This window comes from Roseateles sp. GW821-FHT09H11 (assembly GCF_059415845.1).
In genome coordinates this window covers 279,188-335,187 of record NZ_JBWKOA010000007.1, presented here as the reverse complement: position 1 = coordinate 335,187, position 56,000 = coordinate 279,188, and the positions used below count along the sequence as shown (strand labels likewise).

Here is a 56,000-nt window from a genome sequence, read left to right as displayed (position 1 = left end):
GGTCGCCGCGCGGCAGGGCGATGCGATCGGCCAGGCGCTCGAAGCGCAGCGCATAGCCGCGGCCCTCGTGCACGCAGCCCATGAAGAAGAGCGGGCACTTGAGCAGCCCGGCGATCAGGTACGGCCCGATGGGGAAGCGCGCCGGCTCGCCCAGGAAGGGCAGCGTCAGCGTGCGGCCGCTGTTGACCGGCACACGGTCGCCGGCGATGACGACGCACTCGCCGGCCGAGATGCGCTCGGCCAGCTGCATCGCCAGCGCGGGATCGATGCCGGTCACCTCGATCAGGCGCACGCTGGCGCCTTCCGCGATGGCGTCGGCGCCCTGCAGCCGGTCGAGGATGCGGTTGAAGCTCTGCGCGTGGCGCGTGTGCACCAGCACGTTGAGACGCAGGCCCGGCATCCGGCCGGCAAGCGCGCGGCACAGCTCCAGGCAGCCGATATGGGCCGTCGCGAGCACCAGGCCCTGCCCGGTACGCAGCTGCGCAAGGACCTCGTCCTTGCCGTCGACGCTGACGCGCTCCGCCGGATAGCGGCCGGCCATCGCCAGCAGCTTGTCGAGCATCGTGTCGGCGAACAGCGCGACATGCGCAAGGCTGTCCCGCCAGGTCGGCGCCGGGCGGCCGGCGACGGCATGCACGCGGCGCAGATAGTCGAGGCTGTCACGGCGCAGCGCGGGCCGGCTCAGCCAGTGCACGAACACCACGGGGAACATCGCCGCGCGGAACAGCCATCGTCCCGCCACGCGATGCACCGCGTAGAGCAGCCAGATGCCGGCGACGAAGGTCGTCTCGCCGAACTGGGCCCAATGGCGCGGTGCGTCGGCGGGACCCGACCCGGAGGCGGCGTGCGGATCGCTCACGGAGCCACCTTGCGCCACAGCAGCAGCGGCAGACGCGGCAGCATGCCGAAGAACAGCCGTGTGTGCATCCACGAGATCAGCAGGTTGTCCCGCAGCGCGCGGAAGTGCGAGACGCCATCCTCGGGATAACGCACGCGGGTCGGCACGTTGCGCACGCGCACGCCGTCCCAGACCAGGCGCACGGCGATCTCGACATCGAAGTCCATGCGTCGGCCGATGCGCGTGCGCGTCAGCCGCGCCACCGTCGGTGCCAGCGGATAGACGCGGAAGCCGCACATCGAGTCCTTCACCGCGAAGGACAGCGTGTTGATCCACACCCAGACGTGCGTCGCGTAGCGGCCGTAGAGCCGCCCCTTGGGCACCGACGCGTCGTAGACGGGGCAGCCGCAGATGAAGTGATCGGGGAAGGTTTCGGATTCGGCCAGGAAACGCGGCAGATCGCCGACGTCGTGTTGGCCGTCGGCGTCGATCTGCAGCGCGTGGGTGAAGCCCAGTCGTTGTGCTTGCGTCAGCCCGGCGATCATCGCGCCGCCCTTGCCCTGGTTCATCGCGAGGCGCAGCAGGCGGACCTCGGCATCGGCGGCGGACAAGGCATCGAGCACGGCGGCACAGCCGGGCTCGCTGCCGTCGTCGACCAGCAGCACCGGCAGCCCCTGGGCGCGCAGGGCCCGCACGACACCGCCCACCGGACCGCCGTGGTTGTAGACGGGCACGACGGCCGTGAGGCTCATGCGGTCGCTCCCTGCAGGCGGATCTTTCCGGCGGCGTGAGCGCCGGCGGCCGAGCGATAGCTGAAGCTCAGCAGCGGCGCGGTGAACGCGAGCGTGAGCTCCACCGTCATCCCGGGCGCGATGACCTGCTGGAACTTGAGGTTGTCGATGCCGGCGAAATCCGCCTGCCCCGCGGCCTGACCCGCCGGCGGCAAGGGCAGCCACTCGCGCGCCAAGAGCATCACCCAGTCGAGCTGCGCGACACCGGGAAGGATGGGATGGCCGGGGAAGTGACCGTCGAATTGCGGCAAGGTCGCATCGACGCTGAGGCGCAACGTGACTTCGTGGGCCGACCGCGCCAGCAACCGCACCCCCGGCCGTCGCGGGTCGAAGAGCCGCGTCAGCGCGGCCACCGTGATCTTGCCCTGCGCGTTCACCGGCAGCTGCGAGAGGAAGCGCCAACGCCGCGGCAGCGCGATGCGCTCCAGGTGCGGCGCGAGCCGGTCCCTGAGCTTCTGCGCGAATGCGGCCTTGCCGTGCGCGTCGTGCTCGGCCCAGCCGGCGTCGTTGAGCTGCACGGCGACGGCGAGCTGCTCGCGCGCGCCGGGCTCCAGCACGAAGACGCGCAGATCCTCGATCCAGCCGCTGTCGCGCAGCACCGTCTCGATCGTCTGCAGCGACACGCGCTTGCCTTCGATCTTCACGATGCGGTCGGCACGGCCCAGCAGCTCGAAACCGTCGGCGGTGAGGCGCACGCGATCGGCGCTCTCGAACCATTCGGCGGGATCGGGCAAGTGGTGCGATCGGATGCGCAGCGTGCCGGACTCGTCAGCCTGCCACTCGATGCCGGGCAGCGCGGTCCACGTCGTCGGTGCGCCGACGTCGCGCTGGCGCCAGGCCACGCCGCCGGTCTCGCTGCTGCCGTAGACCTCCAGCGGCGCCTGGCCGAAGAGGCGGCGGCAATCGGGCACGGCCTCGTCGGGCAGCGGACCGCCGGACGAGAAGATCAGCGCCAGATGGGCGGCCTCGACTGGAGGCGCGCTGTCGGCGGGCGGCAGACGCTTCAGGTGCGCCGGGCTGGCGACGACGGCGAAGCGCGGGCCCGCGCGCAGTGCGGCGAGCAGGGTCTCGATGTAGGGCAGGCGCTCGGCATGCAGCACGCGGCCCGCGGCCAGCGGCCACAGCACCCGGTACAGCAGGCCGTAGATGTGCTGGTGGGACACGAGGCCCAGGATCTCGGCGCCATCGAGGCGGGCGCCGAAGGCCTGCTCCAGCGCGTCGACCTCGGCGAAGAGCTCGCGCAGCCGCTTCGGGATCGCGCCTGGCTGGCCGGTGCTGCCGGAAGTGAAGATGACGAGCCGTTCGGCCTCGGCGTCGAGCGGCTTGAAGGTCCGGTCGTCGGGCGTCGCGGCGGCCTCGATGCGCGGCAGCGCGGCGTCTGCGACATTCATGGCGCCTGCGGCCGGCGCCGACATCGCCGTCGTCGGTGCATCGCTCGCCAGCGCGCTCACGCGCCCGCGCAGCGCCTGCAGCGTCGCGGGCTGGAGATCGCCCGGCAGCCACGCCGTGCCGCCCACGGCCCAGAGGCCGAACAGCGCGGCGGCGAATTCGACGGTGTCCTCGAAGTGCAGCGCCACGTGCGGCGCACCCGAGGTGCCACTCGACAAGCCCCCCACCGCTGCGTCTGCATGGCCTCGATCCAGCGCCGCGAAAGCGGCCGCCCAACGGCGCGTCCGCGCGTGGAAGCCGGCCTCGTCCACCAGCACGCCCGCACGGCGGGCCACCGGTCGACCGGGGCGCGGAGGCGCGCTCATCAGCGCGCACAGGGTCTTCAGCAAGCTCATGGAGGAGAAAGGATCAGGTCTGGACCGCGTCGCGCCGACGCACCCACAGGCGCACCAGGTACTCGCCGCCCATCAGCAGTCCGATCAGCATGTAGGACACCAGCCCGTTGTACAGCGCCCAGACCTTGTCGTCGGCCCAGAGCGCCGTCGCCAGGGCGATGCCGCCGTTCATCACGAAGAACCCGCACCAGACCTGGGTGACACGGCGCGTGTAGCGTTGGCCGCGTTCATCGAGATCGGGCTCCGTCAAGCGCGCCAGGCGTTCGACGATCGGCGGACCGTGCCACAGGCTCACGCCGAACAGCCCCAGCAGCCCGGCATTCACCAGCACCGGATAGAGCTTGAGCGGCAGGCTCTGGTTCATCAGCGCGGCTGCGCCGGCCAGCAGCGCGGCGCCGGCGGCGCTCCACCACCAGAGACGGGCCTCGGCGCTGCCGCGACGGGCGAGCGCGCGCAACGCGGCCAGCGCCGCCAGCAGCAGCGCGAGGTCGCGCGGCTGGGCATGCGCCAGACCGAGATACACGAGCAGGGGATAGGCCGCCGTCAGCAACCACAACACGGCGCGGGCCATGGAGACTCAGGCGCTGGCCGTCTCCGGCGTCTTGATCAGGCCTTGCAGCGCGTCGACGACGTCCTGCAAGGTGCGCACGGCCTTGAAGGCCTCGGGCTGCAGCTTCTTGCCGACCATCGGCTTGAGCTTCACGATCAGGTCGACCGCGTCGATCGAGTCGATGTCGAGGTCCTCGTAGAGGCGGGCCTCGGGGGTGATGCGATCGGCTTCGATGTCGAAGGTCTCGATCAGGATGTCGCGCAGGCGCGCGAAGATGTCTTCATTCGTCATGTCGTGGATCCTCCCTGCCGGCTTGAATCAGGCCGCGACCTTGCCGTGCTCCGCCACGAAGCGGGCCAGCGCGCGGATGCTGGCGAAATGCCGGCGCGTCTCTTCCGAGTCCGCAGCCATGCTCACGCCATATTTCTTCTGCAGGGCCAGCCCCAGCTCCAGCGCGTCGATCGAGTCCAGCCCCAGGCCGGTCACGAAGAGCGCGTCTTCCGCGTCGATCTGCTCGGGCGTCAGGTCCTCGAGATTCAAGGCCTCGATCAATAGCAGTTTGATGTCACGTTCCAGCGCCTGCATGGCTCCCTCGTTCATTCGAAAAATAATGGATCAGATGGTCCGTCAACCGCCTTGCCGCCAGGGCGGGTTCGCCGCCGCTGGCCGTCAGGAACGGCGCCACCGCAATGTCTTCACCCACGCAGATGTCGAAGTGCAGTCGCCGCGATGCCACCTGCCACCACGGCTGGCCCTTGGTCAGGCCCAGCGGGGTGCATCGGATGGTCACCGGTGTGATGTCCTGGACGGCGCGCGTCGCGATCTGGGCGGCGCCGCGCTGCATGCGCAGCGGCTCGCCGGGCCGCGTGCGCGTACCTTCCGGGAAGATGATCAGGTTGCCAGACGCTGCGAGGCTGTCCATACAGGATTGCAGCAAGTCGGCCCCAGAATTGTTGCAGATGTAGGCTGTTGACCGCACGGGGCCCCTGGTGAAGGGATTGCTCGCCAGCGTGGACTTCACCACGCAGTCTGCGTTTCGCACGAGGGCGATCAGGAACACGACGTCGATCAAGGTCGGGTGGTTCGCCAGGATCAGCAGACCGCCGCGATGCAGACGCTCGCGATGACGGATCTCGAAGCCGATCAGTCCCAGCACCCGCATCCAGCCGATGAACAGCCGGAATGTTCGATGCACAGCCCCGCGGGCCAGCGCGACGCGACGTTCGCGGTTGCGGACCAACAGGTCCAGCGCCGGGAACCAGACCAGCCAGAGGATCAGTCCGCCGACGCCGAAGCTCGCGAAGGCGATCGCGGTTGCGAGCACGCGCCAGGCGCGGCCGACGGTGCGGTCGAGGAGGTCGAGCAACGGGCCCATGGCATCGGCTCAGGGCGTGTCGGCCGGACGGCGCGTCCAGCGCCAGCCGCCGGGCTGCCCGGCGATGAGACGGTCCAGCGAGACGCCTTCCCGCGCCGCGCCGGCTTCGTCTGCCGCGGCGAGCAGCGCCAGCACCGGGAGGCTGCCGCTCAACCATGGTGAGGACGGCGCCGCCGGCGCGAGTGCGTCGGCCGCCACCGGCTCCAGCGCGAAGGATGGCGAACCGGCCTCCGGCCGCGCGAGCACGCAGGCCCACGCGACGAGCGCCGGATCCGCCGTCGAGGGGTCGATCTGTCCGAGCGCCGCGTAGGCATCGGGCAAAGGCGCATCGACATGCGCGACCAGCACCTGCGACGCGCCTTCTGCCAGCAGGCCAAGCGCCTCGCAGAAGGCGGCTTCCGCGCTATGTTCGCCGCCGGCGACGGCGAGGTAGTTCTGCCGGTCCTGTCGCGCCATCGAATACAGCGCGCCGGACGCGTTGTGCACCGAGAGGCTGAAGTGCGTCGGCGACAGCGGCTCACCGCCGGCCAGTTGCTGCAGCAGCGTCAGCGAGCGGGCGATCTCGCCCCAGCGTGACGCGAAGATCACCGGCATCGCGCCGGCACCCTCTTCCGGCGTGCCTTGCGCCCACCATGCGGCCTGCAGCGCGGCGCGGCCCAGCGGGTCGATGCGACGGCGCATCATCGCCGGCACTTCGGCCAGCGGCGGTTGGCCCTCCGCGGCGATCGGCGTGGGCGAAGCGAGCCAGGCACGCCAGGCTTCCCGGGAATCGAGACCCGGAGCCCAGGCGGCCCAACGAACGACGCGGAAGCGGTGATTCATGATGAAGAAAGCCCGCCTCGATGTCGCGAGGCGGGCTGCTCGGCGGGGGGCCGGAGGGGGTTCAGCGCTTGGCGCGGAACTTCCGCAGCGCCGCGATCTGCGCGGCCATCGCCGCGAATTCGCTTTGCGCCTTGGCGAAGTCGATGTCGCTCTTGGCGTTCTTCATCGCGTCTTCGGCGGCCTTCTTCGCGGCCTCGGCGCGGGCCTCATCGAGGTCCTTGCCGCGGATCGCGGTGTCGGCCAGCACGGTCACGACGTCGGGTTGCACTTCCAGCAGGCCGCCGGCGACGAAGACGAACTCTTCATCGCCGTTGGGACGCTGGATGCGCACGGCGCCCGGCTTGATGCGGGTGATCAGCGGGGTGTGCTTGGGCAGGATGCCCAGCTCGCCGCCTTCGCCCGGCAGCGCCACGAATTTCGCCTCGCCCGAGAAGATCTGCTCTTCCGCCGAGACCACGTTCACGTGGAGGGTTGCCATTGCGTTTCCTTGATCGAAAGGTGGGAAGTCCGTTCAGCTCATCGACGGCGGGTCCGTCAGGACCGCGCCGTCGAACGGGCTTTACTGGATCTTCTTGGCCTTCTCGAAAGCCTCGTCGATCGTGCCGACCATGTAGAACGCTTGTTCCGGCAGGTGGTCGCATTCGCCGTTCACGATCATCTTGAAACCACGGATGGTTTCCTTCAACGGGACGTACTTGCCGGGCGCGCCGGTGAACACTTCCGCGACGTGGAACGGCTGCGACAGGAAGCGCTGGATCTTGCGAGCGCGGGCCACGGCCTGCTTGTCTTCCGGCGACAGCTCGTCCATGCCCAGGATCGCGATGATGTCGCGCAGTTCCTTGTAGCGCTGCAGCACCGACTGCACCGAACGCGTCACGTTGTAGTGCTCTTCGCCGATGACGTTCGGGTCGATCTGACGCGAGGTCGAGTCCAGCGGGTCCACGGCCGGGTAGATGCCCAGCGACGCGATGTCACGCGACAGCACGACGGTGGCGTCCAAGTGGGCGAAGGTCGTGGCGGGCGACGGGTCGGTCAGGTCGTCCGCAGGGACGTACACGGCCTGGATCGAGGTGATCGAGCCGACCTTGGTCGACGTGATCCGCTCCTGCAGGCGGCCCATTTCCTCGGCCAGCGTCGGCTGGTAGCCCACCGCGGACGGCATGCGGCCCAGCAGCGCGGACACTTCGGTACCGGCCAGCGTGTAGCGGTAGATGTTGTCCACGAAGAACAGCACGTCACGGCCTTCGTCGCGGAACGACTCGGCCATGGTCAGGCCGGTCAGCGCCACGCGCAGACGGTTGCCCGGGGGCTCGTTCATCTGGCCGTAGACCATCGCGACCTTCGACTTGCTCAGGTCCTCCTGGTTCACGACGCCCGCGTCGGACATCTCGTGATAGAAGTCGTTGCCCTCACGGGTACGCTCGCCGACACCCGCGAACACCGACAGACCCGAGTGAGCCTTGGCGATGTTGTTGATCAGCTCCATCATGTTGACGGTCTTGCCGACGCCGGCGCCGCCGAACAGGCCCACCTTGCCGCCCTTGGCGAACGGGCAGATCAGGTCGATGACCTTGATGCCGGTTTCCAGCAGCTCCTGCGACGGGCTCAGCTCGTCGTAGGCCGGGGCCTTGCGGTGGATGGACGCGGTCTGCGCGCGCGAGACTTCGCCGCGCTCGTCGATCGGGTTGCCCAGCACGTCCATGATGCGGCCCAGCGTGGGCTGGCCGACCGGGACCTGGATCATGTCGCCGGTGTTGTAGACCTCGCTGCCGCGGCGCAGGCCGTCGGACGAGCCCAGCGCAATGGTGCGCACCACGCCGTCGCCCAGCTGCTGCTGAACTTCCAGCGTCAGGGTCGAGCCTTCCATCTTCAGGGCGTCGAACACCTTCGGCATCTGGTCACGCGGGAATTCCACGTCCACCACGGCGCCGATGCACTGAACGATCTTGCCCACCGATTGAGTGTTAGCCATTTCTTCGTTCCTTCAATTCAAATCTGTTGCCTGCGATCGATCGCGAGATCAACCGCTGATGGCGGCCGCGCCGCTGACGATTTCCGACAGTTCCTTCGTGATCGCGGCCTGGCGGGTCTTGTTGTAGACCAGCTTCAGCTCACCGATCAGCGTTCCGGCGTTGTCGGTCGCGGCCTTCATGGCCACCATCCGCGCGGATTGCTCAGACGCCATGTTCTCGGCCACGGCCTGATAGACCAGGGCTTCGGTGTAGCGCACCAGCAGCTCGTTGATCACGGTCGGGGCGTCGGGTTCGTACAGGTAGTCCCATGCGTGACCCGCGGCATCCGTCTCCAGCGACTCGGCCGTCAGCGGCAGCAGCTGCTGCACCACCGGCTCCTGCTTCATCGTGTTGACGAAGCGCGTGTAGCAGAGGTAGACCGCCGACAGCTTGCCGTCCGCATACGCGTCCAGCAGCGTCTTGACCGGGCCGACCAGCTTCTCGAGCTGGGGGCTGTCGCCGAGCTGCGTCGCATGCGCGACGACCTTGGCGCCGATCCGGTTCATGAAACCCAGACCCTTGTTGCCGATCGCCACCACTTCGGACTTCTGACCCGCGGACTCAACTTCCTTGAGCTTGCCGGTCGCCGCGCGAAGCAGGTTGGTGTTCAGACCGCCGCACAGACCCTTGTCCGTCGTGACCACCACGAAGCCCACCGACTTGGCGTCCGGGTTCGCCACCATGAACGGGTGACGGTACTCCGGATTGGCCTTCGACAGATTGGCGGCGATGTTGCCGACCTTCTCCGCGTACGGACGGGCCGCGCGCATCCGATCCTGCGCCTTGCGCATCTTCGAAGCGGCGACCATCTCCATGGCCTTGGTGATCTTCTTGGTGTTCTCGACCGACTTGATCTTGCCGCGAATTTCCTTGCCTGCTGCCATGATTTCTCCTGTGAGGGCCGGGTCTTGCCTGACTTCAACGAGACCCGGTCATGGGTTGCTTAGGCGAAGGACTTCTTGAACGACGTGATCGCGGCGTTCAGTTCGGCTTCGGCATCCTTGTCCATGGCCTTGTCGCTTTCCAGCTTCGTCAGCAGGGCGGCGTGCGAGGACTTCAGGAACTGGTGCAGACCGTGCTCGAACGGCAGGACCTTCTTGACGTCGATGTCGTCCATGAAGCCCTTGTTCGCGGCGTACAGCGACGCGCCCATCAGGCTGATGGACAGCGGGCTGTACTGGGCCTGCTTCAGCAGTTCCGTCACGCGGGCACCGCGGTCCAGCTGCTTGCGGGTCGCGGCGTCCAGGTCCGAGGCGAACTGCGCGAACGCGGCCAGCTCACGGTACTGGGCCAGGTCGGTACGAATACCGCCGGACAGCGACTTGATCAGCTTGGTCTGCGCAGCGCCACCGACGCGCGACACCGAGATACCGGCGTTGATCGCGGGACGGATGCCGGCGTTGAACAGGTTGGTTTCCAGGAAGATCTGGCCGTCGGTGATCGAGATGACGTTCGTCGGAACGAAGGCGGACACGTCGCCGGCCTGCGTCTCGATGATCGGCAGCGCGGTCAGCGAGCCGGTCTTGCCCTTGACTTCACCCTTGGTGAAGGCTTCGACGTACTCGGCGTTGACGCGGGCGGCGCGCTCCAGCAGACGGCTGTGGAGATAGAACACGTCGCCGGGGAAGGCTTCGCGGCCCGGGGGACGGCGCAGCAGCAGCGAGACCTGGCGGTAGGCGACGGCCTGCTTGGACAGGTCGTCGTACACGATCAGCGCGTCTTGACCGCGATCGCGGAAGTACTCGCCCATCGTGCAGCCCGAGTAGGCCGACACGTACTGCATCGCGGCGGATTCCGACGCGGACGCGGCGACGACGATGGTGTAGTCCATCGCGCCGGCGGCTTCCAGGGCGCGCACGACGTTCTTGATCGACGAGGCTTTCTGGCCGATCGCGACGTACACGCAGGTCATGTTCTGACCCTTCTGGTTGATGATCGCGTCGATCGCCACGGCGGTCTTGCCGGTCTGGCGGTCGCCGATGATCAGCTCGCGCTGGCCACGGCCGACGGGCACCATCGAGTCGATCGACTTCAGACCGGTCTGCACCGGCTGGTCGACGGACTTGCGGGCGATCACGCCCGGGGCGACCTTCTCGATGACGTCGGTCATCTTGGCGTTGATCGGGCCCTTGCCGTCGATCGGCTGACCCAGCGCGTTCACGACGCGGCCGATCAGCTCGGGGCCGACCGGCACTTCCAGGATGCGGCCCGTGCACTTGACGGTGTCGCCTTCGGAAATGTGCTCGTAAGCGCCCAGGATCACGGCGCCGACGGAGTCGCGCTCCAGGTTCAGCGCCAGACCGAAGGTCTGCGTGCCGTCCGGGGCGACCGGGAACTCCAGCATTTCGCCTTGCATCACGTCGGACAGGCCGTGCACGCGCACGATGCCGTCGGACACGGACACGACGGTGCCCTGGTTGCGCACGTCGGTGGACGCGCCAAGGCCTTCGATGCGGCTCTTGATCAGTTCGGAAATTTCAGCAGGATTCAGTTGCATTGCTTGCTCCCAGCGGCATCCCGCCGAAGCGGGACACCAGGGTGAATCGGGGGGATCTCAGGCAGTCGGGCCGAAGCCTGAAGCCGAGGCTTCAGGCAGTCAGCGCCACTTTCATGCGTTCCAGACGGGCCTTCACCGAGGTGTCCAGCACCTCGTCGCCGACCACCACACGGATACCGCCGATCAGGCCAGGCTCCAGCTCAACCTGCGCTTGCAGCTTGCGACCGAAGCGCTTCTCCAGCGACACGACCACGTCGGCCAACTGGGCCGGCTCGATCGGGAACGCGCTGTAGATGTGCGCATCGGACACGCCGGAAGCGGCGTTGGCCAGTTCGTGGAACTGCTGGACCATCGCCGGCAGCGCCGACAGGCGGCCGTTGGCGATCACCTCGCGCAGGAAGTTCTGAACGCCGGGCACCAGCGACTGGCCGCTCGCCGCGGACACCACCTGGAACACCTGTTCGGTGCTCACCTTGGGGTCTTCGGCGAACTGGCGCAGTTGGCTGTCGCCGGCGACGAGCGCCAGCGCGGCGAGCTGCTCGTTCCAGGTCTTGAGGTCCTGGGAGGACGCGACCTGGAACAGCGCTTCGGCGTAGGGACGGGCAATGGTTGCGAGTTCAGCCATGATTACAGCTCCGTCTTGAGACGGTTCAGCAATTCGGCGTGCACGCCGGCATTGACCTCGCGCTGCAGGATCTGCTCGGCGCCCTTGACGGCCAGCGCGGCGACCTGCTCGCGCAGGGCCTCGCGGGCGCGCACCGACTGCTGCTCGGCTTCGGCCTTGGCAGCGGCGATGATCTTGGCGCCTTCGTCTTCCGCACGCTTCTTCGCTTCGTCCACGATCGCGGCGCCGCGCTTTTCAGCGTCGGACAGCAGCTTGGTGGTTTCGTTGCGGGTCTGCGCCAGTTGCTCGTCGACCTTCTTGTTGGCATTGGCCAGTTCGGCCTTGGCCTGGTCAGCGGCGGTCAGGCCGGCACGGATCTTCTCCGCGCGCTCGTCCAGTGCCTTCACGATCGGCGGCCAGATGAACTTCATCGTGACGAACACGAGAAGCGCAAACGGGATCCACTGGATGAAGAGGCTAGCGTTGATATTCACGGCACGATCCTTTCAGTCGTGAAAGGGTTCGGGCTCAATCAGCGAGCGACGGTGGCCAGCAGCGTAGCGGCGAACGGGTTGGCGAACGCGAACAGCAGGGCGATGGCGACGCCGATCAGGAAGGCGGCGTCGATCAGACCGGCCAGGATGAACATCTTGGTTTGCAGTTCGTTCATCAGCTCGGGTTGACGGGCCGACGATTCCAGGAACTTGCCGCCCATCAGCGCGATGCCGATGGAAGCGCCGATCGCGCCCAGACCAACGATGATGCCGCAAGCCAGAGCGACCAGACCGAGGATGTTTTCCATGTTTTGCTCCTGAGAGAGTTAGATAAAAGGGAAAGGGAAAAGGAATCGAGAAATCGCGGGGATCGAGCTGTCCGGCCGGATCAGTGCGCGTCGTGCGCCTGGCCCAGGTAGATCAGCGTCAGCATCATGAAGATGAAGGCCTGCAGCGTGATCACAAGGATGTGGAACAGCGTCCAGACCGTGCCGGCCAGGACGTGGCCGATGGCCAGGCCGATGCCGGTTCCGGTCAGGGCCCAGCCGCCGCCCATCAAGGCGATCAGCATGAACACGAGTTCGCCGGCGAACATGTTGCCGAACAGTCGCATGCCATGAGACACCGTCTTGGCGACGAACTCGATGACCTGCATGGCGAAGTTGGCGGGGTAAAGGAACCACTTGTCGCCGAACGGCGCGGCGATCAATTCGTGACCCCAGCCGCCCAGGCCCTTGATCTTGACGCTGTAGAAGAACACCAGCGCCAGGACGAAGGTCGACAGGCTCAGCGTGGTCGACAGGTCGGCGGTCGGCACGACGCGCTGATAGGCGTGGTGCGCGTCATGGGCGACGTAGTTGGTGAACAGCGTGGGCAACCAGTCGACCGGCAGCATGTCCATCGCGTTCATGAAGAAGATCCACACGAACACGGTCAGGGCGACCGGACCGATGACCTTGCGGCTCTTCTCGTTGTGGATGACCGACTTGGCCTGGTTGTCCACCATCTCGACGAGGATCTCGATGGCGGCCTGGAAGCGGCCCGGCACGCCGGCATGCGCCTTGCGTGCGACACGCCAGAGGATGAACACGGCCAGCAGGCCGAGGACTGTCGAATAGATCAGCGAATCGAAATTGAAGACGCTGAAGTCGACCAGACCCGTCTGCTTGACGTCTTCGAAGGCGAAATTCTTCTGCCAATGCTGCAAATGGTGGGTGATGTATTCACCCGAAGTCGGCGCGTGCCCTTCTGCTGCCATGGTTGTATTTCCGTCTCTATTTTCTGATTCGACCCCGCCGAAGCAGGGCCAGCCAATTTGCCTTCAGGGTCACGACGAGGGTCGAGAGCAATGCTGCCCAACTCAACGACGGGAAACCCGCGGCGACCGCCACCAGGATGGCGACCGCCAGAATGATCTTCACCAGCTCCCAGACCACGAACGACAGCATCGGAGTGCCGGCATCCACGGTCTTGCGCCGCGTCACGCCCCACGCCATCAGGGCGTTCGGCACGACGACCGAGACGGCACCGAACAGCGCCGACCAGGTTTTGTCGGCTTGCAGGGACAGCAGCCCCCACAGCGCGACCATGGTGGCGCCCGCCGCCGCCTGCCAGGTCAACAACGACCAGACGGACATCACCGGGAGCCGGGCCCGCAAGTCCTGCGCTTCTTCTCGCGTCAGAGGCTTGAAAGCCGGTTCGCCACCCGCATCTCCTTCTGTTCCATCGTCCCAAGCATCCTGGCTGGCGGTGCCACGGTCGTTCATCTGAACGGGCCGGTGCGGCTCTGCGGGCGGCGCAACGGGTGCGCGCGCTGGATGGGGATTCACGGCGTCAGGGGGCGAGCTGCAAAACCACGGGATTATAGGGGTTCTGGCCTTACGAACCCTTAACAGGCCGTGGCGCTGGCCCATCCGCGCCGACTTGACAGGCTGCGCGAACCGCGCCTAGGGCTCTCCCGAGCCCTGTTCATCGGCTTTCGGAACACTCAACGCGCCGGAGCGGCGCGCTGTGCGCACGCAACACCTGTCCCCCTGACCAGGCGCAGTCGGCTCAGTCTTCCCAGTGCGCGAACTGCACCGGCAACCCCGCCACCGGCACCCGCATCTTCAGCACACAGCCGGCCCAGGGCTGAGCGGCGAGTTCGGCCTCGCTGCGCTTTTCCCGTGCGGTGGTGACGAAAAGGGTGCACATGTCTGCACCACCGAAGGTCGGCATGGTGGCGCAGCGCACCGGCAGCTCGACCCGCGTGAGCACCTCGCCCGACGGCGACAGCCGCAGCAACTGCTGCCCTTCCATCATGGCGATCCAGTAGGCGCCCTCGACGTCCACGGCCGCGCCATCCGGCCGGCCGCCGTAGGTCTCGAGCGGCTGCTCCGGCGCGCGCTTGTCGAAGCTGATGAAGGTCTCACGCGCGCCGACGGTGCCGGTGTCGGCATCGAAGCTCAACCGGTAGACCTCATGGGCCTTGGTGTCGGCCCAATACATCGTGCGACCGTCGGGGCTCCAGGCCAGGCCGTTGGACACGGTGATGCCGTCCAGGACCTGTTCGAACGCCCCGTCGCGCAGGCAGTAGAGCGCCGACTCCGGCTCGCGCGCGTCATCGATCGTGCCGACCCACAGACGCCCCTTCGCATCGGCCTTGCCGTCGTTGAAGCGGCGCTTGGACGCGTCGTAGGGCGGGTCGAGCAGCTTTTCATACGCGCCGGTCGCCGGATCGAAGCGCCACAGCCCGTTGCGCTGCGGGATCAGCAGCTTGCCGTCGGTCAGCGGGACCACGCAGCCCGGCTCGTCGTTGAGCGCCCAGCGGGTCGGCGTCTCCGCGCGGTTGTCGAGCCGGAACAACGCTTTGCCCGGGATGTCGACGTAATAGAGGCATTGCTCCAATGGATGCCAGAACGGCGACTCGCCGAGCAGCGCCGGCGTCAGCGATGCGGGCTCGAGGCGGAAGAAGTCGTCCGAGGACGTCGTCGAAGCGGCGTGGGGCTGTGAGCTCATGCCCCGATGCTATGCCCGTAACCCGACGAAACCGATCCCCCTGCCGGCGAACAGGCCGGTCGGGGCCACGGCATCGTCGGATCAGTCCAGATCGACCTTCAGGTAGTGCGCGCCGGCGATCGGATTGAAGTAGTACGGCGGGATTTCCTCGAAGCCGAGGCTCTCGTACAGATCGCGCGCCGCTTCCATGTCATCGAGCGTGTCGAGCAGCATGCTGGAGTAGCCGGCCGTGGTGGCGCGATCGATCAGCGCCTGCGCCATCGTGCGGCCCAGGCCGAAGCGGCGGAACGCGGGGCGGATGAACAGGCGCTTCATCTCGCAGGCATTGGCGTAATCGGAATCGGTCATCGGCCGGAAGCCGCCGCAGCCCGCGATCTGGCCGTCGACGAGTGCCAGCAGCAGCGCGCCTTGCGGCGCGTCGTACTCGCCGGGCAGCGAGGCCAGTTCCTCGTCGAAGTTCTGGAAATCCAGGTCGACGGCCAGGCTCTGCGCGTATTCGCGCATGATCACGCGCGCTTCTTCCCACAACGTGGGCGAATCGGGGCAGATCAGTCGTATCTCAGGGGTGTCCACAGCGGGCGAGTGTAGCGAGACCGTCCCGGCGATCAAGTGCGGCGTCTAGAGGCACCCATCAAGGACCGGCGGCCGGGCCGTGCGTGGCGAAGCCGGGACGCGTCAGCAGTCGCTGGTACCAGGTCTCGACAGCGGGGAGGTCCGCATGCGCGATCGGCGCGGCCCGCCAACGATGGGCGGACAGGCCGAGCACCACATCCGCGAGCGTGAACGTCCCGCCGAGCACGAAGGGCCCGCCGGAGCGCGCGAGTTGCCCGTCGAGCATCGCCATGTGCCGGTTCCAGTTCGCGATGCCGGCTTCGATCTGCGCGGCGTCCTGGTGCTGCGCGCTCTTGCGCACCGTCGCCATGAACGCGTAGCGCCAGCTGTTGTTCAGCTCACCGCCTTGCCAGTCCATCCACATCTCGACCAACGCGCGCTGGCGGGGCTCGTCGGGCAGCAGGTCGACGCGCCCAGCGCGATGAGCGAGGTAGCGACAGATGCTGTTGCTCTCCCACATCGAGAACGGCTGACCGTCCGCTGCTTCCGTCGCCGACGCCGACGCCGATACCGGCGCCGCGGCGTCATCGTCGATCAGCACCGGCATCATCGCGTTGGGGTTGAGCCGGCGGAACGCGTCCGCCTTCACGTCGACGTCCTCACGCGACAGGTCCAGGCCCAGTTCGACACCGGTCCACAACACCTTGCGGACGTTGATGGACGCAGCGCGTCCGAGCACGCGAAGTCCGCTCATGCCGGGGTGGCGGTCGCCACCGGGTCCGCGGGCGCAAAGCCCAGCACGACGCGGCGCGTCCTGGCCGACTTCTTCTCGATCTTCGTGACGACCACCGCGCCGATCTCCGACGTGTTGGCGACATGCGTCCCACCGCAGGGCTGGAGGTCGACGCCATCGATCGCCAGCAGGCGCACGCGACCGGTGCCGCGCGGCGGTTGCACGCTCATGCTGCGCACAAGGGTCGGATTCGCGTCGAGTTCCTCGTCGCTGATCCAGCGGTGGCCGACCGGATGCGCCTCGGCGACGAGCCGGGCGATGCCGGCCGTCAGCGCGTCCTTGTCGAGCGCCTCGGTCACGTGGAAGTCCAGCCGCGCATAGCCCGCCGTGATCGAGCAACCGTCGACCGGATGCGGCACCAGCGCGCACAGCAGATGCGTCGCCGTGTGGAAGCGCATGTGGGCATGCCGGCGCGCCCAGTCGATGCGCGCGGTGACCGCCGTGCCGGCGTCGAGTCCGCTCAGGTCCTGGTCCGGCGCGGGCAGGTGCAGGATCTCGCCGCCTTCGCCCTTGCGGGTGTCGACGATCCGCAGTTCCCGCCCGCCCGGCAAGGTCAGCACGCCGGCATCGCCCGCCTGACCGCCGCCTTGCGGATAGAACACCGTGCGGTTCAGCAGCAGACCGCGCTCGTCGACGCGCAGCAGCGTCGCCTCGCATTCGCGCAGTTGCGCGTCCTCACGGAAGAGATCCAGCGTGCTCATCGGATGCTTGTCAGCGCCCCGGCGGGACCTCGGCGACACGTCATTCGAGGTCTCCATGGCCCGTCGGCGCATCGGACAAGGTGCCCTCGATCGCCTCCAGTTCGACCGTGCCCTTGGGCGTCGAGAGCTGCGCACGCAGGCCGTCGCGGGCCTCGAAGCTCAGCAGCTGCACGCCGCTCTCGGGCAGCTTGTCGGTCGGATGGGCGTCGCCCTTCCATTCGATCGGCACGGGCAGGCCTTCCTTGCGCAGGCGGCGACCGTCTTCGCGCAAGGCGATGCGCCAGCTCAGGTCGCCCCGCGCGGCCTCGACCGCCTCGCCGGCGTCGATGCCCTCACCCGCCCAGGTCGCCAAGGTGGCGTCCAGGCTCTGCACGCGCGCGACCCAATGCAGCAACGACGGACCGTCCTGCTTCAGGCGTTCGCGCACGGCCGGCTGGTCCAGGTCGAACCAGCGCGGCCGGCCCGGATCCGGGGCCTCCGGGTCGATGGCGATGATTTCCAGGTAGCAGCGCGGATAGGTCGGCGGCCCGCTGATGTTGAGCAGCAGGTTGTGCGTGCCCATCAGCGCATGGCGCCCACCGGGCTGAGGGGACACACCGAGGACGCGTTCGCACCAGGCGCGGCCCTCCTCGAGGGTGTTCGCGGCGACAACGAGATGATCGACTTCCATGCTCATGGCTTTACAACCTCACCTGACCGTGGATCAACGGCGTGACATCGCCGCCAATCCAGCAATGTCCGCCCTCTTTCGCCACATGCACCCGGCCGGCACGCCCGAGGGCGGCGCCCTGGGCGGCCACATAGCGATCGGGCGCCAGACCGGCGCCTTGCAGCCATAGTGCCAGACCCGCGTTCAAGCTGCCCGTCACCGGGTCTTCGGCAGGACCGAGGCCGGGCACGAAGGCCCTCACCTCGAACTGCAGCGGCGAGCCCGCAGGATAAGCGCCAACAACGCCCAGCTTGAGTCGCCCCATGGACACGTAGTCCGGTTCGAGGGCGAGGACCGCCTCGGCCGAGGCCAGCCGTGCCGCCATCCAGTCGGGGCCGTTGTTCACCCAGACGACGTCCAGCAGGTCCGCGTCGGCGACGCGCAGCGCGCGCGCCACCTGTTCGCGCAGCGCCGGCTCGACCGGTCCTTCGCGCCGCAGCGGCGGCGCGGCGAACGCCAGCCGCGTGCCGTCGCGGCGGATGCGCACCAGACCGATGGCGCATTCCTGCACCACCTCGCCGGGCCGCTTGGGATCCCCGCCGCTGGACAGCCACGCGTGACAGGAGCCCAGCGTCGGATGCCCCGCGAAAGGCAGTTCGCCGCCCGGCGTGAAGATGCGGACGCGGTAGTCGGCCTCGGGATGCGTGGGCGGGAGCAGGAAGGTCGTTTCGGAGAGATTCGTCCACTCGGCGAACTTCGCCATCGTGGCCTCGTCCAGGCCCGCGCCGTCGATGACGACGGCCAGCGGGTTGCCCTTCAACGCCTCGGCGGTGAAGACATCGACTTGAACGAAGCGGCGGAGTTCGGACATGCGGAACCTCGGAAAAACAGGGCGAGTCGATCCGTCCCGCCTGACGAGGCAGTGACGGGGCGGTGACGGGTGACGGGAACAGGGGACAAGCCCCGACCCCCGGGCGGGGTCGGTGACGGCTCGTCGATCAGGGCGCCGTCTCGGCGGTCGTCAGCGCGAGCGCCTCGTGCAGCACCCGGCCGAGCTTGTCGACGCCTTCGGCGATCAGGTCCGGCGTCAGCGTCACGAACGACAGGCGCAGCGTGCGCGTGTCAGGCTGGTGCGCGTAGAACGCGGCGCCCGGCACGTAGGCGATGCCGGCGTCGACCGCGCGCGGCAGCAGCGCCATCGCGTCCAGGCCCTCGGGCAGGCGGATCCAGAAGAACATGCCGCCTTCCGGGGTCTGCCATTCGCAGCCGGGCGGCAGCGATTCCGCCAGCGCCTTGGCCATCGCGTCGCGGTTGGCCTTGTAGCGGGCGCGGATCTTGGGCACGTGCTCGTCCAGGAAGCCGCCCTTGATGACCTCGTGCACGACGCGCTGGTTGAAGCCCGGCGTGTGCAGGTCGGCGGCCTGCTTGGCCTGCAGCAGCTTCGGGTACAGCTCGGTCGGGGCGACGATGTAGCCCAGGCGGAAGCCCGGCGTCAGCACCTTGGAGAACGAGCCCAGGTAGATGCTGCCCTCGGGCCACAGCGAGCTCAGCGAGGCCGGCGGCGCCTGGTCGAACCACAGGTCGCCGTAGGGGTTGTCCTCGACGATGGGCACGCCGGCCTTGCGGGCGGCGGCAACCACGGCCTGGCGGCGCTCGGCGCTCATCACGCGGCCGGTCGGGTTCTGGTAGTTCGGCAGCAGATACGCGAAGCGCGTGCCCGGCGCGTCGTGCGGCAGGGCCTCGATGGCCGAGGGCAGCGGGCCTTCGTCATCGCTGGCAAGGCTGGCGAAGATCGGCTCGTACGGCGTGAAGGCCTGCAGCGCGCCGAGGTAGGTGGGCGTCTCGACCGCGACCGGCGCGCCCGCGTCGCACAGCAGCTTGCCGACCAGGTCCAGGCCCTGCTGGGAGCCGCTGGTGATCAGCACCTGGTCCGGCGAGGCCTGGATCCCCAGCGTCGCGACCTTGGCCGCCACCCATTCGCGCAGCGGCGCGAAGCCCTCGCTGGCGGCGTACTGCAGCGCCTCCTTGGCGTTGTGCGTCAGCACGCGGTCGCAGGCGGTCTTGATGGCTTCCACCGGGAACGTGTCCGCGCTGGGCAGGCCGCCGGCCATGGACAGGATGCCCGGCTTCTCGGTGACCTTCAGGATCTCTCGGATGATGGACGGGTTCATGCGCGCCGCGCGGCGGGCCTGCGTCCAGGGACTGCGGTTCATGGGGATTGTCTCCGGTTGAGCGGACCAGTCTAAGGGGTCGACCAGCACAGGACCAATACACTGCGCCATACCACCGCATGATCTGTATCGGCATGGACACCAGCACAGCCAACGCCGGCATGAGCGCACCCAACAGCGCGAATGTCGCTCCGGTCGCCCTCTCCCGCAACGCCAGCCAGCCGCTCGCGCAGCAGCTGGCGCAGCGCTTCGCGGCGCGGATCCAGCAGCGCCTGCTGCTGCCGGGGGCGCGGCTGCCGTCGGTGCGGGATTGCGCGCGGCACCACGGGGTCAGTCCGTACACGGTCGTGGCGGCCTACGACCAGCTGCTCGCGCAGGGCCTGCTGGAGGCGCGCAAGAAGCGTGGGTTTTTCGTTCGCGAAACCCGGACGCCGCCGCCCCGGGCGACGGTCGCCCACGACGTCGCCCCCGCGCCACTGCCGCCCCCGGTGGACGCCAGCGCACTGATCCGCGGCATGTTCCAGGCGGATGCGCGGCGCTCGCCGGGCCTGGGCACCTTGCCGGCGGAATGGCTGGACCTGGGGCTGCTGCAATCGACGCTGCGCCGGCTCGCGGCGAACGCGGACGACGCGCTGCTGTCCGGCTACGGCGAGCCGCTCGGCGACGAGCGTCTGCGGCGCGCGCTGTCGCGGCGGCTGCTGGACATCGCCGTCCAGGCGGCACCGGACCAGATCATGAGCACCGTCGGCGCGACGCACGGACTGGACCTGATCACACGCGCCTTCCTGGAGCCGGGCGACGCCGTGCTGGTGGACGACCCGGGCTGGGCGATCGAATACGCGCGTCTGTCCCAGGCCGGCATGCGGCTGCTGCCGGTGCCGCGCGGCGCGCACGGGCCGGACATGGCGGTGATGCGGCGGCTGATCGAGGAACACCGGCCGCGCATGTACGTGACGGTGTCGGTGCTGCACAACCCGACCGGCGCGACGCTGGACCTGGCGCATGCGCACCAGGTGCTGCAGCTGGCGCACGCGCACGACCTGCTGATCGTCGAGGACGACACCTACGCGCTGTTCGCGCCCAACCACGCGCCGCGGCTGGCCGCGCTCGACCAGCTGCGGCGCACGATCTACGTCTCGGGCTTCTCGAAGATGCTGTCGCCGGCGTGGCGCGTCGGTTTCGTGGCGGCGAGCCCGGAACGCATGGCGCGGCTGACCGACCTGAAGCTGCTGGCCTCGCTGACGACCAGCCCGCTGATGGACCGCGCGGTCGCGTTGTGCCTGGAGCAGGGCCTGCTGCGCAAGCACGCGGAACGGATCGCGGCGCGACTGGTGTCCGCGCGTCAACGCTGCGTGCGGCTGGCCGAGGACGCCGGCTGCCGCTTCGCCGCGACGCCGGCCGGTCTGTTCGGCTGGGTCGACGTGGGCGCCGACACCGAGCGCCTGGCGCCCGCGCTGATGGACCAGGGCTGGCTGATCGCACCCGGCATCCTGTTCAGCCCGACGCGCACGCCGGGCACGCTGATGCGCATCAACTTCGCGACCTCTCAGGATCCGAAGTTCTGGCAGGCGCTGGAGCGGGCGCGGGAGGCGCTCAGGCGCTGAGTCGCGGAATCACTGGCGATCGTCCTCGTCGCGCACCGGCGCCCAGGGACCGATCAGCCGGTAGCCCTGCCGCCGCGTGCAGATCACGGCGACCGGCTCGCCGCGCAGCGTGGCGGGTCGGACGCGCCAGTCCTTCATCGCCACGTGAACGTGGGTGATGAAGGTTCGGTTCGGCCCCTCGGCCAGGGTCAACGGCTCCACGCGGCCCTGCGCGTCGACCTTGAACATCACGACGACATTCGCGTCGTTGCCGTTCATCAGGTGGGTCGCCGGGTACATCGTGTCGCTGCCGAACTCGAGGTAGGGCGCGACATCGTGCGGCCCCTTGCAGCCACCGATCGCGCCGGGCTTCAGCACGTTGTCGGTGTCGTAGGGACGGCCGAACGGGTTGAGCGGCTGCGGGGCGCAGGCACCGAGCAGCGCGGCCCATGCGAGCACCGCGGCGCCACCCGCGTGCAAGGAGCGGATCATCATCGGGGAACCTCCCTGGGCGCGTCCCGCATCGCGCGGACGGCGTGTGTACGTTGTTGTCGCGCCCATCCTAGCGACGGCGCCTAAGATCCGCGCTCATGACGATCCCTAGCTCCTCCTCCCCCGCCGACCTCGGTGCCGCGCTCGCCGAGGCCTGGACCGCCGACACCCTGCTCGACGACACCGCGTGGTCGCTGCCCGACGAGGCCGCGGCCTACGCGGCGCAGGCCGAGCTCGCCAGGCGGCTCGACTGGCTGCCGCCGGGCCGGGTGCAGTTCTGGAAGTGCGGCGGCTCGTCGCGCGAAGGGGCGCTGGGCAGTTCGCCGCTGCCGCCGCTGCGCGCGCGCGAAGTACGCGGCCTGCGCAACGGCGGTGACTTCGGCGACCTGACGCTGGTCGGCGCCGAAGCGGAGATCGCGCTGCGCCTCGGTCAAGACGTGACCCCGGAGATGGCCGCGGCGCTGGTGCCCGGTCAGGCAGAGCACCTGATCGACGCGATGTGCGTCGCGGTGGAATGGCTGGGCTCGCGCTGGCAGCGCGGCCTGGCGGCGGACAACACCTTGCGCCTGGCCGACGCGCAGACGCACGGCGCGCTGGCGCTGGGTCCGTGGCAGGCGTGGAAGCCGGGCCACGACTGGGCGAACCAGCCCTGCGAACTGATCGTCGAAGGCCAGCCCCCGATGGGCGGCGTCGGCGGTCACGGCCTCAACGACCCGGCCTGGGTCGTCGCCGGTTGGCTTCAGACCGCGACGCGCGGCGGGCTGACGGTGCCGGCGGGCAGCGTCGTCACGACGGGTTCGTGGCGCGTTGCGACCAAGCTCGCGAAAGGCGCGACGGTCACCGCGCGCTATGAGGGCCTGGGCGAACTCGTCGTCCGCTGCTGAGCGTCCGCGCCGCCGGCGTGGCGGCATGACTGAGGCGCATCCGCCTCGCGACCTCCCAGGATCCGAAGTTCTGGCAGGCGATGCGCCCCAGAGCCGCACGCCAGCGCTGCATCGGCACGAGCAGTCGCTCGTGCATCCCGGCACTGCGGTGGCTCACTTCGGTGGTTCGGGAGGCAAGCCCATCGGGCGCCTGCCAAAACTCCAGGCCGACATGATCGGGCAGCTTCCGTCATCCTCACCCTGGAGCGAGTCCGAGCGCGAGAGCTTCACGTTCGTCCCACCCACCACCTCCCGGATCGAAGCGTTGCGCCCCAACAGGATCCGCGTCCCCGGGATGGGACATTCGACACGCCCGACCGACGCTCCCGGCAACAGACAGAGATTGGGTGGGAAGTCCGGATAACTGGCCGCAGGGCTCAGTTCCATCGCATCGACATGACATCCGGACCCGACAAGGGTCGACGCGGCGGCGACGCGGACTCGTCCTTCGATGTGCACATTCTTCTCCGGGCAGAACTGCGTCGTGTGAATGTCGCCCTTCACCGAGGCGTCGCGGGCCGAGAAGCCAAGTGTCCCGCCGCAGACGATGTCGCCGACCACGGTGACCGAATCGAGAAGAACCCCGCCGCGTTCAGATGCCAGTACCGGTCCTGGATGCCCTGGCACCTTCAGCGTCGATCGCTCCAGCTTGACGCCGAAGTCGTCCGCAACGATCGGTGCCGACAAGTACGCGTCCTTGACGAACAGCGCGCCGCCTTGGTGCTCCACGCGTTGGTTGCAGCGGCCACCGGCGATCTGCCGGCCGCCGTGCACGTCCCTGCTGTCACCGGCGAGCGGCCCGTCCTCGGCCGCGCAGGGCTGCGGATGAATTGCTTGCGCGGCGTCCGCCGCAGCCACGGTCTTGAACATCGCGATCCCCTTGGCAAAGGGGGGATCAGTGCGACATCGCCCCAAGCGGTTCAGACGTTCGGCGAGCGTCCTTCACTTGGCATCAAGCTCCTCCCACCGCGTCATCAGCGTCAACAGTTCGTCGTCGATCTCCGCGGCGCGGTTGGTCACCTCGGTGATCCGGCCGGCGCCCTGCTGGTACAGCTCGGTGCTGTTGAGCAGCGCCTGCAGGTGCTTCTGCTCGGTCTCGAGCGCACCGATCTGCTTGGGGATCTCGTCCAGCTCGCGCTGTTCCTTGTAGCTGAGCTTGCGCTTCGTGGCGACGACCGGAGCCGGTGCGGGCGCCGGTGCAGGGGCCGGGGTCGGCGCGGCGGCCGGCGCCTGGCGCGCCTTGATCTCGGCGGCGCGCTGCGACTGCTGCAGCCAGTCCTCGATGTCGCCTTCGTACTCGCGCCACTTGCCGCCGCCTTCGCTGACGATGGTCGAGGTCACGACGTTGTCCAGGAAGCGACGGTCATGGCTGACCAGGAACACGGTGCCGTCGTACTCGGCCAGCAGTTCCTCCAGCAGCTCCAGCGTCTCGATGTCCAGGTCGTTGGTCGGTTCGTCCAGCACCAGCACGTTGGCCGGCCGGGCGAACAGACGCGCCAGCAGCAGCCGGTTGCGTTCGCCGCCGGACAGGCTGGACACCGGCGATTCCGCCCGCGCCGGCGAGAACAGGAAGTCGCTCAGGTAACTCTTGACGTGCTTGCGCTGGTTGCCGATCTCGATCCACTCGCTGCCCGGGCTGATCGTGTCGGCCAGCGTCGCGTTGAGGTTGAGCGCGTCGCGCATCTGGTCGAAGTAGGCGACCGACATCTTCGTGCCCAGGCGCACCGCGCCGCTGTCGGGCGGCAGCTCGCCGAGGATCATCTTCAGCAGCGTCGTCTTGCCGGCGCCGTTCGGGCCGATCAGGCCGACCTTGTCGCCGCGCAGGATCGTGCCGGTGAAGCCGTCGACGATCACCCGATCGCCGAAGCGCTTGGAGACGTTCTCCAGCTCCGCCACGATCTTGCCGCTCGAGTCGCCGGTGGCCACGTCCAGCCGCACCTTGCCCTGCACGTCGCGGCGGGCCTGGCGTTCATTGCGCATCTCGTGCAGTCGCTGGACGCGGGCCACGCTGCGCGTGCGGCGCGCCTCGACGCCCTTGCGGATCCACACCTCTTCCTGCGCCAGCATCTTGTCGAAGCGGGCGTTGGCGAGCGCCTCGTTTTCCAGCTCGTAGGCCTTGGCCGCCTGGAACGCGGCGAAGTTGCCGGGATAACCGCGCAGCTGGCCGCGGTCGAGCTCGACGATGCGGTTGGCGACGTTGTCCAGGAAGGCGCGATCGTGGGTGATCAGCAGCAGCGAGCCCTTGAAGCCGTTCAGCAGCTCTTCGAGCCAGCGGATCGCGTCGAGGTCCAGGTGGTTGGTCGGTTCGTCGAGCAGCAGCACGTCGGGCTGCGCGACCAGCGCGCGGGCCAGCGCGACGCGCTTCTTCAGCCCGCCGGAGAGTTCGCCGATCTTGCGTCCGCCGTCCAGGTCCAGGCGGTGCAGCGTCTCGTCGACGCGCTGCTCCCAGTTCCAGGCGCCGATCTGCTCGATGCGCTCCTGCACCCAGCCGAGGTCGTCGTTCTCGTCATGCGCCTCGTAGCGTTCGCGCAGCGCCTTCGCTTCGGCGACGCCTTCGCTGACGACGTCGAAGATCGTGGCCTCGGGGCGCAGCTCGGGCTCCTGCGGCACGTAGACGCTGGTCAGGCCCTTTTCGAGCTGCAGCAGCCCGTCGTCGAGCTTTTCGATGCCCGCGAGGACCTTCAGCATCGAGGACTTGCCGGTCCCGTTGCGACCGATCAGGCCGACGCGGTCGCCGGTTTCGAGGGAGAAATTCGCGCCGTCGAGCAGCGGCACGTGGCCGAAAGCGAGGTGGGCGTTGGAGAGGGAAAGGACAGCCATGGCAGCGATTGTCCTCGATGGCGCGAAGAGCCTCCGCACTTCCGCCGCCGCTGGCCCTCACCCCTACCCTCTCCCGCAAGCGGGAGAGGGAGTAATAGGTCAGACCCAGACGCGATAGGCCCAGAACGCTTCGTCCTGCGCGACGCGGCGGCGCAGCTCCTCGGGGCTGAAGCCGCTGAGCCGGCGGGTCTCGCGGCACAGGTGCGCCTGGTCGGCATAGCCGTGGTCCTGCGCCAGCGCGCTCCAGATCACGGCGCCCTCGTCCTCGTCGAGCTTGCGCACCTGCTGGAAGGCGGCCTCGGCGCGGCTGACGACACGCAGCGCGCGCAGGCTCTGGCCGCTCCATTGCTTGATGCGACGTTCCGCCTGCCGGACGCTGCGACCATGACCCGCCGCGATCGCGCGCAGCGCCAGGTGCTGCATCCAGCCGGCGTACCCGCGCGGGGGCGGATCCTCCGACAGCACCTCGTCGCGCACGGCGCGCCAGCGCGGCAGGAGGAAGTCCTCCAGCGTGCGGCGGGCCTCCTGCTCGTCGCGGCAGCTCAGCATCGCGGCGTCGAGCGCGCGCCACGCCGGATCGTCGATGAACGACAAAGGCAGCATGCGGTCCTTGAGCAGCGCGAGATCGATGCCCGTCATGGCCTGCAGCGCCTCCGGCCGGATCGCGACCATGAACGCCCGGCAGTCGGGCGTTGCCTGGAAGCGCTTGGGGCCGCCACGCGGACCGCCGATGACGCTGGCGGGCAGCCATGGCTCTGCGTCACCTTCGCCTTCGCCTTCGCCATCGCCATCGCCGGCATCCTGCATCCCGACGTCGAGTTCGCGTACGCGCCCGCTCAAGGTCCAGCTGAGGCCGCACAGCGGCGTCGCGGGAAACCAGCTTTGGCATTGCGCATCGGTCAAGGTTTCGCCGTTCGCGGCCGCGGTCGACAGGTCCCGCCACAGACAGGCGTAGAGGCAGCCCTCCAGCGCGCGAGGCGGAATGTGCAGGCGGGCGACGGTGCCGGGATGCAGGGGAGCGTCCATGCGTCGCAGTCTAGGCGCTCGACGATCGGCGAGCTGGTGCCCGCGGCTTCCGTACTTCCACGGCCGCTGGCCCTCACCCCTGCCCTCTCCCGCAAGCGGGAGAGGGGGTAAGAAGGGCGCCGGTCGGACTCCCTCTCCCGCTTGCGGGAGAGGGTGGGGGTGAGGGCCAGCGGCGGGGGAAGTACGAGCCCGGACGATGTCGCTTCGATTCAAGACGCCCACGAGCGGCGCACGAATCATGCGACCTCATGAGCCACGTCCTTGCGATCCCCGACACCGTGCCAGGTCCGCGTCCGCGCTGGGCCGGTCTGCCCGAAGTCCTGTCCATGCGCCGCGACTACCTGGGCCACATGCGGCGGCTGCACGAGCGCTACGGCGACGTCGTCCACCAGCGGCTGCTCGGCCTGGACGACTTCAACTTCTTCCATCCCGACCAGGTCCGCGAACTGCTGATCGCCGGCCACGACGGGATGATCCGCTGGGAACGCGCGACGCAGGTCTTCGCCGACGCGCACGGCCAGAGCGTGCTCGTCGCCGAAGGACCGGCCTGGCAGCGGCAGCGCAAGCTGCTGCAGCCGGGCTTTGCGCCGCAGCGTGTGCAGGGCTTTCTGCCCTTGATGGTGGACGCCGCCCATCGCGCGCTGGACCGCCTTCCCGGCAAGGCGGCGAGCGGCTCGGGAACGGCGCGCCGCATCGGTGGCGTCGATCGCGCCGGTGTCGTCGACATCGACTTCGAGCAGCTCATGACACTGCTGACGATGGACGTGATCCTGCGCACGCTGTTCTCGACCGGCGACGGCGAAGCGGTCGTCGCCGAGGCGTCCTGGGCGGTGCACGAGCTCGGCAAGGTCGCGATGGGCGAGATGTACGTGCCGGCCAGCGCGCCGCTGTGGGCGCCGTGGAAGCGCGGCAAGCGCCGCGCGTTGCGCGCGCTGGACACGCTGATCGGCGGCCATCTCGCCGCACGCCGCGATTGCGCCTCACGCGGCGAGCCGTCGCCCGACGACCTGCTCGCGATGCTGATGTCGCTGCGCGACGCCGATGGCGCGGCGCTGGACGACACGGCGCTGCGCGACGAATGCATGACGACCTTCCTGGCCGGCCACGAGACCAGCGCGGCCGCACTCACCTGGTGGGGCTGGTGCATGGCCGCGCATCCGGCGGCACAGCAGCGTGCGGCCGACGAGGTCGACGCCGTGCTCGACGGCCGGCCGCCGACGGCGGCGGACCTGACGCGGCTGCCATGGCTGAGCCTGTGCATCAAGGAGACGCTGCGCCTCTACCCGCCGGCGCCGGCGCTGTTCACGCGCCAGCTGACCGGCGAGCTGGAGATCGCCGGCCTACGGCTCCCGCGCGGCGCGATGCTGCGGCTGACGCCGGGCGTGATCCAGCGCGATGCCCGCTGGTTCGACGAACCGGATGCCTTCCGCCCGGAGCGCTTCGATCCCGCGTCCGGGCATCGCGAGATCCCGCGCGGCGCCTGGATGCCGTTCGGCGCGGGACCGCGGGTGTGCCTCGGCAGTCACTTCGCGCTGATGGAGATCACGCTGATCGCGGCGATGGTGCTGCAACGGCACCGGCTCGCGCCGGTGCCCGATGGACCGCCGCCTTCGCCGGTGCTCAACATCACGCTGCGTCCGGCGACGTCATTGCGGCTGCGGCTGCGGCCGCGCTGAATCTTTTATTCGTGGACGGCGGGCGAGGCGGTCCGTAGCCTCGCGGCATGACCGCCTTCCGAGATCGTCTCGGTCAGCCGCACGAAGCTCCCGTCCGACAGCTGGAAGCGCACCCAGCGCATCCGGCTCGGGACGATCGGCATGTCCTGCTCCACCGAGGCGCCGGTGTCGAACTCGACCGCGCCGGGCGCCGGCTCGTACCAGCCGAGCGCGTCGAGCCGCGCTTCCTGCGCGACGATCTCCGGCGTCGCGTAGCACCACAGCGCGCGTCCGATCAATTCGGAGCGTGGCAGACGGCAATGGCGCTCGCGTCCGCGCGACATCGCCAGCAGACGATGGCTGAGATCGCAGATCAGGTGCACCGCGCCGGGTGCGCGCTCGACCAGGCGACCCAGCTCGAAGTCGGCGGCGCTGTCCAGTCGCGCGGCCATCAGCCGGCGCAGGGTCTGCTGCTCGTCGAGCGAGGGCGCGGCCAGTCCCGATTCCCAACGCGACACCGTCGTCTGCGACACGCCCAGTTCGGCCGCCACGCTCCCCTGCTTCAGACGGCGCAACGTGCGCCACAGGCGCAGGCTGCGGCCGAGCTGGCGGGCATCGCAGGAGAGCAGCGGCGAGTCGTTCATGGAGCGGCGGCGGGCAGGAGTCAGGACGAGGGATCGAAGTCGAAGTCGAAGTCGAAGTCGAAGTCGAAGTCGAAGTCGAAGTCGAAGTCGAAGTCGAAGTTCAGGATGAACGGAAACGAGGGATCGAAGTGAGGATTCTGCTGTACTACCTCTGCGGCGTGTTCGCCGCGGCGCAATTGGGCAAGCTGGCGGCCCTGTCGCCGCCGATCGCCCGCGAGCTCCAGCTCGGGCTGGCGGCGATGGCCGCGTTGACCTCGCTGCTGGAGGTCTGCGGCGCCACGCTCGGCGGCGTCGCGGGCCGTTGGCTCCCGCGCATCGGGCTGAAGCGCGCGTTGGCTGCGGCGGTACTGGCGCTCGCGGTCGGCGCGACCGCGGCGGGATTTGCCCAGGGCGTGGCCCTGCTCGCGCTGGCGCGGCTGGTCGAAAGCCTGGGCTACCTCGCGATCGTCGTCGCCGCGCCCGTGCTGATCGCCCGCGCGGCGGAGGGTCGGCGCCAGGCCGCCGCGATGGCACTGTGGAGCACCTTCCTCCCGGTGGGCATGGCGATCGGCGCGTGGGCGTATGCGCACGCGGCGGGCTGGGCCGGCTGGCGGCCCGCGCAGGCGCTCAGCGTCGCGGGCGGCGTGCTGCTGTGGCTCGGGCTGCGATCGATCCGCGTGGACGACGACCCGCACGCCATCGAATCGCGGCATCCGCCGGGGCCGACCGGCGCGCTGCTCTGGGCGCTGGTCGCCGCCTTCGGCGCATACGCGATCGCGGAGGTGGGCCTGCTCGCGCTGCTGCCCAGCCTGCTCACGCAAGGCGGCATGCCCTTGAGCGCGGCCGGCACCTGGACCGCCGCGGCCGCGCTGGCCAATGTGCCCGCCAGCGCCCTCGGCGCGTGGCTGCTGCGGCGACACGGCGCGCTGTCGCGCGCGATCGCCGTCGGCATGGCGGTGTCGCTGGGCGCGTCAGGGCTGCTCTATCTCGGCGTGATGCGGAACGGGGGCGATGCCTCGTGGCAAGCGATGCTCGCCATCGGCATCAACGCGGCCTCGGGCGTGTTCCCGAGCCTGGTCTTCGCGCTGCTGCCGCTGGCCGCGCGCACGCCGGAGCGCCTGTCGCTCGCCAGCGGTCGCCTCACGCAGTTCGGCGCTTCGGGCGCGCTGCTCGGGCCGCCGCTGATGGGCACGGTCGTCGAACGCTGGGGCTGGAGCGCGGCGGGCGGCCTGTCGCTCGCGCTGTCCCTGCTGGCGATCCCGCTGGCGCTCTTCGCGTGGCGGCGGCTCGCTCAATCGTCCGACGAGAACCCCGACGCCGCCACGATCGGTCCCCACTGCGTGCGTTCGGCCGCGAGCCGGCGCGCGTAGTCCGCCGGCTGCATCGCCAGCGGTTCGCAGCCGAGCTTGGCCAGGCCCTCGACGACCTGCTTCTCGCGCAGCGCGACGCGGACCAGGTCGAAGACCTTGTCGACGATCGCGGCCGGCGTCTTCGGCGGCAGGAAGAGGCCGTAGGTCTCCACGCCGATGATGCCCTTGAAGCCCTGCTCGCCGAAGGTGGGCACCTCCGGCGCGAAGCGCGAGCGCTCATGATCGGTGACCCCGAGGATGCGCACCCGCCCGCCCGCGACGTAGGGCAGCAGGTCGCCCAGGAGGAAGCAGCCCGACGCGATCTGCCCGCCCATCAGGTCCTGCAGGCCGGGCGCGGCGCCGCGGTACGGCACGTGCGTCAGCGTGATGCCGGCGGCGCGCTTGAACTGGTCGCCCAGGAAGTGCGGCATCGCGCCGGCCGCGGGCGAGGCGTAGGACGACTGCTCCGGATGCGCCTTGGCCCAGGCGGCGAAATCGCCCATCGTCTTCACCGTCGCCGGGACCATCGGCCCGACGCCGAAGCCGCAGGTCGCGTTGGCCATCGGGGAGACCGCGATCGCGTCGGTCTCCGGCTTGTAGGCCAGCTTGCGGTAGACGTGCGGATAGATCGTGAACATCGACGACGGGCTGACCAGCATCGTGCCCCCGTCGGGCGGCGCGTCGCGCAGCGCGGTCACCGCGAGCCGGCCGCCGGCGCCGACGCGCTGCTCGACCAGGACGTTCTCCGCGAGGCGTCCGCGCCACGCTTCGGCGAGGCGCCGCGCACTGACGTCCACCGAGCCGCCGGCGGGGAAGCCGACGAGGATGCGCGGCATCGCCGCGGTCTGCGCGCGCAGCGGTCCGGCGAGTCCGGCCATCGCAGCGCCGAGCAGCAGGCCGGCGTCACGCCGGGTGAGCTTCCGATCGAGGTCGTTCATCGCTTGTCTCCGTCGTTGTTGTCTGTCGTCGTTCTCTGTCTTCGGCATCCGTCGCGGCCATCTGTCCCCGCCATCTGTCGTCGTCGGCCGTCGACGCTATCGGTCGTTGTCGTCCGTCGTGGCGATCTCCGCCAGGCGCTCCAGGTCCGCCTTCAGGCGCGCGGCGCGGTCGCCGAGCCGGCTCATCAGGCGCTCGTCGTGCGCGCGGACGCGGCGCTCCAGCACCGTGAGCTGCCGCTTGCCGGCGGGCGTCAGGAACAGGCCCCAGCGACGCGCGTCCTCGGCGTCGTCACGCCGCTCCACCCAGCCGCGGCCGGTGAGCCAATCCGTCAGACGCAGCGCGCCGCTGCGGTGCAGGCCCATCGCCTGCGCGAGCAGTCCCTGCCGCATGCCGGGATTGCGTCCGACGAGGACCAGGGCGGCGAAACGCTGCGGGCTGACGTCGAGCTCCGCGGTCGCCCGGTAGAAGTCCAGGTAGAGCGCATTCTGGGCGCGCCGCAGCGCGTAGCCGAGCAGGTCGTCGAGGACGCCGTAGTCCAGGCCGGGAACGGGCAGCAGCGGCGCCTCGGGCGGCTCTGGGACGGCGTTGGGCAGCTTCGATCGGCTCATCCGGATCAGCTTAGATACTGTTGCATAGCGCAACTATCTCGCTTACCCTGATCTGATCGATTGGAGATCCCCATGGCCCTCGACATCCTGATCGCCGGCGGCGGCATCGGCGGACTGACCGCGGCACTGGCGCTGCAACGCGACGGCCACCGCGTGACCGTCTGCGAGGCCACGGCGGAACTCAAGCCGCTGGGCGTGGGCATCAACCTGCTGCCGCACGCGGTGGCGGTCCTCGACGGGCTGGGGCTGATGCCGACGCTGCAGGCGATGGCGGTGCCGACATCGGCGCTGATCTTCGCCAACCGGCATGGCCAGACGATCTACGAGGACCGCCGCGGACTCGCCGGCGGCTACAGCCATCCGCAATTCAGCGTGCATCGCGGCGAGCTGCAGTTGATGCTGTGGCGCGAGGCGGTGGCGCGGCTCGGCGCGGAACGCGTCGTCAGTGGCTGGCGCACGACCGGCGCGCGCAACGACGGGGACGCGGTCATCGTGCTGGGCACGGACGCGAGCGGTGCACCCGTGCAACGTCGTGCGGACCTGCTGATCGCGGCGGACGGCATCCATTCCGCGATCCGTCGCCAGTTCCATCCCGACGAAGGCGCACCGCGCTGGAACGGGATGATGATGTGGCGCGGCACCTCGCTGGCGAAGCCCTTCCTCGATGGGCGGACGATGGTGCAGGCGGGACACCGGCGCGCGAAGTTCGTCGTTTATCCGATCGCACCGCCGCGGCCGGACGGGCTGCAGCTGATCAACTGGATCTGCGACCGGCGCCTGCGCGAGGACGGCCTCGGCGGCGGCCTGACCGCACCGGGTCGCGAGGACTGGAACAAGCCCGGCTCCATCGACGATCTGCTGCCGACCTTCGGCGGCTGGCGCTTTCCATGGCTCGACGTGCCAGGCGTGATCGGCAGCGCGACGCAGCTGCTGGAATGGCCGATGGTCGACCGCGATCCGTTGCCGAGCTGGCGGCACGGCCGCATCACGCTGCTCGGCGACGCGGCGCATCCGATGTACCCGATCGGCTCAAACGGCGCGACGCAGGCGATCCTCGACGCCGAAGCGATCGCGCTGGCATTGCGCGAGGAACCACGCGTGGAGACGGCGCTCGATCACTACGAGGCCGAGCGCCGGCCCATGTGCGCGCGCATCGTCGAGCTGAACCGGCAGGAGGGGCTGGACTACATCCTCGACATGGTCGAGGAACGCGCGCCGGACGGTTTCGACCGCCTGGAGGATGTGATCGATCCGGCGGAGGTGGATACGTTCGTCAAGCGCTACAAGACGGCGGCGGGACATCGCCAGACGGCGATGGCGGACGAGCCGCCAGAGGCCTCTCCGGCGCCCGCGCCGTAGCATCCGGAACCGCCCTGCTCATCTCGGTCACCCAGTCTCCTTGGATCGGGGACTGCGCCTGGATTTCATGCCGATTGAGGTGAGAGACGTCAGGCGACAGGCTTCGAAGAATCACCACCTTCCCTCACGAAGTTGCAGGAGTGGTGAATGTCCTCCTTATTCAAAGAGCTGCTGATGACCGCCGACCACTTCTTGCAGTGGCAGACCGATCAAGAGGACCTCCACGAGCTCGCTGGCAAGAAGTTTCCGCTGCCACCCCGCGATCCGGCCTTCTTCCGGGTGCTGGTGAACATCACGACGGCGGTGAAGCGTCATCTCGACGACGGGGACCTCGCGTCGTTCATTCGAGGGCAGGCGGTTGTGGTCGACGACTACACCGTCATCCATCCAGATGCGATGGTCGCAGCGCGCTTCGCGGCCCGGCCCGCTCCAGTGCTCGTGTTCGAGTTGGTGGGTGGCGAGCCGCGCGCCGCGGACATCGTGCGCCGCTCGATCGCCGCCAGGCGATTGCCGACGGTACGGGAGCTTGTCAGTGTCGACATGGCGGCGCGTTCCATCGAGGTCCGTCGTCGGGACAGCGACGGTCACTGGAAGACGCAGACCTTGCGCGAAGGCGAGACGGCCGAACTGGTGTCGATCGATCTTCGGCTCGACGTAGCGTCGGCATTCAAGGGACTGGACGCACCGGACCCCAGGCTGTCCGCGCAGGAATTCCTCGACTGGGACACGGACGAAGACTGCAAGCACGAGTTCATCGACGGCCGGATCGTGACGATGACGGGCGCCACGTTCGGCCACGTGACGACCTGCATCAATCTCTCCACCGCGTTGAATCTCCACCTGCTCAATACGCCATGCCGTGTGGTGATGGCCGACTTTCGTTTGCAAGGTGCCGGGCAGAACTACTACTTCCCCGATGTATCCGTCACTTGCGAACCCTTGACGGCGGACCACGTGGCGATGCGGTCGCCGCTCTTGCTCATCGAGGTGCTCTCCAAGTCGACCCGAGCCAAGGATCGCGGCGTGAAGCGTCAGGAGTACCTCAGGATTCCATCATTGCGAGAGTATGTGCTGGTGGACTGCCTGAAGCGCCGCATCGACATTCATCGCCGTGGGCCGGATGGCGCGTGGAGCCTGCATCAGTTCATCGCCGATGCGCCGCTGCGCCTGGAGTCCATTGATCTGGTGATCCCTGCAGCGTTCGTGTTTGCAAACGTTCCAATGGCAGCGTGAAGCGCGGTGCTTGGCGAATCAGGCCCACCCCGTCCTCAACCACCTCGCCCAATCCTCCCGCCCATTCCTGGAAGCGATGCTCGCCATCGCTTCATGGTCGTACGGCACGCTGATGGACTCGGTCATCCAGCCCTGCGCAGTCCGCGCCACGATCGCGTAGCGCGCATCGGGCGAACCGTTCTCCGCGACATAGCGGATCGGATGGTCGTCGTCCCACGCTTGCAGTCCGACGCTGCCGGGATTCACCAGCCACTGCCCGCGCGCGCTGCGCAGCACGCGCGGGACGTGCGTGTGGCCGCAGCAGACCAACATGGATGCCTGCTCGCCGAGCCGATCGGCGATCTCCGACGCGGTCGCCATCCGCAAGCGCGGACCATCCTGCGTGTCGAGGAAATACTCGATGTCGCTGCGCGGCGTGCCGTGGCAGAGGAACACCTCATCGGTCAGCTGCATCGTCTTCGGCAACTGGCGGAGCCACGCCAGCTCCGGCGCGCCCAGACGCTCACGCGCGAAGCGGTCGGACGCCCCGCCCGGCTTCTCCGCCGTGATCGCGAGCAACTGCCGCTCGTGGTTGCCGGCGATCGTCGGCCAGTCTTGCGCCATCAGGTACTGCGCCGTCTCCAACGGCTGCAGCGGCCCGGACAGGATGTCGCCCAGGTTCACGATCTGATCGACGCCCCGTCGCCGCGCATCGGCCACGACGGCCTCCAGCGCGAGAAGGTTTCCGTGGATGTCGGACAGCAAGGCGATGCGCATGGCGGCCTCGTGAGTAGCAGCGCAGCGGCGCCTGATCGAGCGTTCAGCCCGCCAGCTGCCGCGCGTGATGCGCCAGGTGATCGTCGATCACCGTCGCGATGAAGTAGTAGCCGTGGTCGTAGCCGTCATGGCGGCGCAGCGTCAACGGCTGGCCGATCGACGCGCACGCCGACTCCAGCGCTTCCGGATACAGCTGCTCGACGAGGAACTTGTCCGCCAGGCCCTGGTCGACCAGGATGCCGTGCGGATAAGGCGCGCGCTCCTGTGCCTGGAACAGCGCGCTCGCGTCATGCGCGGGCCAGGCGTCGCGGTCCTCGCCCAGGTAGCCGGTGAACGCCTTCACGCCCCACGGGCAGCGGCTCGGCGCCGCGATCGGCGCGATCGCCGACACGGACGCGAACGCGCCCGGATGCCGCAGCGCCAGCGTCAGCGCGCCGTGGCCGCCCATCGAGTGCCCCGCGATGCCCGTCTTCGTCGCGTCCAGTCCCAGCGCCGCCTGCACTTGCGGGATCAGCTCCCGCATCAGGTAGCTCTCCATCCGCCAGTGCGTCGCCCACGGCGCCTGCGTCGCATCGAGGTAGAACCCCGCCGCGACGCCGAAGTCCCACGACGCCGTCGCGCCCGGCACCGCGCTCACCGCCTCGCCGCGCGGACTCGTGTCCGGCATCAGCAGCGCGAGTCCCAGCTCCGCCGCCTTGCGCTGCGCGCCGGCCTTCATCGTGAAGGTCTCTTCGCTGCAGGTCAGCCCCGCCAGGAACACCAGCAGCCCCTTCACCGCCCGCGCGCCACCCGGCGGCAGGAACAGCGCGAAGCGCATCGGCAGGCCGATCTCGGCCGAGTCATGGCGATGGAAACGCTGCACGCCGCCGAAGCTGGCGTGCTCGCTGATCAATTCGAAAGTCATGTCGATGTCCCGGTGCGGCTCACGCTCACGTCGGTGACCGGAGCGGAGATCCTCGTTGCGATCAGCGCGCTGCGGCGACCGCCGCTTCCAGCGCGTCGATGAACACGGCGCCGACGTCGAAGCCCGTCTGCTCCATGATTTCCTGGAAGCAGGTCGGGCTGGTGACGTTGAGCTCGGTCATCCTGTCGCCGATCACGTCCAGCCCCACCAGCAGCAGCCCGCGCGCCGCCAGCACCGGCGCCAGCGCCTCGGCGATGCGGCGGTCGTCGTCGGTCAGCGGCTGCGCGACGCCCTTGCCGCCCGCGGCCAGGTTGCCGCGCACCTCGGTCCCCTGCGGGATCCGCGCCAGCGAGTACGGCACCGGCTTGCCGCCGATCAGCAGGATGCGCTTGTCGCCCTTGACGATCTCCGGCACGAAACGCTGCACCATCACCGACTGCGCGCCGTTCTTGTTCAGCGTCTCGATGATGCTGCCAAGGTTCAGCGCATCCGCCTTGACGCGGAAGATGCCCATGCCGCCCATGCCGTCCAGCGGCTTCAGGATGATGTCCTGGTGCTCCGCATGGAACGCCCGGATCGCCGCCGCCGAGCGCGTCACCAGCGTCGGCGCGATGAACTGCGGGAACTCCAGGATCGCGAGCTTCTCCGGATGGTCGCGCAGCGAGGCCGCCTTGTTGAAGACCTTCGCGCCTTCGCGCTCGGCCTGCTCCAGCAGGTGCGTGGCGTAGAAGAACTCCGAATCGAACGGCGGATCCTTGCGCATCAGCACCGCGTCGACGTCGGCCAGGGCCAGGTCTTGCGTCGCGGTGACCGCGTGCCACACGGCGAGCTTCGTGCCGGCCTGGCTGGCGACGGCCTCCGGCGTCAGCGTCAGCCGCTGTGCCGCATGCGCGGTCACGCGCCCGCCGCTGACCCACAGCAGGTCCGGCACCTCGCAGACCCAGAGCTCATGGCCGCGACGGGCGGCTTCGCGCATCATCGCGAAGGTGGAGTCCTTGTAGGTGTTGAAGGTCGACAGCGGATCGGCGACGAACAGCAGTTTCATGGGCAAGGCTTTCAGCAAGGAACTCAACGAGCCTTGAAGTGTTGCACCAAAAGAGAAACCGCACCGGCGACCACGCCCCAGAACGCCGACCCGATGCCCAGCAGGCTCAGTCCCGACAGCGTCACCAGGAAGGTCAGGATGGCGGCGTCGCGGTGGTGCTCGTCCTTCAGCGCGGCGGACAGTCCGCCGGCGATCGTGCCCAGCAGCGCCAGGCCGGCCACGGCGGCGATCAGCTCCCGCGGGAAGGCGGTCAGCAGGCCCACGACCGCGCCGCCCGCCAGGCCGATCGCGAGGTAGAACACCCCCGCCATCGCCGAGGCCATGTAGCGCCGGGCGGGATCCTCGTGCGCTTCGCGCCCCATGCAGATCGCCGCGGTGATCGCCGCCAGGTTGAACGCATAGCCGCCGAAGGGCGCGAAGACGATGGACGCGAAGCCGGTCGCCGCGATGCTCGCCGACACCGGCGTCTGGTAGCCCGAGGCCCGCTGCGCCGCGACGCCGGGCAGGTTCTGCGAGGCCATCGTCACCAGGAACAGCGGCAGCGCCACGCCGACCAGCGCGGTCACGGAAAACGACGGCGTGACCCACACCGGCATCGCCCAGCTCCAGTCGACGGCCTCGAGATGCAGCCGCCCCTGCGAGGCCGCGACAGCCACGCCCGCCAGCAGCACCAGCGGCGTCGCATAGCGGGGAAGGAAACGCCGCGCCAGCACATAGGTGAGCGCCATCGTCAGGACCATCGCCGGCGCGGTCTTCGTGGCCAGCACGGCGTCCAGGCCGAAGCGCGCCAGCACGCCGGCCAGCAGCGCGGAGGCGATGGCGATCGGGATGCGGTCCATGATCCGTTCGAACCAGCGCGTCGCGCCGGCGATCAGGATCAGCACGCCGCAGACGATGAAGGCGCCGACGGCCTCGGACATCGAGATGCCGGAGACACCCGCGATCAGTGCCGCGCCCGGCGTGGACCACGCGGTCAGCACCGGCTGGCGGGTCCACAGCGACAGGCCGAGGCTGGTCAGTCCCATGCCCAGCCCGAGCGCCCAGATCCAGGAGCTGGTCTGCGCGGACGTTGCGCCGAGCGCCTGCGCGGCGTGGAACACGATGGCCACCGAGCTGGTGAAGCCCACCAGCACGGCGACGAAGCCCGCGACCACGGCGGACAGGGACAGGTCTTTCAGCCAGCGATTCATGGCGCGGGGGTCAGATCTCGACCTTCGACCCCAGCTCCACGATCCGGTTGGCCGGCAGGTGGAGGAAGTCCGCCGCCGCCGCCGCGTTGCGGTGCATGCTCGCGAAGAGCTTCTCCCGCCACAACGCCATGCCCGAGCCGATCGTCGGGATCACGATGTCCCGCGACAGGAAGTAGCTGGTCTCCATCTCGTCCAGATGCACGCCGCGCTGCTCCAGGAGCTTGAGCGCGTCCGGCACGTCGGGCTCGTTCTTGAAGCCGAAGTGCAGCGTCACCTGCCAGCAGTCGTTGTCCAGGCTCTCGACCTCGACCCGCTTCTCGAAGCCGATCCACGGCACCTCGTGATGCTTGACGCTGACGAACAGGTTCTGCTCGTGCAGCACCTTGTTGTGCTTGAGGTTGTGCAGCAGCGCGTTGGGCGTCGTGCCCTGCTCCGCCGACAGGAACACCGCGGTGCCCTGCACCCGCGTCGGCGGGTTGATGAACACCGCCTCGAGGAAGCTCTTCAGGTCGATCGCGTCCTCGCGCAGCTTGTCCGACAGCAGCCGGCGGCCCTGCTTCCAGGTCAGCATCAGCGTGAACATGCCGAAGCCGATCAGCAGCGGGAACCAGCCGCCGTGCAGCACCTTCAGCAGGTTGGACGCCAGGAAGGTGGCGTCGATGACGAAGAATGCGCCCGTCGCCAGCACGCACAGCCACAGCGGGTACTTCCAGCCGAAGCGGATCACGAAGAAGGTCATGACCGTGGTGATGGTCATGTCGATGGTCACCGCCACGCCGTAGGCGCCGGCCAGCTTGCTCGACGACTCGAAGAACGCCACCGCCACGACGACGAAGGCGAACAGCCCCCAGTTGACGAACGGGACGTAGATCTGGCCGATGTCGCGCACCGACGTGTGCACGATGCGCATGCGCGGCAGCAGCCCCAGCTGCACCGCCTGCTTGGTCACCGAGAACGCCGCCGTGATCAGCGCCTGCGACGCCACGATCGCCGCCAGCGTCGCCAGCACGAACAGCGGGATCTCCGCCCAGCTCGGCGCGAGCAGGAAGAACGGGTTCTTGATCGCCTCCGGCCGGTCCAGCAGCAGCGCGCCCTGGCCGAAGTAGTTCAGCGTCAGCGCCGGCATCACGAAGCTGTACCAGGCGATGCGGATCGGCTGCTTGCCGAAGTGGCCCAGGTCGGCGTAGAGCGCCTCGCCGCCGGTCACCACCAGCACCACCGCGCCCAGCGCGACGAAGGCGATCCAGCCGTAGTGCGTGCAGAAGTCGATCGCCCACATCGGGTTGATGGCCTGCAGCACATGCGGATTGCCGATGATCTTGGGCACGCCCAGCAGCGCCAGCGACGTGAACCACACCAGCATCACCGGCCCGAAGGCCTTGCCCACCCCGCCGGTGCCGAAACGCTGGACCGCGAACAGCCCCGCCAGCACCACCAGCGAGATCGGCACCACCGCGTCGTGGTACTGCGGCGCGTAGACCTCGATGCCCTCGACGGCCGAGAGCACCGTCATCGCCGGCGTGATCACCGCGTCGCCGAAGAAGATCGCCGTGCCGAACAGCCCCACCAGCATCAGCCCGCGCCGCAGCGTGGGCTTCTCGCGCACGGCCGTCGTGGCCAGCGCGAGCATGGCGATCAGGCCGCCCTCGCCGTTGTTGTCGGCGCGCAGGATCAGCAGCACGTACTTGAACGAGACCACGATGGTCATCGTCCAGAACAGCAGCGACAGCACCCCGAGGATGTTGTCGTGCGTCATGGGGACATGCGCGCCGTGGAAGACTTCCTTGAGCGCGTAGAGGGGACTGGTGCCGATGTCGCCGTAGACGACACCGAGGGCGCCGATGGTCAGGCCGGCCAGGGCGGCCGGCGAACGGGGCGCGTGATGTGAACTCACAAGGATCGCGGCGGCCGCCCGGGCCGCCGGAAGTCGAAAACGCGTATTGTCTGCCTTCCGTTGTGCGGTGCGTCAATGGCCCCCGCCACCGTCACGGGGGCGGGGGTTGACGGCGATCACTGGAACACGTAGCTCGCCCCGACGTTGAAGCGCCGGCCCAGCACGTTGGACGCGCCGCTGTCGTAGTAGCTGAACACGGTCGGGATGCCGTTGGCGCGGTCGTAGTCGTTGGTGACGTTGATGACGCTGGCCGACAGCGTCAGGCCCTTGATGCCGCTGTACGAGGCGCCCAGGTCGATCGTGCGGTCGCGGCCCACGCGGCAGCGGTTGAGGTTGCTCAGGAAGGCCCGCTGCGCCGCGGTCAGCGACGAGCACACCGTGCTCGACAGCGGATCCGCGTGGTTGAAGCGGATCCAGCCCCGCGCCCGGTCGGTGTCCCACTTGAACGTCGCGCTGGCGCGGGTCTTGGAGATGTCCGACGTCGTGGTGCCGACCTGGTGCTGCACCTCGCCGCCCTTGAGGATCAGCTGGTCGTAGCGCGCCGTGTAGGTGCCGTTGACGTTCATGCTGAACTTGCCCCACGCCATCGCCGGCAGGCGGATGTTGAGGTCGTAGTCGATGCCCGAGGTCTTGGTCCACTCGTTGTTGCCGTACTGGCGCACCAGCATGATGATCGGGCCGCTGTTGGCCACGCCCGGCAGCCAGGTCTCGGGATTGGGATCACGCACGACCTGCACGTTCCCCGAGTTCGGGTTGGCGTTGTAGTCGTCCATGATGTCCACGCCGCGCTGCGAGCGGATCTCGTTCTTGCGGTGGAAGTACCAGCCGTCGATCGCCAGGTCCGCGTACTTGCTCGGCGTGAAGATCATGCCGGCGGTGAACGAATTGGACTTCTCCGGCTCCAGGTTCGGATTGGCGCTGATCACCGTCGGGATGCTGCCCGGGTTGGTCGTGCCCGACGGCACCGCGCTGAAGCCCAGCACGTTGCAGTCGCGGTTCACCGACACCGGCGCCTTGCTGACCGGGGCGTTGGGGTTGCTGGTGTCGCAGCGCAGGCTGTCGAAGACTCGGCGCTCCTGGAAGCTGTGGAAGGACAGCGCGAACGAGTTGCCGATCTGCGAGATCGCCGGCGCGCGGAAGCCCGTCGCCGCCGTGCCGCGGAACACCATCAGCGACGGCAGCGCCGTCCACTTGAAGCCGGCCTTGCCGGTGGTGCTGTTGCCGAAGTCGTCGTAGTGCTCGTAGCGCGCCGCGGCCTGCAGCTCCAGCTGCTTCACGACGGGCAGGCTCAGCTCGGTGAAGGCGGCATACGACTTGCGGCTGCCCGAGGCGCCGTTGGCCACCAGGCCGATGTAGTCGCCGGTGCCGTAGACGTCGTCGGGGATGGCGTCGAGCTTCTCCTTGCGCAGCTCGGTACCGACGGCGATCGCGGCCGGGCCGCCCGGCAGCTGGAACAGCTCGCGGCTGCCGCGCAGGTCCCACGACACCAGCTGCGACTTGCCCTCGTTGTAGGCCGTCGACGACACGCTGTTGATCGCCTCCTGCGAATTGGTCTTGCCGAAGCGGTAGGTGCCGTTGGCGATCGCCGCGTTCAGCAGCGAGCTGCGCACGCGGCCTTCCTGGAAGCGCTCGTTGTTGTTCTGGCTGACCAGGATCGCGGTGTCGAAGTCCCAGCCGAAGGCGGTGCCTTCGAGGCCCGCCGTCAGGCGCGTGGAGCGCAGGATGTTGATGTCGCCCCGGGGCAGGTCCTCGAAGCGGTAGATCAGCTGCACCTGCTGCTGGTTCGCCGTGCCGTTGGTCGGGTTGTCCGGGTGGCCGACGGGCAGGATGATCGCGTTCTGACGCAGGAAGCTGCCGTCCAGCTTGGGCCAGGTCGTCGCCACCGGGTTGCCCGAGGTCACCAGCGACGTCGTCATCGCGTACGGCACGCGCTGCTCGGTCGTCTTGGTCTTCGAGTACATCAGGTCGGCATACGCGGTCAGGTCGTTGTTGATCGCGAAGGTGCCGCGCACCATGCCACTCTGGCGGTCCTGCTTGGCGACGATCTCGTCCGCGTCGTCGAGGCTGAAGCGGCACAGTCCCGTCGGCAGCGAGCCGGTCGTGGGCAGGAAGCCCGCGGGCCGGTTAGGCACGCCCTGGCCGACGGTCCGGTCCGCCGGGCAGCCCGACAGGGTGCCCAGGTAGTTGGCGCCCGACAGGCTGTTGTTGGCGACGCTGATGCCGCCGATCGTGGTGGAGCCCGTCAGGCTGGTCGGCACGCGGTAGTAGTTGCCGTAGAACGATGCCGACGAGTCCGGCGTGAAACGCGCCAGCGAGCCGTTGGACGTCAGGTACTGGTTCTGCAGCGCGAGGTTGCCGCGGTCCTTCAGCTCGTTGGCCATGACGCTGTCGCGCTTGGAGACCTCCAGGCCGCCGAAGACGTTGAAGCGCTGCGTGGCCAGGTTGCCGAAGCCGAAGGTGATCGCGCCGTTCTTCGTCGCGCCGACGCCCTGGTCGTTGGCGCCGTAGGAGGCGCTGCCCTCGATGCCCTGGTAGTCCTTGCGCAGGATGTAGTTGATGACGCCGGCCATCGCGTCCGAGCCGTACATCGCCGAGGCGCCGTCCTTCAGGATGTCGATGCGTTCGATCGCCTCCTTGGGGATGGTGTTGACGTTGATCATCGTGCCGCGGCCGAAGTTCACGTCCACCGCCGCGACCGGCGCGGTGCGGCGGCCGTTGATCAGGATCAGCGTGCCTTGCGAGCCGAAGCCGCGCAGCGAGATCGTCGACAGGCCGCCGACGAAGCCCGACGCGGCGCCGTCGCCGATCGAGCCCAGGTCGACGGCGGAGTTCGCACGCAGCAGCTCCTCGACGTTGGCATATCCGGAGTTGCGGATGTCTTCGCGCGTGATACTTTGGACGACCGACGGCGTCTCCTTGTCGGTGCGCTTGATCAGCGTGCCGGTGATCTCGACGCGCTCCAGCTTCTTCGAGTCATCCGCCGAAGGGGACGTGGCCGCGGCCGATGCGGCGGCGGCGGGGGCCTGCTGGGCGTGGGCCTGGCTGACGAGCGCGAGGGCGATGGCAGCCGCAAGCTGCAAGGGCTGCACCGGAAGCAGGCGCTGCGGACGGGAAATTCGACGGACCATGAAAGAACACTCCTGTGACGGGACTCGGGGGAGACGGGGTCACGGTAAGGAGGGGCGTCTTTCGGGCCATGATGCTTTGTGATGGACTTGTGAAACTTTGGTTATGAATGCGTCATCGACGTCGCCCGAGGCCGCCGAACACTTCGTCATCCGACGCATGTCGCTGCGCCACGCACGGGTGCTGCTGGCCCTCAACGACACCGGCAGCATCAGCGCTGCCGCCGATCAGCTGCATGTGACGCAGCCCGCGGTGAGCAAGACGCTGGCGGAGCTGGAGCAAGGGCTGGGACAAACCCTGTTCCTGCGGCGCGGACGCAACATGCAGCCCACGCCGCTGGGGCGTCGTCTGCTGACGCTGGCGCGCAAGCTCGATGCCGACCTGCAACGCGCCGCGGGCGACGTCGCCACGATGGTGCGCGGCGCGTCCGGCGAGGTGCGCATCGGGGCGACCAACGCATCGCTCGCACGCCTGCTGCCGGTGGCCATCACGGCGATGAAGCGCGAGAACCCCGGCGTCACGCTGAGCGTGCGCACGCATGCGTTGCGCTCGCTGTTCGCGGAACTGCAGGCGGGGACGCTGGACCTGGTCGTCGCCCGCGCGATGCCGCAGGACGAGCCGCTCGGACTGGCGCGCGTGTCGCTGCTGCCGCAACCCGAGGTGCTGACGATGAGCGCGCAGCATCCGCTGGCGCGCACGCCCAAGCTGAGCTGGGAAGTGCTGAGCCACCAGCGCTGGATCTGGCAGCTGCCGGGCACGCGCACGCGGATGCTGATGGACCGGCTCTGGCAGGAGATGGGCCTCGCGCCGCCCGCCGACCTGATCGAGAGCGGCGACGCGATGCTCGCCTTGAGCCTGATGCGCGAGATGCCGCTGGTCGCCGTCATGCCGCACGACATGGCCATGACCGCTGCGAAGCAGGAGGTGGTCGTGATCCTGCCGCATGCAGTCGATCTGGGGCTCGGCCCGATGAGCGTCTGGCACCTGCCCGAAACGCAGGTCGAGGCGGTGGAGCGCTTCAGGCAGCTGCTGGTGGAGACGGCGGGTGCCGAGAGCGGCAAGCACTGACCCGCCTGCCAGGCCCGTGGAGACGCCGGACGAAAATCGGGCGACCGGTGGAACCAGGGATGCCCGCTGACAACTGAGCCTGGCAACCATGAGGTGGTCTCATGGATCGAAGGTCTCCATGTTCACCCCCACTCCCCTCCCGCGCTACCACCGCAACGTATCGGGTGCTTCGTACGCAGGGCGTCCCGACAACGCCCGACCGCTGGATCCGACCCAGACCCGATTCACCGAGCGCCTGTTGAATCTTCCGACCGCCCGCACCGCCCACGGGCTGTCCCCGGCCCCGGGCCAGCGGAGCAACAAGGGCCCGGCCCCTCAGCCGCCGCGATGGCAACAGCCATGGACGCCCCCCGCGGTACTGCGCCTGGAATCCGTGAACGCATCAGTGGACGCATCCGTGAACAAAGCGCGGCCCCAGTCAAGCGGTTGGGAGGAAGTGAGCGAGGGAGAGGCCCGCTCGCTGCTGCGTCCCGGCCAGGCGCCGAAGAGCCCCTCGGCCCGCGCACCGCACCCTCTCGGGGGCGCGCTGCCATTGCACCTGGCGGACCCGCCGCCCACGCGGTACCAGCGCGTCAAGCAGCGCCTGGCGAATGCCGTGCCGCTGCCGCTGCGTCGGGCTTGGCGCGCTGTCGACGCCGCCGTGCATCGGCTGATCGACCGCCTGCGTCCGCAGGCGGCCTCGGCTCAGGCGTAGTCCTCGGCGTCCGGATCGGTCGTCTCCAGCTCGTAGCTCGCCGCGAGCATGGCGAGGCGCCCGATCACGCCGTACATGTAGAAGCGGTTGGGCGCGCTGGCGCCGGGCTTCTCGCCCGGGGCGGGCAGGTGCGACGAGTGCGCGAAGGCCAGCGGCACATAGCTCGATCCCGGCGCGTTGAGGTTCTCGTCCTCGGCGCGGTCGGCATGCACGCGGTAGAAGCCGCCGACGACGTAGCGGTCCATCATGTACACGACCGGCTCGGCGACCGCCTCATGCATGCGCTCATGCGTGACGACGCCTTCCTGCACCAGCACCTGCGACAGCGCGGGCACGCCCTCGAGTCTGGCCAGCTTGTCGCGCGCCTTGATCGCCAGCACGTCCAGGTCCTTCGCGTCGCGGATCGTCATCACGCCCAGGCCGTGCGTGCCGGCGTCCGGCTTGACGACGACGAAGGGCTTCTCCTGGATGCCGTATTCCTTGTACTTGCGGCGCGTGCGCGTCAGCGTCGCGTCGACCTGCGCCTGCAGCGCGTCCAGGCCGGCACCGGTCGCGAAGTCCAGCCCGTCCACCGCCACCGAGTGCGGATAGATCAGCCACGGGTCCATGCCCAGCAGCTTGGCGAACTTCTTCGAGACTTCCTCGTACGCGCGGAAGTGCTGGCTCTTGCGGCGCTGCGCCCAGCCGGCATGCAGCGGCGGCAGCAGGTACTGCTCGTGCAGGTGCTTCAGCACGTCCGGGGTGCCGGCCGACAGGTCGTCGTTCAGCAGGATGGTGCAGGGATCGAAGTCCTTGAGCATCAGCCGCGAGCGCTGGCGGACCAGCGGCTCCAGCGTCAGCGAATTGCCGTCCGGCAGCGCGACCGTGGTCGGCTCCTTGACCGACTCGTCCAGCGAGCCCAGCCGCACGTTCAGCCCCGCCATCGAGAAGATGCGGACCAGCGTCGCCAGGTTCGACAGGTAGAAGCTGCCGCGGTTCTTCGCTTCCGGGACCAGCAGCAGGTTCTTGGCCTCGGGGCAGATCTTCTCGATCGCCGCCATGGCCGCCTGCACGGCCAGCGGCAGCATCTCCGGCGTCAGGTTGTTGAAGCCGCCGGGGAACAGGTTGGTGTCCACCGGCGCCAGCTTGAAGCCGGCATTGCGCAGGTCCACCGAGCTGTAGAAGGGGGGCGTGTGCTCCATCCACTCGAGCCGGAACCAGCGTTCGATCGCCGGCATCGACTCGAGCACGCGCTGCTCCAGTTCATTGATGGGCCCGGTCAGGGCGGTGATGAGGTGAGGGACCATGATGGGCAGCGGCCGCCGGGAGGCGGACCTGAGGGGAGTAAGCCGATTCTAGGCATGCGCAACTGGGGGCGACATGCCGCAAGTCAAGAGGCGGCGTTCCTTCCCTCGAACTCAAGAGGTCCGGCGACAACTCATCAGACGACACCACTTCGCAAATCCCCATGCTGAACTACCTGCTGCCGAGCTTCTTCACCGCTCGATCGGAGCCCACACTGCCGGCCGAGATCCCGTCGGCGGATGACACGGTCGTCGTCTACGCCAATCCCCAGCGTGGTCGTCGCCTGTACCAGGAACTGGAGCGCCGGACCGGCTTCTCCGGGCCGCCAGGTGGCACTGGCGACGTCGGCCGCCTGCCCGGCAATGCGGCGTTGTCCCTGCATACCCCTCGACAAGGCGGGAACGATGCGCCGCTGCGCGGCCATCTCGTCGATAGCCACACGCTGGTGCTGCGGGCGCCTGATGTCGATGACGCCAGCCGGGCCCGCCTGATCGGCGCGCTGATGCATCACAACGTCGGCCTCATCGTCGACCTGAGCACCGGGGAGTCCTGCCGCACGGGCCTCCACGGCCTGTCCTCCACCTGGGACGGCGAGTTGCCCACCGGCGAACGGGCGGACATCTGTCGGGTCGACACGCCGCCGACGCAGGGCCTGCCCGAGCGCGCAACGACCGTTCAGCTCGATCTGATGCTGGCTCCGCCGGCACGCCATGGCAAGGCGGCGGCGCGGACGCAGAAATGCAGCATCGATCTGGTGGAACTCGGTCGGACGGACCCAAGCGACGCCCTGACGGTGGCAGAGGCGCTCGCCCTCGTCCGCCATTGCCAACGCCACCGCCAGGACTGCCCTGACGAGCGGATCGCCTTCCTGTCCGTCGACGGACGCGGGCCTGCCGCCGCGCTGGCCGGCATGGAACGCATCTTCACGGACTGGACCGGGCACCGGCTGCGCCCTGCCGAAGTCGACGCCGTCACGCTGCGTCACGCCCGTGATCTGACAGCGCTATGCGGCGCCTTCTCCCTGATGGAGAAGGATCTGACGACGATGGCCGACTTCACCGAATACCTCGCCGCAAATCCCCTGAGCGGCGCTCCGGACGATCAGCGCCGGTCCGCGCCGTAACCCCCGCCGCCGGGCGTGCGGATGACGAAGACATCCCCGGGCGCCATCTCCACCTGGCCGATGTGGCCCAGCGGCTCGATCCGGCCGTCGGCGCGCTCGACGAGGTTCTCGCCGACCGCCCCCGGCTGGCCGCCGGCCATGCCGAAGGCGCCCGACGTCCGCCCGTTGCTCAGGATCGAGGCCGTCATCGGCGTCAGGAAACGGATGCGGCGTTCCCCGCCCTCCCCGCCGGACCAGCGGCCCGCGCCGGCCGATCCCTGCCGGATGGCATAGCTGTCCAGCCGCACCGGGAAGCGGAACTCCAGCACCTCGGGATCGGTGAGCCGCGAGTTCGTCATGTGCGTCTGCACGACCGAGGTGCCCGCGAAGCCCGGCCCGGCGCCGGAGCCGCCCGAGATCGTCTCGTAGTACTGGTGCGTCGCGTCGCCGAAGGTGAAGTTGTTCATCGTGCACTGGCCGGCCGCCATCACGCCGAGCGCACCGTACAGCGCGTTGGTCACGCACTGCGAGGTCTCCACGTTGCCCGCCACCACCGCCGCCGGATAACGCGGATTGAGCATGCAGCCCTCGGGCACGATCACGTCGATCGGCTTCAGGCAGCCGGCGTTCAGGGGGATCGCGTCATCGACCAGCGTGCGGAACACGTAGAGCACCGCCGCCATCGTGATCGACCTGGGCGCGTTGAAGTTGTTGGGCTGCTGCGCGCTGGTACCGGTGAAGTCGACGGTCGCGCGGCGCGCCGCCGTGTCCACGGTCACCGCCACCTGGATGCGGGCGCCGTTGTCCAGCGGCAGCGTGAACGCGCCGTCCTTCAGCACCGAGATCACGCGCCGCACCGAGGCCTCGGCGTTGTCCTGCACGTGCTGCATGTAGGCCTCGACGGTGGCGCGGCCGAACTGGGCCACCATCGCCTGCAGCTCCTGCACGCCCTTCTCGTTGGCGGCCACCTGGGCGCGCAGGTCGGCCAGGTTCTGCGCCGGATTGCGGCTGGGGTGCGGCCCCGAACGCAGCAGGGCCTGCAGCTCGGCCTCCCGCAGCCGGCCCTGCTCGACCAGCTGGAAGTTGTCGATCAGCACGCCCTCCTCGGTGATGTCCCGCGAGAACGGCGGCATCGAGCCCGGCGTGATGCCGCCGATGTCGGCGTGGTGGCCGCGGCTGGCGACGAAGAAGCCGGGACTGGCGTCGTCCTCGTCCAGGAACACCGGCGTCACGACGGTGATGTCGGGCAGGTGCGTGCCGCCGTGGTACGGGTCGTTGAGGACGTAGACATCGCCGCGCTGCATCGACGGGTTGCGCTCGATCACCGAGCGGATCGATTCGCTCATCGAGCCCAGGTGCACCGGCATGTGCGGCGCGTTGGCGATCAGCTGGCCCTGCGCGTCGAACAGCGCGCAGCTGAAGTCCAGCCGTTCCTTGATGTTGACCGAATGGGCCGTGTTCTGAAGCCGCAGGCCCATCTGCTCGGCGATGTTCATGAAGAGGTTGTTGAAGACCTCCAGCACCACCGGGTCGGCCTCGGTGCCGAGCGCCCGCGTGCGGGTGCGTTCGCGGACGCGGGTCAGCAGCAGGTCGCCCGAGGACTGCAGCTCGGCGCGCCAGCCGGCGTCGACGACCGTGGTCGCGTTGCGCTCCGCGACGATGGCCGGACCGTCGATGCGCGCGCCCGGGCGCAGCGACTCGCGGTGGTGGAGTTCGGCCTCGCGCCAGCCGGCGGGCGACTCGTCGGCCAGGCAGTACATGCGCACGCGCTCCAGCGGCTCGGGGCGGTGCGCGCTCGCGATGGCGGCCTCGACGGGCGCCTCCAGCGACGCGCCGGCGGCCAGCGCCTCGACCGAGACCGCCTCGATCACCAGCGCGCGGTCCGGCATCAGGAAGGCGAAGCGCCGCCGGTAGGCCGATTCGAAGGCTTCGCGGATGGCGGCGATCGCGGCCGGCGCCGACCCGTCGAGCGGCAGCGGACAGGTGAGCGCCGTGTCGGTGCCCTGGTAGCGGACCTGCGCCCGCGCGATGGTGCGCAACGCGCCGGCGGAAACGCCCTGCGACGCCAGCTCGCCGCCGGCCTGCGCGGCCAGCGACGCCGCCGTCTCGCGCGCGGCGGACAGGCCGTCGGCATCGAGCGCACGCTCGATCGAAGCCTCGCGCATGGCGGTCTGGTCGGCCAGGCCCATGCCGTAGGCGCTGAGCACGCCGGCGAACGGATGCGCCAGGATGCGCGTCATGCCGAGCGCGTCCGCGACCAGGCAGGCGGCCTGGCCGCCCGCGCCGCCGAAGCATTGCAACGTGTAGCCGGTGACGTCGTAGCCGCGCGCGACCGAGATCCGCTTGATCGCGTTCGCCATCGCGCCGACGGCGATCTGCAACGCGCCGGCGGCGGCGTCCTCCGCCGTCATCGGCTTGCCCGCGGCGGACATCTGCGCGGCCAGCTCGGCGAAGCGCGTCTTCACGACCTCGCCGTCGAGCGGCTCGTCCGCGCCCGGCCCGAAGACCTTGGGGAAATGCGCCGGCTGGATGCGGCCCAGCATCACGTTGGCGTCCGTCGTCGCGAGCGGGCCGCCGCGGCGGTAGCTCGCGGGACCGGGGTTCGCGCCGGCCGAGGCCGGCCCGACGCGCAGACGCGCCCCGTCGAAGGCGATCACCGAGCCCCCGCCCGCCGCCACCGTGTGGATGCTCATCATCGGCGCACGCATGCGCACGCCGGCGACCTCGGTGTCGAAGGCGCGCTCGAACTCGCCGGCGAAGTGGCTGACGTCGGTCGACGTGCCGCCCATGTCGAAGCCGATGACCCGGTCGTGGCCGGCTGCCTCGGCCGTGCGCACCATGCCGACGATGCCGCCGGCCGGGCCGCTGAGGATCGCGTCCTTGCCCTGGAAACGACGCGCCTCGGTCAGGCCGCCGGAGCTCTGCATGAAGAACAGCCGGACGCCGGGCATCTCGGCCGCCACCTGGTCGACGTAGCGCCGCAGGATCGGACTCAGGTAGGCGTCGACGACGGTCGTGTCGCCGCGCGGGATCAGCTTCATCAGCGGACTCACCTCGTGCGAGACCGAGATCTGCGTGAAGCCGATGTCCTGCGCGAGGCGCTTGGCCGCGAGCTCATGCGCCGGCGCGCGCCAGCCGTGCAGGAACACGATCGCGCAGGCGCGCAGGCCGGCGTCGAACGCCGATTGCAGCTCCACGCGCAGCGCGGCGTCGTCCAGCGGCGCGATCTCGCAGCCCTGCGCGTCGACACGCTCGTCGGCCTCGACGACGCGCTCGTACAGCAGCTCGGGCAGCTGGATGTGGCGCTCGAAGAGACGGGGCCGCGCCTGCGTCGCGATGCGCAGCGCGTCGCGGAAGCCGCGCGTCGTCACCAGCAGCGTGCGGTCGCCGCGGCGCTCCAGCAGCGCGTTGGTCGCCACTGTCGTGCCCATCTTGACGCAGTCGACCTGCTCCGCCGTGATGGGCTCGCCGGCCTTCAGGCCGAGCAGACGGCGGATGCCCTCGACCGCCGCGTCGCGGTAGTGCTCGGGGTTCTCCGACAGCAGCTTGAGCGTGTGCAGCGTGCCATCGGGCGCGCGTCCGACCAGATCGGTGAAGGTGCCGCCGCGGTCGATCCAGAACTGCCAGCGATCGGGGGAAGGGGTGGCTTGCATCGTGAGGTCCAGAAGTCGGAGAGTCGTCGAAAGGTCGTCCGGAGGTCGCCCAGAGGTCGTCGAAAGCGCGTCGGGAGCTCGGCGTCGGCAGGTCGTCGAAGCGGCGCGGCGGGATCAGGCCGGGGCGGGAGTCAGCTCACGACCCCGGGTCTCGGGCAAGGCCAGCGCCGCGACGATCACGAGGCCGTAGCAGAGCGCCGCCATCCATCCCAAGGTCTGCCCGAGAGGGTACTGCGTGCTGAAGTGTCCGATCAGCGCGGGACAGGCCGCGCCGAACGCCCGTCCGATGTTGTAGCAAAAGCCCTGGCCCGAGCCCCGCACGTCGCTGGGGAACAGCTCCGACAGGAAGGCGCCCATGCCGGAAAAGATGCCCGAGAGGAAGAAGCCCAGCGGGAAGCCCAGCACCAGCATCAGGCTGTCGGTGATCGGCATCTGCGTGTAGGCCAGCACCAGGATGCCGCCCATCAGCGCGAACAGCATGAAGCAGCGGCGCCGGCCGATCGCGTCGCAGAGCCACGCGCTCGTCAGGTAACCGGCGAAGGAGCCCGCGATCAGCACCAGCAGGTAGCCGCTGGTGCCCAGCACCGACAGGTGGCGCTCGGTCTTGAGGAAAGTCGGCAGCCAGGTCGTCACCGAGTAGTACGCGCCCTGCATGCCGGTGGCCAGCACGCTGGCGAGCACCGTGTTGCGCAGCAGTTCTGGCGAGAAGATCCGCAGGAAGTTCGCGCGCTCGCCGCGGGCCTTGGCGCGCGCCTGCTCAGCCAGGTAGACCGGCGGCTCGTCAAGATTGCGGCGGATGTAGAGGATCAGCAGCGCCGGCAGGATGCCGATCCAGAAGAGCACCTTCCACGCGGTCTCCGGCGGCAGCACCGAGTACAGCCCCCAGAACGCCAGCGCCGACGCCGCCCAGCCGATGGCCCAGCTGCTCTGCACCAGGCCGGCGGCCTTGCCGCGATGTTTCGACTTGATCGTCTCGGCGATCAGCACCGAGCCGACGGCCCACTCGCCGCCCATGCCGAAGCCCTGCATCGCGCGGGTGAAGAAGAGCTGCTCGAACGAGGTCGTGAATCCGCTGAGGAACGTGAACAGCGCGAACCACAGCACCGTCCACTGCAGCACGCGGACACGGCCGAAGCGGTCCGCGAGGACCCCGGCCGCCCAGCCGCCGACCGCCGAGGTCAGCAGCGCGCCGGTGGCGATCGCGCCGGCCTGTCCCTTGCTCATGCCCCAGGCCGCGATCAGCGTGGGGATCAGGAAGGTGTAGATCATGTAGTCGAAGCCGTCGACGGCGTAGCCGGCGAAAGTCGCGGTGAGCGTGCGCCGTTCGGTCGGCGTGGTGTCTCTGAGCCACATGGTGTCGTTCCTTGTTGTTGGACCGCGATCAGGCCGCGATGAGATCGCGGTTCAGGAGGTCGGTGACGAGCATGTGCCCCGGCGCATGCGTGATGCAGAACGGCGGACGGGCCGTCGCGATCGCCGATTGCGGCGTGACGCCGCAGGCCCAGAACACCGGGAGCTCGCCGTCCCGGATGTCGACGGCGTCGCCGTAGTCGGGGCTGGCGATGTCGTGGATGCCGATGCGCGACGGATCGCCCAGGTGCAGCGGCGCGCCGTGCACCTGCGGCAGCTTCGACGTGATCTGCACCGCGCGGATCGCATCGGCGGCGGTCAGCGGCCGCATCGACACGACGGTCGGTCCGCGGAAGACGCCGGCCGGCGCGGTCTCGATGCTGGTGCGGTACATCGCGACGTTGCGGCGCTGCTCGACGTGACGCAGCGGAATGCCCTCGGCCAGCAGCGCGTGCTCGAACGAGAACGAACAGCCGATGACGAAGGCGACCAGGTCGTCGCGCCACCAGCGCGTCACGTCGGCGGGCTCGTCGACGAGTTCACCGTCCCGCCACACGCGGTAGCGCGGCACGTCGGTGCGCAGGTCCAGGTCGACGCCGAGCGCGGCGAGCGTCGGATCCCCAGGCTCGGTCACGCCGAGCAGCGGGCAGGCCTGCGGGTTCAGCGCGCAGTAGCGGCGGAAGTCCGCGGCCAGCGCCGCCGGCAGGATGGCGAGATTCGCCTGCACGAACTCGCTGGCCAGGCCGCTGGTGTGGCCGGTGAAACCGCCGCGACGCGCGGCGAGTCGGACGTCGAGCGCGCTGGAGGACGCGTCGAGATCGAGGGAATCGGTCGGGTGGCTCATGGCGGGATCGCGAAGGCTGTCTGACGATGCGGCGGATTGTGGAAGCCGCCCGGCCTCGCGATCCAACGGAAATTTTCCGCCTCGCCTCATCGATTTTTTCGATGAGCCCAGCAGTGCTTCCGCTTAGCGCGGGGTCGACGTTCCGGCCATGCGGGGTTTCCCGGAAGCCCGCGCCGCGCGCTGCTGCCGCGCGACGAAGTCCAGCGCGGAGTCGAGCACCGTCTCGGTGAGCTGCGAGCTCGGATCCTCGCGGTAGCTCGCGTGGATGGGCAGCGCCACCAGGTCGGTGTCGCTGCGCAGCACGCGCAGCGAGAGCCGCTTCGCCAGCTGCTCCGCCACCGCCACCGGCAGCGTGGCGATGCCGAAGCCCCCCTCCACCAGCTGCACCATCGCGGAGATCGACGAGATCGCGTGCACGCGCGGCAGCGGCAGGCCGGATTCCTGGAACATCTGCAGCAGCGCCTGGTGCGGCTGCGAGCCGCGCTGGAAGGTCAGCAGGTCGTGGCCCGCCAGGTCCGACAGCCCGTAGCGGCGCTTCGTGTGCAGGTCCGACCGGCCGACGAAACCCATCGGCATCGACGCCATCGCCCGCGTGCGCACGCCGCCGGCGTCCGCCGCGGGGATCGCCGCGAAGACCAGGTCCTGCGCGCCCCGCCGCACCTGATCGACCAGCACCGGCGAGGTCTCCACCGTCAGCTCGAGCTCGAAGTCCGGATTCGCCGCGCGCATCTCCTGCAGCCAGCCGGTGAGCCAGCTGTGCACCACCGACTCGATCGCGCCGATGCGCAGCACCACGGGCCGCCCCGCGCCGCCGGCGCCGCCCATCTCCTCCTTCACCTGCCGCTGCACGTCGAGCAGGCGCTGCGCCAGCGTCTGGAAACGCTGGCCGGCCACGGTCAGACGGAACTGCTTGTCGCGACGGTCCAGCAGCACCACGCCGAGTTCCTCCTCCAGCGACGCGATGCGGCTGGACAGCGCGGACTGCGTGATGTGCAGCTTCTCCGCCGCGCGCGTGACGCTGCGCAGCGAGGCGGCCCAGTGGAAGGCTTCGACAAAGCGGAGGTTCATGGCGGCGGATTATGGGGATGCACCGACGAAAAAAAGCCGCCCCGAGGGGCGGCTTTGAGCATTGCAGGAGACTGGAGATCTACTTCTCGAATGCTTACTTGTGATACGCGGTTTCGCCGTGCGACGCGATGTCCAGGCCCTCGCGCTCTTCCTCTTCGGAGACGCGCAGACCGATCACCAGGTCGACCACCTTGAACGCGATCACCGAGACCACGCCCGACCACACGATGGTCAGCAGGACGGCCTTGAGCTGCGTGAAGACCTGCGAGCCGATCGAGTAGGCGTCCGGCGCGATCGTCGCGGCGGTCACCCAGTCGCCGACGGCCGAGGGGCCGCCCAGGCTCGGGGAGTTGAAGACACCGGTCAGCAGCGCGCCGACGATACCGCCCACGCCGTGGACGCCGAAGACGTCCAACGAGTCGTCCGCGCCCAGCAGCTTCTTCAGGCCCGACACGCCCCACAGGCAGGCGAAGCCGGCGACCAGGCCGATCACCAGACCGCCGCCGATGCCGACGTTGCCGGCAGCCGGCGTGATCGCGACCAGACCGGCCACGGCGCCCGACGCGGCACCCAGCATCGAGGCCTTGCCCTTGAGCAGCGCTTCACCGACGCACCAGGCCAGCACCGCGGCGGCGGTGGCGAACAGCGTGTTGATGAAGGCCAGCGCGGCGAAGCCGTTGGCTTCCAGCGCGGAACCGGCGTTGAAGCCGAACCAGCCCACCCACAGCAGCGAGGCACCGACCATCGTCAGCGTCAGGCTGTGCGGCGTGAACGCTTCCTTGCCGTAGCCGATGCGCTTGCCGACCATGAAGGCACCGACGATGCCCGCGACGGCGGCGTTGATGTGCACCACGGTGCCGCCGGCGAAGTCCAGCGCGCCCCATTGCCAGATCAGGCCGGCCTTGCTGTTCATCTCATCGACGACCGCCGCCGAGGCATAGGCGTCCGGACCCATCCAGAACCAGACCATGTGGGCCATCGGCGCGTAGCTGAAGGTGAACCAGAGGACCATGAACAGCAGCACCGCGCTGAACTTGATGCGCTCGGCGAAGGCGCCGACGATCAGGCAGCAGGTGATGCCGGCGAAGGTGGCCTGGAACGCGGCGAACACGATCTCGGGGATGTAGACGCCCTTGCTGAAGGTCGCCGCCGGCGCGAAGGTGCCGGCCACGTTGTCCCAGATGCCCTTCATGAACAGCCGGTCGAAACCGCCGACGAACTTGTTGCCCTCGGTGAACGCCAGGCTGTAGCCGTACAGGGCCCACAGCACGAGGATCAGCGAGAAGGTCACCATCACCTGCATCAGCACCGACAGCATGTTCTTGCTGCGGACCAGGCCGCCGTAGAACAGCGCCAGGCCGGGAACGGTCATGAGGATCACCAGCAGGGTGGAGACCATCATCCAGGTGGTATCGCCCTTGTTGGGGACCGGCGCGGGCGCGGCGGCGGCCGAGGCGGCGTCGGCGGGGGCCGAGGCGGCGGGCGCGGCGGCCACCGGCGCCGTCGGCGCGGGGGCCTGGGCGGTCGTCTCGCTGGCGACGGCGGCGGGCGCGGAGGCCGCATCCTGCGCCATGGCCGCGGGGGCCAGGCTGGTGAAGGCTGCCGCGGCCAAGGCCAGGCAGGCGAGTAGTTTCTTCATGATCGGGACTCTCTTCGTTGGATCTTGATCGGCGCACGCGCGGAACTGCTGCGCGCGGGGACGGCGAAGGACTGCTGCGGAGTGCGCGGCCTCCCTCGGGGGCCGCGGCGGATCAGGGGGCGATCAGAGGGCGTCCTGCCCGG

The 56,000-nt window shown here is 69.2% G+C and carries 53 protein-coding genes (2 of these 53 running past the window's edge); 9 read left to right on the top strand and 44 right to left on the bottom strand.

Features of this window, described 5'->3' with window-relative positions:
* From AC07PR_RS23580 to AC07PR_RS23465, 24 genes are all read right to left on the bottom strand, one after another.
* Positions 1-859 carry the 5' portion of a lysophospholipid acyltransferase family protein gene (locus AC07PR_RS23580; protein WP_483108558.1) on the bottom strand. Its footprint begins 125 nt before the window's first position, so 859 of the gene's 984 nt are visible here — the first part of the coding sequence; its start codon is at positions 857-859; the stop codon falls past the left edge of the window.
* A complete protein-coding gene (locus tag AC07PR_RS23575) occupies positions 856-1,590 on the bottom strand; it encodes a glycosyltransferase family 2 protein (protein WP_495136750.1) in 735 nt (244 codons plus the stop codon). The genes AC07PR_RS23580 and AC07PR_RS23575 overlap by 4 nt, the downstream gene beginning before the upstream one ends.
* Positions 1,587-3,413, bottom strand: a complete 1,827-nt coding sequence (locus AC07PR_RS23570; RefSeq protein WP_495136749.1) for an ApeI family dehydratase — start codon at positions 3,411-3,413, stop codon at positions 1,587-1,589. The genes AC07PR_RS23575 and AC07PR_RS23570 overlap by 4 nt, the downstream gene beginning before the upstream one ends.
* A 13-nt stretch (positions 3,414-3,426) precedes the next feature.
* Positions 3,427-3,984, bottom strand: coding sequence for a COG4648 family protein (locus tag AC07PR_RS23565; protein ID WP_495136748.1), 558 nt, complete (start codon positions 3,982-3,984; stop codon positions 3,427-3,429).
* Positions 3,985-3,990: 6 nt separating this feature from the next.
* On the bottom strand, positions 3,991-4,254 hold the full coding sequence (locus tag AC07PR_RS23560) for an acyl carrier protein (protein WP_377158324.1): 264 nt from the start codon (positions 4,252-4,254) through the stop codon (positions 3,991-3,993).
* Positions 4,255-4,281: 27 nt separating this feature from the next.
* Positions 4,282-4,548, bottom strand: a complete 267-nt coding sequence (locus AC07PR_RS23555; protein WP_067279176.1) for a phosphopantetheine-binding protein — start codon at positions 4,546-4,548, stop codon at positions 4,282-4,284.
* Positions 4,529-5,338: a lysophospholipid acyltransferase family protein gene (locus tag AC07PR_RS23550; protein WP_377158326.1), complete on the bottom strand. Its 810-nt coding sequence runs from the start codon at positions 5,336-5,338 to the stop codon at positions 4,529-4,531. The genes AC07PR_RS23555 and AC07PR_RS23550 overlap by 20 nt, the downstream gene beginning before the upstream one ends.
* A 9-nt stretch (positions 5,339-5,347) precedes the next feature.
* The gene (locus tag AC07PR_RS23545) at positions 5,348-6,160 is read right to left on the bottom strand and encodes a beta-ketoacyl synthase chain length factor (RefSeq protein ID WP_495136747.1); all 813 of its coding nucleotides are present in this window, start codon (positions 6,158-6,160) and stop codon (positions 5,348-5,350) included.
* 61 nt (positions 6,161-6,221) lie between these two features.
* Positions 6,222-6,638 carry a F0F1 ATP synthase subunit epsilon gene (locus AC07PR_RS23540; RefSeq protein WP_088405913.1) on the bottom strand — a complete coding sequence of 139 codons (417 nt, stop codon included), beginning with the start codon at positions 6,636-6,638 and terminating at the stop codon, positions 6,222-6,224.
* Positions 6,639-6,719: 81 nt separating this feature from the next.
* Entirely contained in the window at positions 6,720-8,132 is a 1,413-nt protein-coding gene (atpD, locus tag AC07PR_RS23535; RefSeq protein WP_377158329.1) for a F0F1 ATP synthase subunit beta, read from the bottom strand.
* Positions 8,133-8,180: 48 nt separating this feature from the next.
* Positions 8,181-9,056, bottom strand: coding sequence for a F0F1 ATP synthase subunit gamma (gene atpG / locus AC07PR_RS23530; RefSeq protein WP_297530792.1), 876 nt, complete (start codon positions 9,054-9,056; stop codon positions 8,181-8,183).
* A 59-nt stretch (positions 9,057-9,115) separates the two neighbouring features.
* Positions 9,116-10,669, bottom strand: coding sequence for a F0F1 ATP synthase subunit alpha (gene atpA / locus AC07PR_RS23525; protein ID WP_377158330.1), 1,554 nt, complete (start codon positions 10,667-10,669; stop codon positions 9,116-9,118).
* 91 nt (positions 10,670-10,760) lie between these two features.
* Positions 10,761-11,294: a F0F1 ATP synthase subunit delta gene (locus tag AC07PR_RS23520; protein ID WP_483108553.1), complete on the bottom strand. Its 534-nt coding sequence runs from the start codon at positions 11,292-11,294 to the stop codon at positions 10,761-10,763.
* Between the two features lie 2 nt (positions 11,295-11,296).
* Positions 11,297-11,767 (bottom strand): F0F1 ATP synthase subunit B, encoded by a 471-nt coding sequence (locus tag AC07PR_RS23515; protein ID WP_377158334.1) that lies wholly within the window; start codon positions 11,765-11,767, stop codon positions 11,297-11,299.
* A 38-nt stretch (positions 11,768-11,805) separates the two neighbouring features.
* Positions 11,806-12,075 carry a F0F1 ATP synthase subunit C gene (gene atpE, locus AC07PR_RS23510; RefSeq protein WP_067066400.1) on the bottom strand — a complete coding sequence of 90 codons (270 nt, stop codon included), beginning with the start codon at positions 12,073-12,075 and terminating at the stop codon, positions 11,806-11,808.
* Between the two features lie 80 nt (positions 12,076-12,155).
* Positions 12,156-13,025 carry a F0F1 ATP synthase subunit A gene (gene atpB / locus AC07PR_RS23505; RefSeq protein ID WP_377158336.1) on the bottom strand — a complete coding sequence of 290 codons (870 nt, stop codon included), beginning with the start codon at positions 13,023-13,025 and terminating at the stop codon, positions 12,156-12,158.
* Between the two features lie 16 nt (positions 13,026-13,041).
* Positions 13,042-13,533, bottom strand: a complete 492-nt coding sequence (locus AC07PR_RS23500; protein WP_483108552.1) for an ATP synthase subunit I — start codon at positions 13,531-13,533, stop codon at positions 13,042-13,044.
* A gap of 286 nt (positions 13,534-13,819) precedes the next feature.
* Entirely contained in the window at positions 13,820-14,764 is a 945-nt protein-coding gene (locus AC07PR_RS23495) for an SMP-30/gluconolactonase/LRE family protein (RefSeq protein ID WP_495136746.1), read from the bottom strand.
* Between the two features lie 81 nt (positions 14,765-14,845).
* On the bottom strand, positions 14,846-15,337 hold the full coding sequence (locus AC07PR_RS23490) for a GNAT family N-acetyltransferase (protein WP_377158342.1): 492 nt from the start codon (positions 15,335-15,337) through the stop codon (positions 14,846-14,848).
* 58 nt (positions 15,338-15,395) lie between these two features.
* Complete coding sequence (locus tag AC07PR_RS23485; RefSeq protein ID WP_495136745.1) at positions 15,396-16,070, bottom strand: glutathione S-transferase C-terminal domain-containing protein; 675 nt, start codon at positions 16,068-16,070, stop codon at positions 15,396-15,398.
* Complete coding sequence (locus tag AC07PR_RS23480; protein WP_495136744.1) at positions 16,067-16,810, bottom strand: alanyl-tRNA editing protein; 744 nt, start codon at positions 16,808-16,810, stop codon at positions 16,067-16,069. The genes AC07PR_RS23485 and AC07PR_RS23480 overlap by 4 nt, the downstream gene beginning before the upstream one ends.
* Positions 16,811-16,850: 40 nt before the next feature.
* Positions 16,851-17,486 carry a VOC family protein gene (locus tag AC07PR_RS23475; RefSeq protein WP_377158347.1) on the bottom strand — a complete coding sequence of 212 codons (636 nt, stop codon included), beginning with the start codon at positions 17,484-17,486 and terminating at the stop codon, positions 16,851-16,853.
* A gap of 4 nt (positions 17,487-17,490) precedes the next feature.
* Positions 17,491-18,330 (bottom strand): PhzF family phenazine biosynthesis protein, encoded by an 840-nt coding sequence (locus tag AC07PR_RS23470; protein ID WP_377158348.1) that lies wholly within the window; start codon positions 18,328-18,330, stop codon positions 17,491-17,493.
* Between the two features lie 127 nt (positions 18,331-18,457).
* Positions 18,458-19,672, bottom strand: a complete 1,215-nt coding sequence (locus AC07PR_RS23465) for an aminotransferase-like domain-containing protein (protein ID WP_377158350.1) — start codon at positions 19,670-19,672, stop codon at positions 18,458-18,460.
* Positions 19,673-19,791: 119 nt separating this feature from the next.
* Here AC07PR_RS23465 and AC07PR_RS23460 point away from each other — a divergent pair, with 119 nt between their 5' ends.
* Positions 19,792-21,234: an aminotransferase-like domain-containing protein gene (locus AC07PR_RS23460; RefSeq protein WP_495136824.1), complete on the top strand. Its 1,443-nt coding sequence runs from the start codon at positions 19,792-19,794 to the stop codon at positions 21,232-21,234.
* 9 nt (positions 21,235-21,243) lie between these two features.
* Here AC07PR_RS23460 and AC07PR_RS23455 read toward each other — a convergent pair whose 3' ends face one another.
* Positions 21,244-21,708, bottom strand: a complete 465-nt coding sequence (locus tag AC07PR_RS23455) for an energy transducer TonB (RefSeq protein ID WP_495136743.1) — start codon at positions 21,706-21,708, stop codon at positions 21,244-21,246.
* A 95-nt stretch (positions 21,709-21,803) separates the two neighbouring features.
* Between AC07PR_RS23455 and AC07PR_RS23450 the strand changes: the two genes are divergently transcribed.
* Positions 21,804-22,589, top strand: a complete 786-nt coding sequence (locus tag AC07PR_RS23450) for a fumarylacetoacetate hydrolase family protein (protein WP_495136742.1) — start codon at positions 21,804-21,806, stop codon at positions 22,587-22,589.
* Between the two features lie 153 nt (positions 22,590-22,742).
* Here AC07PR_RS23450 and AC07PR_RS23445 read toward each other — a convergent pair whose 3' ends face one another.
* From AC07PR_RS23445 to AC07PR_RS23435, 3 genes are all read right to left on the bottom strand, one after another.
* Positions 22,743-23,498, bottom strand: coding sequence for a hypothetical protein (locus tag AC07PR_RS23445; RefSeq protein ID WP_495136741.1), 756 nt, complete (start codon positions 23,496-23,498; stop codon positions 22,743-22,745).
* 72 nt (positions 23,499-23,570) lie between these two features.
* Positions 23,571-25,448 (bottom strand): ATP-binding cassette domain-containing protein, encoded by a 1,878-nt coding sequence (locus tag AC07PR_RS23440; RefSeq protein WP_431101284.1) that lies wholly within the window; start codon positions 25,446-25,448, stop codon positions 23,571-23,573.
* Positions 25,449-25,547: 99 nt separating this feature from the next.
* Positions 25,548-26,474 carry a helix-turn-helix domain-containing protein gene (locus AC07PR_RS23435; protein WP_495136740.1) on the bottom strand — a complete coding sequence of 309 codons (927 nt, stop codon included), beginning with the start codon at positions 26,472-26,474 and terminating at the stop codon, positions 25,548-25,550.
* 248 nt (positions 26,475-26,722) lie between these two features.
* On the opposite strand from AC07PR_RS23435, the gene AC07PR_RS23430 reads away from it, so the two are divergent.
* The gene (locus AC07PR_RS23430; RefSeq protein WP_495136739.1) at positions 26,723-28,150 is read left to right on the top strand and encodes a cytochrome P450; all 1,428 of its coding nucleotides are present in this window, start codon (positions 26,723-26,725) and stop codon (positions 28,148-28,150) included.
* 5 nt (positions 28,151-28,155) lie between these two features.
* Here AC07PR_RS23430 and AC07PR_RS23425 read toward each other — a convergent pair whose 3' ends face one another.
* Complete coding sequence (locus AC07PR_RS23425; RefSeq protein WP_377158356.1) at positions 28,156-28,773, bottom strand: helix-turn-helix domain-containing protein; 618 nt, start codon at positions 28,771-28,773, stop codon at positions 28,156-28,158.
* Between the two features lie 128 nt (positions 28,774-28,901).
* Here AC07PR_RS23425 and AC07PR_RS23420 point away from each other — a divergent pair, with 128 nt between their 5' ends.
* A complete protein-coding gene (locus AC07PR_RS23420; RefSeq protein ID WP_495136738.1) occupies positions 28,902-30,122 on the top strand; it encodes an MFS transporter in 1,221 nt (406 codons plus the stop codon).
* Here the strand turns inward: AC07PR_RS23420 and AC07PR_RS23415 are convergent.
* Positions 30,044-31,039 carry a Bug family tripartite tricarboxylate transporter substrate binding protein gene (locus AC07PR_RS23415; RefSeq protein ID WP_483108540.1) on the bottom strand — a complete coding sequence of 332 codons (996 nt, stop codon included), beginning with the start codon at positions 31,037-31,039 and terminating at the stop codon, positions 30,044-30,046. The genes AC07PR_RS23420 and AC07PR_RS23415 overlap by 79 nt on opposite strands.
* 96 nt (positions 31,040-31,135) lie before the next feature.
* Positions 31,136-31,648: a MarR family winged helix-turn-helix transcriptional regulator gene (locus tag AC07PR_RS23410; RefSeq protein ID WP_495136737.1), complete on the bottom strand. Its 513-nt coding sequence runs from the start codon at positions 31,646-31,648 to the stop codon at positions 31,136-31,138.
* Between the two features lie 72 nt (positions 31,649-31,720).
* Here AC07PR_RS23410 and AC07PR_RS23405 point away from each other — a divergent pair, with 72 nt between their 5' ends.
* A complete protein-coding gene (locus tag AC07PR_RS23405; RefSeq protein WP_495136736.1) occupies positions 31,721-33,007 on the top strand; it encodes a flavin-dependent oxidoreductase in 1,287 nt (428 codons plus the stop codon).
* 147 nt (positions 33,008-33,154) lie between these two features.
* Positions 33,155-34,240: a Uma2 family endonuclease gene (locus AC07PR_RS23400; RefSeq protein WP_495136735.1), complete on the top strand. Its 1,086-nt coding sequence runs from the start codon at positions 33,155-33,157 to the stop codon at positions 34,238-34,240.
* Between the two features lie 18 nt (positions 34,241-34,258).
* On the opposite strand, the gene AC07PR_RS23395 is transcribed toward AC07PR_RS23400, so the two are convergent.
* The 6 genes from AC07PR_RS23395 to AC07PR_RS23370 all read right to left on the bottom strand — a co-directional run bounded on the left by AC07PR_RS23395 (position 34,259) and on the right by AC07PR_RS23370 (position 43,157).
* A complete protein-coding gene (locus tag AC07PR_RS23395) occupies positions 34,259-34,996 on the bottom strand; it encodes a metallophosphoesterase family protein (protein ID WP_495136734.1) in 738 nt (245 codons plus the stop codon).
* A gap of 43 nt (positions 34,997-35,039) precedes the next feature.
* Positions 35,040-35,900: an S-formylglutathione hydrolase gene (gene fghA, locus AC07PR_RS23390; RefSeq protein ID WP_495136733.1), complete on the bottom strand. Its 861-nt coding sequence runs from the start codon at positions 35,898-35,900 to the stop codon at positions 35,040-35,042.
* Positions 35,901-35,961: 61 nt separating this feature from the next.
* Complete coding sequence (gene gshB, locus AC07PR_RS23385; protein ID WP_377158368.1) at positions 35,962-36,945, bottom strand: glutathione synthase; 984 nt, start codon at positions 36,943-36,945, stop codon at positions 35,962-35,964.
* A 23-nt stretch (positions 36,946-36,968) separates the two neighbouring features.
* A complete protein-coding gene (locus tag AC07PR_RS23380) occupies positions 36,969-38,135 on the bottom strand; it encodes a benzoate/H(+) symporter BenE family transporter (RefSeq protein ID WP_495136732.1) in 1,167 nt (388 codons plus the stop codon).
* Between the two features lie 10 nt (positions 38,136-38,145).
* The gene (locus AC07PR_RS23375) at positions 38,146-40,029 is read right to left on the bottom strand and encodes a potassium transporter Kup (protein WP_483108533.1); all 1,884 of its coding nucleotides are present in this window, start codon (positions 40,027-40,029) and stop codon (positions 38,146-38,148) included.
* Between the two features lie 116 nt (positions 40,030-40,145).
* Entirely contained in the window at positions 40,146-43,157 is a 3,012-nt protein-coding gene (locus AC07PR_RS23370; protein WP_495136731.1) for a TonB-dependent receptor domain-containing protein, read from the bottom strand.
* 103 nt (positions 43,158-43,260) lie between these two features.
* Here AC07PR_RS23370 and AC07PR_RS23365 point away from each other — a divergent pair, with 103 nt between their 5' ends.
* A complete protein-coding gene (locus tag AC07PR_RS23365; protein ID WP_431101268.1) occupies positions 43,261-44,223 on the top strand; it encodes a LysR family transcriptional regulator in 963 nt (320 codons plus the stop codon).
* Positions 44,224-44,659: 436 nt separating this feature from the next.
* Complete coding sequence (locus AC07PR_RS23360) at positions 44,660-44,917, top strand: hypothetical protein (RefSeq protein WP_377158374.1); 258 nt, start codon at positions 44,660-44,662, stop codon at positions 44,915-44,917.
* Here the strand turns inward: AC07PR_RS23360 and gshA are convergent.
* Positions 44,908-46,203: a glutamate--cysteine ligase gene (gene gshA / locus AC07PR_RS23355; protein WP_377158375.1), complete on the bottom strand. Its 1,296-nt coding sequence runs from the start codon at positions 46,201-46,203 to the stop codon at positions 44,908-44,910. The genes AC07PR_RS23360 and gshA overlap by 10 nt on opposite strands.
* A gap of 161 nt (positions 46,204-46,364) precedes the next feature.
* Between gshA and AC07PR_RS23350 the strand changes: the two genes are divergently transcribed.
* A complete protein-coding gene (locus AC07PR_RS23350) occupies positions 46,365-47,324 on the top strand; it encodes a hypothetical protein (protein ID WP_495136730.1) in 960 nt (319 codons plus the stop codon).
* Here AC07PR_RS23350 and AC07PR_RS23345 read toward each other — a convergent pair.
* The 6 genes from AC07PR_RS23345 to glnK form a co-directional block, all read right to left on the bottom strand.
* On the bottom strand, positions 47,303-50,956 hold the full coding sequence (locus tag AC07PR_RS23345; protein WP_495136729.1) for a hydantoinase B/oxoprolinase family protein: 3,654 nt from the start codon (positions 50,954-50,956) through the stop codon (positions 47,303-47,305). The two genes, AC07PR_RS23350 and AC07PR_RS23345, sit on opposite strands and share 22 nt — an antisense overlap.
* Before the next feature lie 114 nt (positions 50,957-51,070).
* A complete protein-coding gene (locus AC07PR_RS23340; protein ID WP_495136728.1) occupies positions 51,071-52,309 on the bottom strand; it encodes an MFS transporter in 1,239 nt (412 codons plus the stop codon).
* Positions 52,310-52,337: 28 nt separating this feature from the next.
* Positions 52,338-53,150: a putative hydro-lyase gene (locus AC07PR_RS23335; RefSeq protein ID WP_483108527.1), complete on the bottom strand. Its 813-nt coding sequence runs from the start codon at positions 53,148-53,150 to the stop codon at positions 52,338-52,340.
* Positions 53,151-53,273: 123 nt separating this feature from the next.
* Positions 53,274-54,218 carry a LysR family transcriptional regulator gene (locus AC07PR_RS23330; RefSeq protein WP_377158379.1) on the bottom strand — a complete coding sequence of 315 codons (945 nt, stop codon included), beginning with the start codon at positions 54,216-54,218 and terminating at the stop codon, positions 53,274-53,276.
* Between the two features lie 94 nt (positions 54,219-54,312).
* A complete protein-coding gene (gene amt / locus AC07PR_RS23325; protein ID WP_377158381.1) occupies positions 54,313-55,857 on the bottom strand; it encodes an ammonium transporter in 1,545 nt (514 codons plus the stop codon).
* A gap of 123 nt (positions 55,858-55,980) precedes the next feature.
* On the bottom strand, positions 55,981-56,000 hold the final stretch of the coding sequence (glnK, locus tag AC07PR_RS23320) for a P-II family nitrogen regulator (protein ID WP_067279313.1). The gene runs 319 nt beyond the window's last position; only the last 20 of its 339 coding nucleotides appear in the window; the start codon falls outside the window, past its right edge; its stop codon occupies positions 55,981-55,983.

Excerpts from the sequence above, each read along its gene's own strand:
- AC07PR_RS23395 (WP_495136734.1), bottom strand. The coding sequence starts at position 34,996 with ATGCGCATCGCCTTGCTGTCCGACATCCACGGAAACCTTCTCGCGCTG.
- gshB (WP_377158368.1), bottom strand. The coding sequence starts at position 36,945 with ATGAAACTGCTGTTCGTCGCCGATCCGCTGTCGACCTTCAACACCTAC.
- AC07PR_RS23405 (WP_495136736.1), top strand. The coding sequence starts at position 31,721 with ATGGCCCTCGACATCCTGATCGCCGGCGGCGGCATCGGCGGACTGACC.
- atpB (WP_377158336.1), bottom strand. The coding sequence starts at position 13,025 with ATGGCAGCAGAAGGGCACGCGCCGACTTCGGGTGAATACATCACCCAC.
- fghA (WP_495136733.1), bottom strand. The coding sequence starts at position 35,900 with ATGACTTTCGAATTGATCAGCGAGCACGCCAGCTTCGGCGGCGTGCAG.
- AC07PR_RS23540 (WP_088405913.1), bottom strand. The coding sequence starts at position 6,638 with ATGGCAACCCTCCACGTGAACGTGGTCTCGGCGGAAGAGCAGATCTTC.
- AC07PR_RS23445 (WP_495136741.1), bottom strand. The coding sequence starts at position 23,498 with ATGTTCAAGACCGTGGCTGCGGCGGACGCCGCGCAAGCAATTCATCCG.
- AC07PR_RS23460 (WP_495136824.1), top strand. The coding sequence starts at position 19,792 with ATGAGCGCACCCAACAGCGCGAATGTCGCTCCGGTCGCCCTCTCCCGC.
- AC07PR_RS23330 (WP_377158379.1), bottom strand. The coding sequence starts at position 54,218 with ATGAACCTCCGCTTTGTCGAAGCCTTCCACTGGGCCGCCTCGCTGCGC.
- AC07PR_RS23560 (WP_377158324.1), bottom strand. The coding sequence starts at position 4,254 with ATGACGAATGAAGACATCTTCGCGCGCCTGCGCGACATCCTGATCGAG.
- AC07PR_RS23450 (WP_495136742.1), top strand. The coding sequence starts at position 21,804 with ATGACGATCCCTAGCTCCTCCTCCCCCGCCGACCTCGGTGCCGCGCTC.
- atpE (WP_067066400.1), bottom strand. The coding sequence starts at position 12,075 with ATGGAAAACATCCTCGGTCTGGTCGCTCTGGCTTGCGGCATCATCGTT.
- AC07PR_RS23480 (WP_495136744.1), bottom strand. The coding sequence starts at position 16,810 with ATGAGCACGCTGGATCTCTTCCGTGAGGACGCGCAACTGCGCGAATGC.
- AC07PR_RS23430 (WP_495136739.1), top strand. The coding sequence starts at position 26,723 with ATGAGCCACGTCCTTGCGATCCCCGACACCGTGCCAGGTCCGCGTCCG.
- AC07PR_RS23470 (WP_377158348.1), bottom strand. The coding sequence starts at position 18,330 with ATGTCCGAACTCCGCCGCTTCGTTCAAGTCGATGTCTTCACCGCCGAG.
- AC07PR_RS23425 (WP_377158356.1), bottom strand. The coding sequence starts at position 28,773 with ATGAACGACTCGCCGCTGCTCTCCTGCGATGCCCGCCAGCTCGGCCGC.
- AC07PR_RS23365 (WP_431101268.1), top strand. The coding sequence starts at position 43,261 with ATGAATGCGTCATCGACGTCGCCCGAGGCCGCCGAACACTTCGTCATC.
- atpA (WP_377158330.1), bottom strand. The coding sequence starts at position 10,669 with ATGCAACTGAATCCTGCTGAAATTTCCGAACTGATCAAGAGCCGCATC.
- AC07PR_RS23340 (WP_495136728.1), bottom strand. The coding sequence starts at position 52,309 with ATGTGGCTCAGAGACACCACGCCGACCGAACGGCGCACGCTCACCGCG.
- AC07PR_RS23440 (WP_431101284.1), bottom strand. The coding sequence starts at position 25,448 with ATGGCTGTCCTTTCCCTCTCCAACGCCCACCTCGCTTTCGGCCACGTG.
- atpD (WP_377158329.1), bottom strand. The coding sequence starts at position 8,132 with ATGGCTAACACTCAATCGGTGGGCAAGATCGTTCAGTGCATCGGCGCC.
- AC07PR_RS23550 (WP_377158326.1), bottom strand. The coding sequence starts at position 5,338 with ATGGGCCCGTTGCTCGACCTCCTCGACCGCACCGTCGGCCGCGCCTGG.
- AC07PR_RS23465 (WP_377158350.1), bottom strand. The coding sequence starts at position 19,672 with ATGAACCGCAGTCCCTGGACGCAGGCCCGCCGCGCGGCGCGCATGAAC.
- AC07PR_RS23345 (WP_495136729.1), bottom strand. The coding sequence starts at position 50,956 with ATGCAAGCCACCCCTTCCCCCGATCGCTGGCAGTTCTGGATCGACCGC.
- AC07PR_RS23435 (WP_495136740.1), bottom strand. The coding sequence starts at position 26,474 with ATGGACGCTCCCCTGCATCCCGGCACCGTCGCCCGCCTGCACATTCCG.
- gshA (WP_377158375.1), bottom strand. The coding sequence starts at position 46,203 with ATGGTCCCTCACCTCATCACCGCCCTGACCGGGCCCATCAATGAACTG.
- AC07PR_RS23565 (WP_495136748.1), bottom strand. The coding sequence starts at position 3,984 with ATGGCCCGCGCCGTGTTGTGGTTGCTGACGGCGGCCTATCCCCTGCTC.
- AC07PR_RS23455 (WP_495136743.1), bottom strand. The coding sequence starts at position 21,708 with ATGATGATCCGCTCCTTGCACGCGGGTGGCGCCGCGGTGCTCGCATGG.
- AC07PR_RS23335 (WP_483108527.1), bottom strand. The coding sequence starts at position 53,150 with ATGAGCCACCCGACCGATTCCCTCGATCTCGACGCGTCCTCCAGCGCG.
- AC07PR_RS23545 (WP_495136747.1), bottom strand. The coding sequence starts at position 6,160 with ATGAATCACCGCTTCCGCGTCGTTCGTTGGGCCGCCTGGGCTCCGGGT.
- AC07PR_RS23485 (WP_495136745.1), bottom strand. The coding sequence starts at position 16,070 with ATGAGCGGACTTCGCGTGCTCGGACGCGCTGCGTCCATCAACGTCCGC.
- AC07PR_RS23475 (WP_377158347.1), bottom strand. The coding sequence starts at position 17,486 with ATGAGCATGGAAGTCGATCATCTCGTTGTCGCCGCGAACACCCTCGAG.
- AC07PR_RS23495 (WP_495136746.1), bottom strand. The coding sequence starts at position 14,764 with ATGAGCTCACAGCCCCACGCCGCTTCGACGACGTCCTCGGACGACTTC.
- AC07PR_RS23570 (WP_495136749.1), bottom strand. The coding sequence starts at position 3,413 with ATGAGCTTGCTGAAGACCCTGTGCGCGCTGATGAGCGCGCCTCCGCGC.
- AC07PR_RS23410 (WP_495136737.1), bottom strand. The coding sequence starts at position 31,648 with ATGAGCCGATCGAAGCTGCCCAACGCCGTCCCAGAGCCGCCCGAGGCG.
- AC07PR_RS23500 (WP_483108552.1), bottom strand. The coding sequence starts at position 13,533 with ATGAACGACCGTGGCACCGCCAGCCAGGATGCTTGGGACGATGGAACA.
- atpG (WP_297530792.1), bottom strand. The coding sequence starts at position 9,056 with ATGGCAGCAGGCAAGGAAATTCGCGGCAAGATCAAGTCGGTCGAGAAC.
- amt (WP_377158381.1), bottom strand. The coding sequence starts at position 55,857 with ATGAAGAAACTACTCGCCTGCCTGGCCTTGGCCGCGGCAGCCTTCACC.
- AC07PR_RS23370 (WP_495136731.1), bottom strand. The coding sequence starts at position 43,157 with ATGGTCCGTCGAATTTCCCGTCCGCAGCGCCTGCTTCCGGTGCAGCCC.
- AC07PR_RS23520 (WP_483108553.1), bottom strand. The coding sequence starts at position 11,294 with ATGGCTGAACTCGCAACCATTGCCCGTCCCTACGCCGAAGCGCTGTTC.
- AC07PR_RS23555 (WP_067279176.1), bottom strand. The coding sequence starts at position 4,548 with ATGCAGGCGCTGGAACGTGACATCAAACTGCTATTGATCGAGGCCTTG.
- AC07PR_RS23415 (WP_483108540.1), bottom strand. The coding sequence starts at position 31,039 with ATGAACGACCTCGATCGGAAGCTCACCCGGCGTGACGCCGGCCTGCTG.
- AC07PR_RS23350 (WP_495136730.1), top strand. The coding sequence starts at position 46,365 with ATGCTGAACTACCTGCTGCCGAGCTTCTTCACCGCTCGATCGGAGCCC.
- AC07PR_RS23575 (WP_495136750.1), bottom strand. The coding sequence starts at position 1,590 with ATGAGCCTCACGGCCGTCGTGCCCGTCTACAACCACGGCGGTCCGGTG.
- AC07PR_RS23400 (WP_495136735.1), top strand. The coding sequence starts at position 33,155 with ATGTCCTCCTTATTCAAAGAGCTGCTGATGACCGCCGACCACTTCTTG.
- AC07PR_RS23380 (WP_495136732.1), bottom strand. The coding sequence starts at position 38,135 with ATGAATCGCTGGCTGAAAGACCTGTCCCTGTCCGCCGTGGTCGCGGGC.